42 protein-coding genes, 4 tRNA genes, 1 rRNA gene and 1 pseudogene (1 of these 48 cut by a window edge) are annotated in these 48,366 nt (G+C 50.3%); 22 read left to right on the forward strand and 26 right to left on the reverse strand.

Translation table 11 applies throughout. The annotated features are described in order from the left end of the window. Both KSO86_RS04180 and KSO86_RS04185 read left to right on the forward strand, forming a co-directional pair. Positions 1-389: the 3' portion of a metal ABC transporter ATP-binding protein gene (locus tag KSO86_RS04180; protein WP_091282300.1), read on the forward strand. 334 nt of this gene lie to the left of the window's left edge; only the last 389 of its 723 coding nucleotides appear in the window; its start codon lies off the left edge, out of view; it ends in the stop codon at positions 387-389. Further along, positions 386-1,246 (forward strand): anchored repeat-type ABC transporter permease subunit, encoded by an 861-nt coding sequence (locus tag KSO86_RS04185; RefSeq protein ID WP_216430206.1) that lies wholly within the window; start codon positions 386-388, stop codon positions 1,244-1,246. Before KSO86_RS04180 ends, KSO86_RS04185 begins: the two co-directional genes overlap by 4 nt. On the opposite strand, the gene KSO86_RS04190 is transcribed toward KSO86_RS04185, so the two are convergent. The 3 genes from KSO86_RS04190 to rpmF form a co-directional block, all read right to left on the reverse strand. Further along, positions 1,226-2,224, reverse strand: coding sequence for a sialidase family protein (locus KSO86_RS04190; protein ID WP_216430204.1), 999 nt, complete (start codon positions 2,222-2,224; stop codon positions 1,226-1,228). The two genes, KSO86_RS04185 and KSO86_RS04190, sit on opposite strands and share 21 nt — an antisense overlap. A gap of 11 nt (positions 2,225-2,235) precedes the next feature. Beyond that, positions 2,236-3,075, reverse strand: a complete 840-nt coding sequence (locus KSO86_RS04195) for a hypothetical protein (RefSeq protein WP_216431851.1) — start codon at positions 3,073-3,075, stop codon at positions 2,236-2,238. Between the two features lie 103 nt (positions 3,076-3,178). Then, on the reverse strand, positions 3,179-3,343 hold the full coding sequence (gene rpmF / locus KSO86_RS04200; RefSeq protein WP_091282310.1) for a 50S ribosomal protein L32: 165 nt from the start codon (positions 3,341-3,343) through the stop codon (positions 3,179-3,181). A gap of 152 nt (positions 3,344-3,495) precedes the next feature. On the opposite strand from rpmF, the gene KSO86_RS04205 reads away from it, so the two are divergent. The 3 genes from KSO86_RS04205 to epsC all read left to right on the forward strand — a co-directional run bounded on the left by KSO86_RS04205 (position 3,496) and on the right by epsC (position 5,917). Continuing rightward, positions 3,496-4,149 carry an IMPACT family protein gene (locus KSO86_RS04205; protein ID WP_216431853.1) on the forward strand — a complete coding sequence of 218 codons (654 nt, stop codon included), beginning with the start codon at positions 3,496-3,498 and terminating at the stop codon, positions 4,147-4,149. Positions 4,150-4,394: 245 nt separating this feature from the next. Continuing rightward, positions 4,395-5,321, forward strand: coding sequence for a cysteine synthase A (gene cysK / locus KSO86_RS04210; RefSeq protein ID WP_216430198.1), 927 nt, complete (start codon positions 4,395-4,397; stop codon positions 5,319-5,321). Between the two features lie 14 nt (positions 5,322-5,335). Further along, on the forward strand, positions 5,336-5,917 hold the full coding sequence (gene epsC / locus KSO86_RS04215; RefSeq protein ID WP_216379733.1) for a serine O-acetyltransferase EpsC: 582 nt from the start codon (positions 5,336-5,338) through the stop codon (positions 5,915-5,917). A gap of 39 nt (positions 5,918-5,956) precedes the next feature. On the opposite strand, the gene KSO86_RS04220 is transcribed toward epsC, so the two are convergent. After that, the gene (locus tag KSO86_RS04220; RefSeq protein WP_216402833.1) at positions 5,957-6,400 is read right to left on the reverse strand and encodes a ribose-5-phosphate isomerase; all 444 of its coding nucleotides are present in this window, start codon (positions 6,398-6,400) and stop codon (positions 5,957-5,959) included. 36 nt (positions 6,401-6,436) lie between these two features. Between KSO86_RS04220 and KSO86_RS04225 the strand changes: the two genes are divergently transcribed. The 4 genes from KSO86_RS04225 (at position 6,437) to KSO86_RS04240 (ending at position 12,682) form a co-directional block, all read left to right on the forward strand. Then, complete coding sequence (locus tag KSO86_RS04225) at positions 6,437-8,437, forward strand: M13 family metallopeptidase (RefSeq protein ID WP_216430196.1); 2,001 nt, start codon at positions 6,437-6,439, stop codon at positions 8,435-8,437. A 2-nt stretch (positions 8,438-8,439) separates the two neighbouring features. Further along, a complete protein-coding gene (locus KSO86_RS04230) occupies positions 8,440-9,129 on the forward strand; it encodes a GNAT family N-acetyltransferase (RefSeq protein WP_216431855.1) in 690 nt (229 codons plus the stop codon). 159 nt (positions 9,130-9,288) lie between these two features. Then, on the forward strand, positions 9,289-11,835 hold the full coding sequence (gene pepN / locus KSO86_RS04235) for an aminopeptidase N (protein WP_216431857.1): 2,547 nt from the start codon (positions 9,289-9,291) through the stop codon (positions 11,833-11,835). 70 nt (positions 11,836-11,905) lie between these two features. Continuing rightward, the gene (locus tag KSO86_RS04240) at positions 11,906-12,682 is read left to right on the forward strand and encodes a formate/nitrite transporter family protein (protein WP_216379720.1); all 777 of its coding nucleotides are present in this window, start codon (positions 11,906-11,908) and stop codon (positions 12,680-12,682) included. A 61-nt stretch (positions 12,683-12,743) separates the two neighbouring features. On the opposite strand, the gene KSO86_RS04245 is transcribed toward KSO86_RS04240, so the two are convergent. Next, positions 12,744-13,781: an LLM class flavin-dependent oxidoreductase gene (locus tag KSO86_RS04245; protein WP_216379719.1), complete on the reverse strand. Its 1,038-nt coding sequence runs from the start codon at positions 13,779-13,781 to the stop codon at positions 12,744-12,746. A 132-nt stretch (positions 13,782-13,913) separates the two neighbouring features. On the opposite strand from KSO86_RS04245, the gene KSO86_RS04250 reads away from it, so the two are divergent. Continuing rightward, entirely contained in the window at positions 13,914-15,104 is a 1,191-nt protein-coding gene (locus tag KSO86_RS04250) for a dicarboxylate/amino acid:cation symporter (protein ID WP_216379718.1), read from the forward strand. Here KSO86_RS04250 and KSO86_RS04255 read toward each other — a convergent pair. After that, the gene (locus tag KSO86_RS04255) at positions 15,055-15,321 is read right to left on the reverse strand and encodes a PTS sugar transporter subunit IIB (protein WP_216379716.1); all 267 of its coding nucleotides are present in this window, start codon (positions 15,319-15,321) and stop codon (positions 15,055-15,057) included. The two genes, KSO86_RS04250 and KSO86_RS04255, sit on opposite strands and share 50 nt — an antisense overlap. 66 nt (positions 15,322-15,387) lie before the next feature. Next, on the reverse strand, positions 15,388-17,529 hold the full coding sequence (malQ, locus tag KSO86_RS04260) for a 4-alpha-glucanotransferase (protein WP_216379714.1): 2,142 nt from the start codon (positions 17,527-17,529) through the stop codon (positions 15,388-15,390). Between the two features lie 174 nt (positions 17,530-17,703). Between malQ and KSO86_RS04265 the strand changes: the two genes are divergently transcribed. Next, a complete protein-coding gene (locus KSO86_RS04265; RefSeq protein WP_216379712.1) occupies positions 17,704-18,603 on the forward strand; it encodes an acyl-CoA thioesterase in 900 nt (299 codons plus the stop codon). A 108-nt stretch (positions 18,604-18,711) separates the two neighbouring features. Here KSO86_RS04265 and ettA read toward each other — a convergent pair whose 3' ends face one another. The 4 genes from ettA to KSO86_RS04285 form a co-directional block, all read right to left on the reverse strand. Continuing rightward, on the reverse strand, positions 18,712-20,394 hold the full coding sequence (gene ettA / locus KSO86_RS04270; protein ID WP_216379710.1) for an energy-dependent translational throttle protein EttA: 1,683 nt from the start codon (positions 20,392-20,394) through the stop codon (positions 18,712-18,714). Between the two features lie 93 nt (positions 20,395-20,487). After that, entirely contained in the window at positions 20,488-21,015 is a 528-nt protein-coding gene (locus tag KSO86_RS04275) for a single-stranded DNA-binding protein (protein WP_216379709.1), read from the reverse strand. 130 nt (positions 21,016-21,145) lie between these two features. Next, the gene (locus KSO86_RS04280; protein ID WP_216379708.1) at positions 21,146-22,609 is read right to left on the reverse strand and encodes a GTP-binding protein; all 1,464 of its coding nucleotides are present in this window, start codon (positions 22,607-22,609) and stop codon (positions 21,146-21,148) included. Between the two features lie 25 nt (positions 22,610-22,634). After that, on the reverse strand, positions 22,635-24,188 hold the full coding sequence (locus KSO86_RS04285; RefSeq protein ID WP_216379707.1) for a GTPase: 1,554 nt from the start codon (positions 24,186-24,188) through the stop codon (positions 22,635-22,637). A 148-nt stretch (positions 24,189-24,336) separates the two neighbouring features. Between KSO86_RS04285 and KSO86_RS04290 the strand changes: the two genes are divergently transcribed. Next, a tRNA-Arg gene (locus KSO86_RS04290) sits at positions 24,337-24,409 on the forward strand. A gap of 93 nt (positions 24,410-24,502) precedes the next feature. Next, on the forward strand, positions 24,503-25,108 hold the full coding sequence (gene orn, locus KSO86_RS04295) for an oligoribonuclease (protein WP_216379757.1): 606 nt from the start codon (positions 24,503-24,505) through the stop codon (positions 25,106-25,108). A gap of 90 nt (positions 25,109-25,198) precedes the next feature. On the opposite strand, the gene KSO86_RS04300 is transcribed toward orn, so the two are convergent. After that, positions 25,199-25,273: transfer RNA gene (locus KSO86_RS04300), tRNA-His, on the reverse strand. A gap of 76 nt (positions 25,274-25,349) precedes the next feature. After that, a complete protein-coding gene (locus KSO86_RS04305) occupies positions 25,350-26,279 on the reverse strand; it encodes an ATP-grasp domain-containing protein (protein WP_216379706.1) in 930 nt (309 codons plus the stop codon). A 225-nt stretch (positions 26,280-26,504) separates the two neighbouring features. On the opposite strand from KSO86_RS04305, the gene KSO86_RS04310 reads away from it, so the two are divergent. The 3 genes from KSO86_RS04310 to KSO86_RS04320 all read left to right on the forward strand — a co-directional run bounded on the left by KSO86_RS04310 (position 26,505) and on the right by KSO86_RS04320 (position 27,429). Next, positions 26,505-27,122 carry a hypothetical protein gene (locus KSO86_RS04310; RefSeq protein WP_216430187.1) on the forward strand — a complete coding sequence of 206 codons (618 nt, stop codon included), beginning with the start codon at positions 26,505-26,507 and terminating at the stop codon, positions 27,120-27,122. A 99-nt stretch (positions 27,123-27,221) separates the two neighbouring features. Then, positions 27,222-27,294: transfer RNA gene (locus KSO86_RS04315), tRNA-Lys, on the forward strand. 62 nt (positions 27,295-27,356) lie between these two features. Beyond that, a tRNA-Lys gene (locus KSO86_RS04320) sits at positions 27,357-27,429 on the forward strand. Between the two features lie 56 nt (positions 27,430-27,485). Here the strand turns inward: KSO86_RS04320 and KSO86_RS04325 are convergent. The 3 genes from KSO86_RS04325 to KSO86_RS04335 are packed head-to-tail and all read right to left on the reverse strand — an operon-like array spanning position 27,486 to position 30,567. Further along, a complete protein-coding gene (locus tag KSO86_RS04325; RefSeq protein WP_253280695.1) occupies positions 27,486-28,802 on the reverse strand; it encodes an ABC transporter permease in 1,317 nt (438 codons plus the stop codon). Next, positions 28,802-29,536 carry an ABC transporter ATP-binding protein gene (locus KSO86_RS04330; RefSeq protein WP_216379700.1) on the reverse strand — a complete coding sequence of 245 codons (735 nt, stop codon included), beginning with the start codon at positions 29,534-29,536 and terminating at the stop codon, positions 28,802-28,804. Before KSO86_RS04330 ends, KSO86_RS04325 begins: the two co-directional genes overlap by 1 nt. 8 nt (positions 29,537-29,544) lie before the next feature. After that, positions 29,545-30,567 carry an efflux RND transporter periplasmic adaptor subunit gene (locus tag KSO86_RS04335; protein WP_216379699.1) on the reverse strand — a complete coding sequence of 341 codons (1,023 nt, stop codon included), beginning with the start codon at positions 30,565-30,567 and terminating at the stop codon, positions 29,545-29,547. Between the two features lie 176 nt (positions 30,568-30,743). Here KSO86_RS04335 and KSO86_RS04340 point away from each other — a divergent pair, with 176 nt between their 5' ends. The 4 genes and pseudogenes from KSO86_RS04340 to KSO86_RS08665 form a co-directional block, all read left to right on the forward strand. Beyond that, positions 30,744-33,413: a DEAD/DEAH box helicase gene (locus KSO86_RS04340; protein WP_216379698.1), complete on the forward strand. Its 2,670-nt coding sequence runs from the start codon at positions 30,744-30,746 to the stop codon at positions 33,411-33,413. After that, positions 33,414-34,130, forward strand: coding sequence for a YggS family pyridoxal phosphate-dependent enzyme (locus KSO86_RS04345; RefSeq protein WP_216379696.1), 717 nt, complete (start codon positions 33,414-33,416; stop codon positions 34,128-34,130). 45 nt (positions 34,131-34,175) lie between these two features. Further along, a complete protein-coding gene (locus tag KSO86_RS08660; RefSeq protein WP_366493704.1) occupies positions 34,176-34,589 on the forward strand; it encodes a MerR family transcriptional regulator in 414 nt (137 codons plus the stop codon). 12 nt (positions 34,590-34,601) lie between these two features. Then, positions 34,602-34,973: pseudogene (locus KSO86_RS08665) on the forward strand (TipAS antibiotic-recognition domain-containing protein); the annotation flags it as partial. Positions 34,974-35,603: 630 nt separating this feature from the next. Here KSO86_RS08665 and pflA read toward each other — a convergent pair. The 6 genes from pflA to aspA all read right to left on the reverse strand — a co-directional run bounded on the left by pflA (position 35,604) and on the right by aspA (position 41,863). After that, positions 35,604-36,530, reverse strand: coding sequence for a pyruvate formate-lyase-activating protein (gene pflA / locus KSO86_RS04355; RefSeq protein ID WP_216379692.1), 927 nt, complete (start codon positions 36,528-36,530; stop codon positions 35,604-35,606). 25 nt (positions 36,531-36,555) lie between these two features. Further along, on the reverse strand, positions 36,556-36,804 hold the full coding sequence (gene grcA2, locus KSO86_RS04360) for an autonomous glycyl radical cofactor GrcA2 (protein WP_216379691.1): 249 nt from the start codon (positions 36,802-36,804) through the stop codon (positions 36,556-36,558). 49 nt (positions 36,805-36,853) lie between these two features. Continuing rightward, entirely contained in the window at positions 36,854-38,941 is a 2,088-nt protein-coding gene (gene pflB, locus KSO86_RS04365) for a formate C-acetyltransferase (protein ID WP_216379686.1), read from the reverse strand. After that, the gene (locus KSO86_RS04370; RefSeq protein WP_216379685.1) at positions 38,938-39,093 is read right to left on the reverse strand and encodes a hypothetical protein; all 156 of its coding nucleotides are present in this window, start codon (positions 39,091-39,093) and stop codon (positions 38,938-38,940) included. Before KSO86_RS04370 ends, pflB begins: the two co-directional genes overlap by 4 nt. 119 nt (positions 39,094-39,212) lie before the next feature. Continuing rightward, positions 39,213-40,352, reverse strand: coding sequence for a branched-chain amino acid aminotransferase (locus tag KSO86_RS04375; RefSeq protein WP_216379684.1), 1,140 nt, complete (start codon positions 40,350-40,352; stop codon positions 39,213-39,215). Positions 40,353-40,417: 65 nt separating this feature from the next. Further along, positions 40,418-41,863 (reverse strand): aspartate ammonia-lyase, encoded by a 1,446-nt coding sequence (aspA, locus tag KSO86_RS04380; protein WP_216379682.1) that lies wholly within the window; start codon positions 41,861-41,863, stop codon positions 40,418-40,420. A gap of 226 nt (positions 41,864-42,089) precedes the next feature. Between aspA and KSO86_RS04385 the strand changes: the two genes are divergently transcribed. Then, entirely contained in the window at positions 42,090-43,691 is a 1,602-nt protein-coding gene (locus tag KSO86_RS04385; RefSeq protein ID WP_216379680.1) for an aspartate:alanine exchanger family transporter, read from the forward strand. A gap of 68 nt (positions 43,692-43,759) precedes the next feature. Here KSO86_RS04385 and KSO86_RS04390 read toward each other — a convergent pair whose 3' ends face one another. Both KSO86_RS04390 and KSO86_RS04395 read right to left on the reverse strand, forming a co-directional pair. Then, positions 43,760-45,088 (reverse strand): threonine/serine exporter family protein, encoded by a 1,329-nt coding sequence (locus KSO86_RS04390; RefSeq protein ID WP_216379678.1) that lies wholly within the window; start codon positions 45,086-45,088, stop codon positions 43,760-43,762. 117 nt (positions 45,089-45,205) lie between these two features. Then, positions 45,206-45,961 (reverse strand): class I SAM-dependent methyltransferase, encoded by a 756-nt coding sequence (locus KSO86_RS04395; protein ID WP_216379676.1) that lies wholly within the window; start codon positions 45,959-45,961, stop codon positions 45,206-45,208. Positions 45,962-46,116: 155 nt separating this feature from the next. On the opposite strand from KSO86_RS04395, the gene nhaA reads away from it, so the two are divergent. Next, positions 46,117-47,490: a Na+/H+ antiporter NhaA gene (gene nhaA, locus KSO86_RS04400; RefSeq protein ID WP_216379674.1), complete on the forward strand. Its 1,374-nt coding sequence runs from the start codon at positions 46,117-46,119 to the stop codon at positions 47,488-47,490. Positions 47,491-47,553: 63 nt separating this feature from the next. On the opposite strand, the gene KSO86_RS04405 is transcribed toward nhaA, so the two are convergent. Together KSO86_RS04405 and rrf are read right to left on the reverse strand one after the other, a co-directional pair. Then, positions 47,554-47,994: a DUF2871 domain-containing protein gene (locus KSO86_RS04405; RefSeq protein ID WP_216379672.1), complete on the reverse strand. Its 441-nt coding sequence runs from the start codon at positions 47,992-47,994 to the stop codon at positions 47,554-47,556. A 295-nt stretch (positions 47,995-48,289) separates the two neighbouring features. Beyond that, positions 48,290-48,366, reverse strand: a 5S ribosomal RNA gene (gene rrf, locus KSO86_RS08750); the annotation flags it as partial.

A 48,366-nucleotide genomic window follows, 5' to 3' on the forward strand; every position in this document is an offset into this window, starting at 1 on the left:
AGGCGCTAGAAACCGTTGGCTTAGCAGAATACTCCGAGCGTGCGCTCGCCGAACTTTCTGGTGGCCAAAAACAGCGGCTTCTGGTCGCGCGTGCCCTCGTTACTCAGCCATCGTTACTCCTGCTCGACGAGCCATTCACTGGTCTTGATCATCCCAACCAGGATTCCTTGACTGACCTATTCACCTCATTGGCAGAGCAGGGCGTCGGTATCATCATGTCCACCCACGATTTGCCAGGTGCTGTTGATATGTGCAGTCATCTGCTCATGCTCAATCGCTCGATTCGAGCGTACGGAACTCCAGCAGAACTACGCGATCCACAACTGTGGATGGATACCTACAGCGTGCGCGCTGATTCTTCATTGCTTAAAAGTTTAGGACTGGCATGAACCTCATAGATTTCCTTAACGACCTCACCAATCCAGCTTTGAGCTTTCTACCGCGCGCTTTGGTGGTAGCGATTTTAGCTTCGATCGTGTGCGGAGTGGCCGGAACACACGTCATTCTACGCGGTATGTCTTTCGTGGGAGATGCCCTCTCCCACGCAGTTTTCCCTGGCATAGCAGCTGCCTTCGCGCTCCAAGGCTCGATTCTGTTAGGCGGTGCGCTAGCCGGAATTATCGTCACGCTACTCATTACCCTGTTTTCACAACATCGCCGATTGAAGGAAGATTCGATTATTGGCGTCTTCTTTGCCGCCGCCTTTGCCCTCGGCCTTGTTATCATGTCGCGTATCCCCGGCTATACCGGATCATTAGAGTCATTCCTTTTCGGTTCGCTCAATGGATCGACCGATTCCGACATGTTAGCAGTAGCTGGCCTAGGATTCTTAATCATCGCGATTTTGGCTTTCTACCATCGCAAACTGGTAGCAGTAAGCGTTGATCGCGACTACGCGACAAGCCTTGGTATTTCCACGTTGGTCGCTGATCTCGTGGTCTATCTTTCGGTAGCAGCCGCAGTTGTTATCTCAGTTCAGACCATCGGCAATATTCTTGTCCTTGCGCTCCTCATTACACCGGCAGCAGCAGCCCGAATGCTTACCGATCGAGTCGCCGCCATGATGATTATTTCGCCAGCAATCGGTTCTCTAGGAGCATTTCTGGGAATCTGGGCATCATGGGCATGGGACGTACCCACTGGAGCCACGATCGTCCTGATCCTTACGGCGATATTCGTCGTCGTCTGGTTATTTGCTCCACAACGAGGCGTTGTTACTAGCTGGCTACGCGCAACTCGTAAGTGACAACGTCCAACTCCACAACTCATTATTGCGTTCAGCTACAACGGTAAGTCGATCATCGTGCCATACTGCATCGCAATAGCCAAATTCTTCTGGACCGAAGTCATACAACACCTCGCTGGAAGTCATATCTATGATGGCACCGTGGTCCCGTCCGGTAAATGAGTGCGGATGGATCAGCATATCGCCAAGTGCTTTGGCGTTACATCCGGGATCTGGCAACGTCTGGTAAGTGAGATCAGAAAAGCCTAGACCAGCTTCGCTATAAGCCACCAAACGCCCGCCTGCTCCCCGGCCTTCAAAACCTTGGATACGAGCATTGAGGATAACGCCCTTGTCTGTTTCCCAAGCAAGCGACGTTTCATCAATCTGATAATGCGGATGGGACACCGGCTCTGACAATGCAATAATGTCGCCATTGCGTACATGCGCAACCCGAACAAATGTCTTACTACCGCGTCGCATAACGTAAGGAATCAACACCGAATCGTCAATCATAATCGTGGATCCCGACGTTGCAAACATTGCGTCTGCTTTGGTTTCTTCATACAGCTCATCACATCGCTGATAGGTTAGCTGTTCCAAATCATCACCATAGGCAATCCACGGCTCTAACCGTGGACCAGCAAAACGTGATGACATATAGCTCACTGGATCAACAACCGAGCTATACGCTACCGTAATTGTTTGTCCATCAGACGCCACGCACGCATCTGAAGATATTGAGTGCTCCGGCAGAAGATAACGCTGAGGACCAGCAAAACCGGCAGTGATATCGGCGTATGCAATTCGATTCGGATTGGGCAAATCTGATGCCATAACCTCGCCGGTAAACCTGCGTCCGCTACCATGTGCTGGCGCTGGACGCTGATCAAAGAAACACAGAATTCTATTGTGAAATGACGTTAGGGCTGGAATACGTACTTCACCAGCATCAATCGGTTGTGCGATGCGAATTGGACCAGATAAGCAGGTAAACATAGCTGAGCTCCCTAGTGCTCCTGGTTTTCGTTTTCCCCGCCTTGTTCGTTACCGGCTGATTGTTCCGAAGGAGCTGGCTGTGCAGGTACTGCCGTACTATCCGAAGTATCGCCTGCTGGCGAATCTGGAATGTTCCGAACTTGATCCGACTGTGCCACTTGGGGTTGTTGCGAGTATTGAAGCGGCTGAGTACTCGTAGGATTGTCACTTACTGCAGCACCATTTGTATTGCGCTGTTCTGAAGGATTAATCACTGTTGCTAAAGCGAGTTCACGTAGTCCGTCGATACCTGCCTGGTCGTCAGCCTTAACCGTGTACTCATAAGAAATGCCATCAAGATCAAAGCCAAAGATTTCAGTTAGCTGGCTAGCCCCATTGATGCGGAAATGATGAGCATTGGTTTGTCCAAAAAGCACATCGTCTAGATACTCGACGTTCATGCCTTCTAAGCTAGGTGACGAGTTGAGATACTCGGCGTATTGTTGAGGATCTGGAGCAACCCCCGAGGTCCCTACCACGCTCAATATGCCTGCTTGCGACTTGCCTTCATTAGCCCAATACCCGATACGGCCGGGGATCTTTGACTTCTGTACAGCGAAATCAGCCGGTAATTCAAGATGAATTGTTGCAGCATCGATTTTAAGCCGTCCGTCAACTACCTCAGAGACAAAGTCCTCCGCCTTTAACGCTCGCTTCAATGTTGTCTCTGACAACGTGGACTCTGGTTCTTTTTCGGCTTGCTTCGTTGCCTGCGTGGGTGCTGGCTTTGGCTGTGGCTCCGGGGTGCTTTGCCCGCAACCGCTCAAAATCAGAGCAACAACAGCAAGAACACCTAGATACTTTCGAGACACATTCTCTCCTTTGGGCGTGGGCAGACTACTGAAGATAGTTTACGACATCAGACATATAAAAATGGCTCTGACATAGCGTCAGAGCCATTTTTATTAGCTTATATCAGTCAAGCAAACCCTTTTGTGCGGCCTTTGCCAAACGGCGCGGGATACGCACCTCGCGGCCACCGGCGAACTTGACGGTCTGAAGCTCAGTGAGCTCAGCCTTCCACTGGGAGCGGCGAGAGCGGGTGTTGCTACGGGACATCTTGCGCTTAGGTACTGCCATGAGTCCAACCGCTCCTTTCATCTACGATTATGATGCTTGGTTATCCAAGCAGACAAGCAATAACTTTAGCACGCTCAGCCGATAAACAGCAGTCCACACCGGCTATTTGTGCGCAGAACCACTGGCTCTATTGCTTGATACACTTGGATGCGATGACTACCTTACACCGTTTACCCGTCGGTACCGAATTACGCTCCGAAATTGAGATCAAACGTTCCCGCTTTATCACGCTGATTCGTCGAGTCGAAACAGTGGAGCAGGCCCGTGGCTTGCTTGTCGATGCGCGCGTTGAGTTTCCAGACGCACGGCACCATTGCAGTGCTTATATTGTCTCAGTTCCGGACGCCCAACCGATACACCATTCGTCCGACGACGGCGAGCCTTCCGGAACTGCCGGTCGCCCGATGCTCGACGTATTAATAGGATCCCAATTAACTGATATTGCAGCGGTGGTTGTACGGTATTTCGGCGGAACGCTTCTTGGCACTGGCGGACTAGTACGAGCCTATTCTGATTCGGTGAAATCTGGCCTTGCGGGAGCTCCCCTGGTTTCCCCTGTCTCGCGGGCTCTCTACACCGTAACGTTGCCACATACTAGCGCCGGAAAGTTCGAAGCAGACGTACGTGCCCGCGGCTACGCCGTCGTTAATACTGAATATGGCGCCGCTGGAGTTACTTTCCAGGTGGCAGTTGACGACGGCGAGACGTTCGCGGTGCTTATTTCAGAGTTCACGCGAGGTCAAGTTCAACCGGAGTTTTCTGGCCGCATAGTTACCGACGAACCAGCGGGACATATGTCACTTTAGCCATGCTCACGGCGAACAGCAGATCAGCTAATTGGCATCAACCCCAGCTTCGCCGTACACTGGAGATGTTTATTTTTCAATAATGATGCTGAGGCGGAAGGAGAACACAAATGACCATGTTCGTTTCACTCTTCACCGCATGTCATTGCACCTGTCTAAAGGGCGTCAAGCTTTAGTTGTGTACCTGCGTGCATGCTTGGCGCTCGAAAGTATGAAACGTAAATTTTAACTAGATAGGAAGCCTCATGCTCTATAACAATGCAACTGAACTTATTGGAAACACCCCGCTGGTACGCATCAATCACCTTACTGGAACCAACGCAACCGTCGCTGCCAAGCTTGAATATTTTAATCCAGCAAACTCAGTCAAAGATCGTATTGCTGTTGCTATCATTGACGCCGCAGAAGCATCTGGTCAACTCAAGCCCGGTGGCACAATCATCGAAGCGACTTCTGGTAACACCGGAATCGGTCTAGCGTGGGTAGGTGCTTCCCGTGGCTACCACGTCATCTTAACTATGCCTGAATCGATGTCCAAAGAACGCCGGGTGTTACTACGTGGTTTCGGAGCTGAGCTTATTTTGACTCCTAAAGGTGACGGCATGCGTGGCGCCGTCGAAGCTGCAGACAAGCTCGTTGCTGAAACCCCCGGAGCTATCAAAGCATCCCAGTTTGCAAATGCTGCTAATCCGCAAAAGCATTACGCAACCACCGGTCCAGAAATCTGGAATGACCTCGATGGAAACGTCGATATTTTTATTGCTGGCATTGGCACCGGCGGAACCATTACCGGCACCGGAAAGTATCTCAAAGAACGCAACCCTAATCTCAAGATCATTGCAGTCGAGCCAAGCGAATCACCACTACTGTCCGAAGGCACTACCGGACCGCACGGTATCCAAGGAATCGGAGCTAACTTTGTGCCGGATGTACTCGATACTCGGCTCTACGACGAAGTACTCCCAGTCTCTACCGAGGACGCATTAGATTTCGCTCGGCGGGCGGCTCATGAAGAAGGGCTCTTGGTAGGTATTTCTTCCGGCGCTGCCCTAGCAGCTGCCGCAACCGTTGCTGCCCGTCCGGAAAATGCCGGTAAGACCATCGCGGTTATCATCCCTGATTTCGGCGAACGGTATATTTCAACACCATTATTCGCCGGTCTAGCAGACTGATTGGACTCCTACTGATGCATGATCATCCGCCATTATTTAAGCAAATGAAAGAAGATATGCAAGCTGTAATCAAACACGATCCGGCAGCGCGTAATCTTCTCGAAGTGTTCCTAGCCTATCCGGGTGTTCATGCCGTGTGGGGTTACCGCATTGCCCACCGCATGTGGGGCCATAATTGGCTCAAAACGCCAGCACGAATCTTCGCTCAAGGGGTCCGCACATTTACCGGGATCGAAATACATCCGGGAGCTGAACTTGGCCGCAGACTATTTATTGATCACGGCATGGGCGTGGTTATTGGCGAAACTGCTGAGGTGGGCGACGACGTCGTTATCTTCCATGGAACCACGCTCGGCGGGGTCTCGATGTCCGAAGGCAAACGCCACCCCACCGTCGGTGACCGCGTAGTGATCGGGTCTGGCGCAAAAGTCCTCGGACCAATCACAATTGGAGACGATGTTGCTATCGGCGCAAATGCTGTGGTTGTTAAGGATGTTCCAGCCGGAAACACCGCCGTTGGAATCCCCGCAAAAAATCGGCCTGCCAAAGACAAAACAGAAACCGGTGAGCAGCTCGATCCGGCGATGTGGATCTAGGTACGTTAATGCCCCCGATTATCGGGGGCATTAATCATTTTACTTTTCGTAATCAGCCATCATGTCAATTCGTGACTGATGCCGAGACTCTGGATCAAACCCAGTGCTTAAGAAAATATCAACGAAACGCGTCGCTTCTTCTAAAGAATGCTGCCGAGCGCCAATCGAAATCACGTTTGCGTTATTGTGCTCGCGCGCTAACGATGCAATCTCGTCATTCCATACCAGCGCGGCTCGCACGCCAGCAACCTTATTAGCTGCCATCTGTTCCCCGTTGCCAGAACCGCCAATAACGATTCCCAGCGACCCCGGATCCGCAACAACCGCTTCGCCAGCAGCAAAACACACTGGCGGGTAGGCATCCATTTTGTCGTAGGTTTCGTAGCCGTGGTCAGTGACGTCATGGCCCTGTCCACGCAGATGCTCGATAAGATGGGCTTTCAATTCAAAACCGGCATGATCTGCCGCAATATGTACTCGCATGTACACTAGTCTACCCACATCCGGTAGGCTTATTCCATGAGTATTGATACCACAACACAACAAGTGACCGATGCGCTCAACGCTTCGGTTCGCCCACAAGATGATCTTTTCCGCTTTGTCAACGGCACTTGGATCGAATCGACACAGATTCCTGCTGATCAAGCTTCTGCCGGTTCTTTCATTGATCTACGCAACCAAGCAGAAGAAGATGTTCGTACGATCATCACCGATCTTGCTCAGTCAGGCTCGGACGATCCGGATGCGGCAAAGATTGGCGCGCTCTACAACTCATTTATGAACGAAAGCGTCATCAACGGACTTGGCGCTACCCCACTAGATCCCGATCTACAATTGCTTGATTCCGCACTTACTAAAGCGGATCTGGAGATGGCCATTGCTCAGTTTTATTCCACTGGCGTTGGCGCACCATTTGGGATTGAGATAGACGCTGATCGTAACGATCCGGATCGCTATATTCCATGGGCGTATCAGTCCGGTCTTGGCCTGCCGGATGAGGCCTTCTATCATGCTGATGAGTATGCCTCTATTCTGGACGCCTACCGAACTTTCATTCCTACTTTATACTCACTTGCAACTGGCACCAACGATGTCGAAGCTAAAGAAGCAGCCACCCAGATTCTTGCTGTTGAAACTGCCATCGCGTCTCACCACTTCACCGTTGTTGAATCGCGCGACGCCGAGCTAACCAACAATGTCATGGAGTACGACGATTTCACCGCGCTCACCGGCAACTTCGGACTAAAAGCCATTTTGACCGCGCTCGGTATCACTGCTGAAAACGCCCCACAGATTCTCTGTATGACGCCACGTGCTTTCACTGGATTGGGCGAGGTCTGGGAATCGTTCGACGTCGATACACTCCGCACCTATCTGCGTTGGCACCTGATTCTGGCACGTGCTCCATACCTAGCAGATGACATCTCGGCCGCGAATTTTGCATTCTACGGCACCGTGCTCTCCGGTCAGGAAGTTCAGCGCGACCGCTGGAAGCGCGGTGTAGTTTTGGTCAACGGCGGTCTAGGTGAAGCCGTTGGAAAGATCTATGTTGCAAAACACTTCCCGCCAGAGAACAAGGCCAAGATGGAACAGCTTGTTGCTGATCTACTTGCCGCTTACCGCGAGTCAATTTCTACCTTGGACTGGATGACCGACGAAACCCGCGAGCGCGCACTAGCCAAGCTTGCCACCTTCACGCCAAAGATCGGGTACCCGGTAAAGTGGAAAGATTATTCTGCACTGGAGATCTCTGAAGACGATCTACTCGGCAATATTCGGGCGGTTTCAAAGTTCGAGTTTGACGAGAATATCGCGCGGTTGGGTAAGCCTGTTGACCGCGACGAATGGCATATGACACCGCAAACGGTTAACGCCTACTACAACCCAGTCATGAACGAGATCGTGTTCCCAGCCGCGATTTTACAACCGCCGTTCTTCGACGCCGAAGCTGATCCGGCCTGGAATTATGGCGGAATCGGTGCCGTTATTGGACACGAAATTGGGCATGGCTTCGACGACCAGGGTTCAAAGTACGACGGTAGTGGCCGATTGAACAACTGGTGGACCGAAGATGATCTTACCGAATTCACCAAGCGAACCAAGGCGCTCGTCGATCAGTATTCTGCTTATGTTCCGGCACAGTTCCCGGCTGATTCCCCACACCATGTGAATGGCGAGTTGACCTTGGGCGAAAATATTGGCGATTTAGGCGGTCTGACGATCGGTCTGAAAGCATACAACATTGCGTGCCAACGTGCCGGTTTAGCGTCGTCGGAACAAGCTCCGGTCTTAGCTGGGCTCAGCGGCATTCAGCGCGTTCTTCTCTCCTATGCTCGCATTTGGCAGGAAGTGCGCCGTGATGAACTTATGCTTCAGCGAGTAGCAACTGATCCACATTCGCCGTCGGAATTCCGATGCAACGGCGTTGTCAAGAATGTAGATGCTTTTGCGGAGGCATTCAATGTTCAACCTGGTGACGCGCTCTATCTCGCTCCGGAGGAACGAGTTCGGATCTGGTAATAATGACGGTTCGAATTCCTTCCCGGGAGGAGTTTGCCCAGATCATTGATGACATCCTGATCCCGAGCTTTCCGGCTACCGAACGGCCAGATAGCTCGGGATTCATGGAGATGTTCGATGACGGAATAATCTTCCCGTTAGCTTCGTTTGTAAATAACCAGCCGGTTGCCATTTCGCTGAGCATCTGGGATTTTTCCGGTCAGACGACGGCGCCCGCCGAGGTAGCCTTGATTGCGTGGCTTGCCGTGGGCCAAGCTGGTCGCGGTAAAGGTGTTGGCTCATCACTGTTGCATGAAACTGTGAATGTGTTATCACAGCGCCATGACCCACTCCTTATTCTGCTTGAGGTTGAAGATCCACAGATCCACACCCTGGTAAGTGAGTACGGAAATCCGGCAGCACGTATCCGTTTTTATGAGCGTGCTGGAGCACATAAGATTGACATTCCGTTTGCCATGCCACGCGAGGATCTCAGCCAAGATGTTCTGCCTGGGATGCTTTTATATGGCATTGGCGGGCGTGCATTGGCACAGGCTGAACCACAGTCGGTTGATATCGGCAAACCACTCGCTGATTTTCTACGAGCATATGCTTTGGCCGCCGCCGAACCACAATCTGACGACGGCAGTTTTACCCATCCAGAGATAGAGCGGATGATGCAATACGCGCCCCGCGCCAGGTTTATCGGTTAAGAACACCTGCACAGCTACTTCCGCCGGACCGTCGTCGTTTTCGCAAACTGTACGCGAACCTAGATAAGCGCGTAAACTAGAAATGTTTCGTGACTTTTTGTCAAACGATTGGGAGATGCGCTGGCCACCAGCGCTGCCCTGCTACTGAAAGGACGATCCGTGCCAGGACAAAACCTTACGCGCATCGAAGCCGCACAACGTGCCGAGCTCATCACCACCCACAGCTATCGCGTGGAACTAGATCTGCGTGGTGAAACGACGTTCCGTTCCCAAACAATAGCCAAGTTCAGTGCTACCCCGGGAGCCTCAACTTTTATCGATCTTATTGCTCAATCAGTAGAGAAAATCGTGCTGAACGGCACCGAGATTCCAACCGTAGCTTATTCTGATTCGCGTATTTTGCTCGAAAACCTGCAAGAGGAAAACGAGCTCTTCGTTGACGCAACATGCGAATTCTCCCATACCGGCGAAGGTCTGCATCGCGCGATCGACCCGGCAGACGGCGAGGCCTACCTCTATTCGCAGTTTGAAGTTCCAGATTCACGCCGTATGTACACTGTTTTTGAGCAGCCAGACCTCAAGGCAGAATTTACCTTTGTTGTCACTGCTCCAGAACACTGGAAGGTATTCTCGGTTTCACCTACCCCAGAGCCAAAGCCAGCCGGAGACGGATTCGCTACGTGGGAGTTCACTCCTACTGAGCGTATCTCATCGTATCTGACCTGTATTATTGCTGGTCCATACGAAGGCACAACCGATTCTCACCAGTCGATGGATGGTCGGACAATTCCGATGGGTGTCTATGCCCGTAAGTCGCTTGCTGAGTACCTAGATGGTCAGGAAATCATTGACATCACTAAGCAGGCAATGGATTTCTTTGAAAATGCTTGGGATGTTCCGTACCCATTCCGCAAGTACGATCAGATTTTTGTACCAGAATACAATGCCGGCGCGATGGAGCACCCTGGTTGTGTAACAATCCTGGATGATTACGTCTTCCGTTCCCGCCCAACTGAGGCGCTGGTTGAGCGTCGCGCCATCACCGTTGTTCACGAACTTGCTCACATGTGGTTTGGCGATTTGGTAACGATGAAGTGGTGGAATGACTTGTGGCTGAACGAATCGTTTGCTGAGTTCACCTCGCATGTGGCCACTGCCGAAGCAACTCGATGGACTGACGCCTGGGTGACGTTTAATTCCTCAGAGAAGTCGTGGGCGCAGATGCAAGATCAGTTGCCATCAACTCATCCTATCGCTGCCGATATCCGTGACTTGGAAGATGTTCAGGTTAATTTCGACGGCATCACCTACGGTAAGGGTGCTTCGGTTTTCCAGCAGCTAGTCGCTTACGTTGGCCGCGAGGCATTCTTTACTGGCGTGTCGAAGTATCTGAAGAAGAAGGCTTGGGGCAATGCGACCCTCGAGGATTTGTTGGTTGAGCTTTCGGCCGCGTCGGGGCGCGATTTGACCGAGTGGGTCAAGTTGTGGCTCCAAGAATCTGGAATCAATATTTTGCGTCCACGGATGACGATGGATGGTTCTACGATTTCCGAGTTCGTTATCGAGCAGTCGAGTGATGGTCGCGCCTCGTTGCGCCCACATCGCATTGGCGTAGGCGGATATTCATTAGGTGAGGACGGCAAGCTTGTACGCGTCGTTCACACAGAACTGGATATCGACGGCGAAGCCACTGTTGTCCCAGCGTTCTGTGGCATCGAGCGCCCACAACTTATTTTGATTAACGACGGCGATCTGGCGTACGCCAAGGTTCGTCTTGATGATGAATCGTTGGCTTTTGCTATTGAACATATCAACGCATTCACGGATCGTCTCCCCCGGACACTCGTGCTGTTCTCTGCGTGGGATATGACGCGTGACGGCGAAATGCCGGCATCAGATTACGCCCAACTTGTGCTGCGTGCGCTCGAGACCGAAGATCATGGCACGGTCCTTCGTTCACTGATTAATCAGTTGACGACGGCGGTGAACTTGTATTCTGCACCGGCTAAGCGCGAGCAGCTACAGGAACAGGTTGGCGCCCGGGTAGCTCAATTGGCGTTGGACGCAGAACCAGAAAGTGATCGCCAGTTCCAGTTGGCAATGGCGGCAGTGTCCTTGGCTCATACGGACGAACAGATCGATACCGTTGCTGGCTGGCTTGCTGGTGAAGGCGTTCCAGCTGGTTTGAGTGTTGACGCGAACTTCCGGTGGGTAATTCTGACTCGATTGGCTGCTGCTAACCGAATTGATGCCGCTGTAATCGAAGCTGAACGGGTAGAGCGCGACAATACTGCATCAGGCGCAGCTCATGCTGCCCGAGCCCGTGCTGCTATTTCTACGCCGGAAGCTAAAGCTTCTGCTTGGGAAGAGATTACTGGCGGTGTAGTACCAAATTCGATCCAGCGTGCTGCCGCTTACGGTTTCACGCAGGGAAATCCGGAGCTTCTCGTCCCATTTGTGGAGAAGTATTTCGCAAATATTGAATCACAGTGGGAAAACCGCACTGTTGAAATCGCCTCGAATTTCATTGGCGGCACCTTCCCGACTAAGCTCACTGGACGCACCGATTTAGGGATCGACATTGTCGCGTTGGGCGAAGCATGGCTGGCTGATAATACTGAGGTTGCTCCTGCAGCGCGTCGGTTGTTCTCTGAAGCGCTAGCGCATGCGCAACGCGCTGCGCATGCTCAAAAGGCTGACGCCTGAGAATCATACTGTCGTGTGTGGGACACAGACGCCGAGTCTGTGTCCCACACACATGGATAAGGACGTAAACGTGGAAACTCTGACTCAATCAATTGATAATCAAGCTCGTGTTGGTTTATCGAAATCCGATAAGGCTAACAATATTGGTGGGTATTTAGTAGGCGGCGCGTTGGCTGGAGCCTTTGTTGGCATAGGTTGCTTATTTATGTATGCCGGAGTTTCCGGAATGTACGTTCACGGCTCAGATTTAACCGGGACAATGATGGGGCTTGTGTTTGGTATCGGTTTAGTCTTGGTTGTTTTCGCTGGTGGCGAGCTAGCTACCTCAGGAATGATGATCATGCCCTTGGCCGCGATTCGTCGGAAGGTTAGTGCACTGCGTGCCGCATGGCTCATTATCTTTATGCTTCTTGGGAACCTCGTTGGCTCTATCGCAATCTCGGCGCTTATCAGCGCTGCTCAGGTATTCAAAAAGGATTCTCTGAATTATCAAATGCTGGATGCGGTTGTCTCCGGAAAACTCCATAAAGCTAATTCCGAAGTTTTCTTTCGTGCGATCATGTGTAATGTGATGGTCTGCCTGGCAATTTGGACTATTAACCGGATGAAGAATGAGGTTGCACAAATTATTGTTATCGCGTGGGCGATTACTGTGTTTGTGGCGGCCGGCTTTGAACACGTGGTGGCTAATATGACGTCGTTTTCGTTAGCGTTAATGAATGATGCCGGTGGCGCTACCGTCGGCGCATCTGCACTTAGCTTGCTGGTTGCCGGAGCAGGAAATTTGGTTGGCGGTATGATCGTCGTCGGCGGAACATACCTGTTAGCCGCAAAAATGGAACGGTAACATCCGTCGAGCATACAGTGGTGGCCTCATTCTTATCCTGAATGAGGCCACCACTGTACTTTTAAGCGTTAGGCTTCCAGCCAAGAGCCGGAGCCACATGCTTGGCGAAATTATCCAAGATGCGAATGTTAACATCTGTTCCAAGCTGATTTGGGATTGTCAACATCAAGGTGTCTGCCGATTCGACAGCTGGATCAGCTTTCAGCTGCTCAATCAGCACATCTGGTTCAGCGGCGTAGGTTCGGCCGAACGTCGTTTTAGTAGCACCCTCCAAAAGACCAATCTGGTCTTTGTCGCTGGCAAGTAGTCCAAACAATTCGCGGTCTTCGCTACTGACAATCGGAAAGACTGAACGAGAAACGGACACCCGAGGGTTCCAATCATGCCCGGCGTCTTCCCACGATTGACGGTAGACTCGAATCTGTTCTGCTTGCAACTCACCTAGAGTTGAACCATCTGCTTCAGAGACCAAAGTTGAGCTCATCAGATTGACCCCATCTCTAGCTGCCTGTTCAGCCGAAGCTCGCGTACCTGATCCCCACCAAACATGCCGTTCCAGGCTTGGCGAATGTGGAAATGCGGGCAACGGAGTTCCTGGCTGGTACATCCGCGGATACTGCTGGTCGAGAGAATTAGCCTCAGCGAAAGCGTAACCACGAATCGCTGCCATAAAGAGTTCAAACTTCTGACGGGCCATATCTGCCCCATTTTCTGTATTTGCACCATATCCAAATGCCTCCCAACCACGACGAGCTGGTTCCGGTGAGCCACGAGATACCCCCAATGCTAAACGACCTTCGGATAACAAATCGAGCGCAGCTGCTTCTTCTGCTAACTGTAACGGGTTTTCGTACCGCATATCGATAACCCCAGTACCAACTTCAATGCGTTTAGTTGCTCCGACAATTGCTCCCATAAGTGGCATTGGAGACGCTCCCTGGGGTGCAAAGTGGTGTACCCGGAAATATGCGCCATTGACACCAATTTCATCAGCGGCCTGCGCAAGTTCTACGCTAGAGCGCAAAACTTGTCCAGCGTCCAATCCATCTTTGCCGTCAACAGAATGATGTCCAAAACTTAAAAATCCAAACCTTTTCATAGTTGAATTCTAAACTAACTTAACGGGTCTGTCCACAGTATGGGCAGACTTTTCGCTTTCGTCATAAATCTTCTATCATTAGTCTCCATAAGCTCCTCATATCGAGCGATTCCCCCGCAAGAAAGGACTATCATGGAGCCTCCACTGATTAAACGGTTGCTGAGCAACCTCCTCGTTTGGATTGTTATCGCAATTGTTCTGGGTGCAGTACTTGGAAAAGTGCTACCAGAAATCGCTATCGTCCCATTCGCCACCTTCAATGACATCTTTGGAAAATTCCTCGGATTCGTCGTCCCATTGATCATCGTTGGATTAGTAACGCCTGCTATCGCCGACTTGGGGAAGTCTGGGGGCCGCTGGGTCGCCCTGACAGTCGGTCTCGGTTACCTCTCAACTATTATTGCTGGCCTCGGCACCTGGGGTTTGGCTACTATCATTTATCCGTCTTTGCTAGCGGACCAACATGTCCCAGATCTGGCTGAACCCAAAAACGCGGTAGCTTCCATTATGGATGAGGCTTTTACGCTTCCGCCCGTATTCGGTGTACTTACTGCACTTATCTTGGCATTTCTCATCGGTTTCGGAACTGTAGCCGCAAATGCACACAAAATGATCGACCTATTGAGTGAGTTCCGCAGCGTTGTCAACGTTATCATCAGCCGGTCAATCGTTCCGCTCCTACCAGTACACGTGTTCGGAATATTCCTCAACATGTCTAAGTCTGGTCAATTTGAAACCGTCATTGTTGCTATGGCTAAAGTTATTCTCTTTGCTTTTGCGCTTACTCTCGTCATGCTCGTATTCCAGTATACGATTGCTGGAACCATCGCTAAGCGAAATCCATTCACGTCTCTATGGAATATGCGAGATGCCTACGCAACAGCCCTAGGAACCGCATCGTCAGCAGCTACTATCCCAGTAACCCTTCGTTCTACCATGAAGAACGGCGTCTCTGAAGACGTAGCCGGTTTTGTAGTTCCGCTGTGCGCTACCATTCACCTTGCTGGATCTACAATTAAGATCACTGCATTCGCTTTGGCACTTCAATACATGCTGGGAATAGCAGCATCTCCTAGTGCAATCATTAGCTTTGTGCTTATGCTCGGCATCATCATGATTGCCGCTCCTGGTGTTCCAGGTGGCGCTATTACTGCAGCACAATCAGTCGTTCAGGGAACCCTCGGATTCACCGACCCAATGTACGGAGTTATGGTTGCGCTATACGTAGCAGTCGATTCTTTCGGAACCGCAACAAATGTTACCGGCGACGGCGCTATCGCAATGATCGTGAATCGGTTCGCAACGACACGCATGAAGCGCTGAGTTGTTCGGCAAGTTCGTTTGCTTGGTTGCCGACAATAAGATGAACGTGGCCCTTTTGGCGCACAATGCCAATTGCTCCCGCAGCACGCAGTAAATCTTCATTTACCCACGCTAGCGACGCCACTTCCACCCGGATTCGGGTATAAGCAGGCGTGACCTCAAGGACATTATCCCGTCCCCCAAGGCCAAGAACGACTTCATCTGCAAACAGTTTCACGTAAACCTTTCGAGAATCGAGAGTGCGGGCGGAAATCCGCCCGCACTCTTGCTATATATCGACTTATCAGCTCTTGAACGCCCGAGTAAAGGTCTCCATCAGCGACAGTAACCGAGGGTTCTTAGCAAGCTCTTCTACTAATACTACCTTCTCTGTACCATCAGCCAACGGGATTTTCCAATTTGGATATTCTTGGTCAGTACCAGGCTGGTTTTGCGCGCGACGCTCCCCTACGGCGTCGACAAGCGATACGCACAGCAACGGTGCCGGCGTCTTAGTGAGATAGACGTGCAACGCTTCAACCACTTCGCGTTCCGAAGGCTCGTCACCAATCAGACCATACTCGCGCAACCGAGCATAAACTGTCTCTCGCTCATGACGTGCCTGAGCCCGGACCTCTTCTTCTGGCTCAACTAGTAAGCCAAGCCGAGCACGCAAGTCGACGTGTTCCTCAGCAAGGTAGCCAGCAGCTGGTGGCAAATCGTGGGTATCAACTGAAACAAGCGCATTTGCTCGGTAATCCTCAGCACGCAACGGGTTTCCTTCTTCGTCCTTCTCAAACCAGAAGATTGACGTTCCCAAGATGCCACGCTCACGCAGGTAATCACGCACCCATGGCTCCACATTGCCGAGATCTTCACCGACGACGACGGCACCAGCACGATAAGCCTCGAGCAAAAGCACGCCTACCATCGCGTCATGGTTGAACCGGACATACGTACCGTGGCTTGCTGCCGAACCTTCCGGAATCCACCAGAGCCGGAATAGCCCCATCACGTGGTCAACACGTAATGCACCTGCATGACGCAGAACGGTACGTGCCATATCACGCAACGGAGCATAGTCCATACGCTCTAGGGCATCCGGACGCCACGGCGGCTGAGACCAGTTCTGTCCTTGCTGATTGTACATATCTGGCGGCGCACCCACGCCAATACCGCGAGCAAAGGCATCCGGCATCGTCCACGTATCAGAACCCTCTGGATGGACTCCAACAGCTAAATCATGAGCAACGCCAAATGCCATCCCCGATGCCTTGGCAACGCGTTGCGCATCAGCAAGTTGCTGATCCATAATCCACTGCAGCCATGCCCAGAAGTCAATTCGATCGCGTAGGCTGGCACGAGCTTTAGCCACAGCTCTGCCGTGAACATCCTTGAGTTCCTCTGGGAAAGGCTCACCATGGTAGTATTCCGTCAATGCACACCACAAGGCGAAGTCTTCTAAGCCCTGTCCCTCATTACGGCGATACTGCGCAAATTCACGCTCACGCGCCTGCGAACGCCCAGCTTTGAAAATAACCTCGAGTGCTTCACGCTTAGCTTTCCACGATGCATCGCGATCAATATGAGTATTCTTAACAGAATCCTTCTTCACGTTTTCTGCAGCCCACGTGATGAGCGAGCGCTCTGGCCCGGACAGATATGCAACCTCACGGATGTTTTCTGGGCGGATGTACATCGGATTGAAGAAACGACGAGTCACAGGCAGATATGGAGATGGCGACAATGGCTCAACTGGCTCTGCAGCATGTAACGGATTGACGAGCAGGTAGTCAGCACCCATAGCACCGAAAAGCGATGCCATCTCTAACAGATCGTCCGTATCACCGACGCCCCACGATTGAGCAGATCGGGTCGAATACAGCTGCGCCATCATTCCCCATGAACGATGCTGCGCCAGCGAACTATTGTCCAATCGACCCGGGGTAACAATGAGCGTCGTTGAATCCTTAGCTATTTTGTCAGTGTCACTGTGGCTAACGATCGCATGGAGAGTATGGTAGCCAAGCGGCAGACCGGACTTAATTGCAAAACTAGCTTGACCAATTTCATGCCCTTCGATGGTACGCGGTGGAGTAAAATCATCCACCTGTCGCACAGCGAATTCCGAGCCATCTTCACATGTGATGCCTAATTCTACGTTCCAACCATGTGGAACATGAACATGGACGACATAGTCTTGATCGTTGCGCGTTACCACACATGGCGGCAGAATTTGGCGCCATGGAGCTTCATCTTTAGCAACAAGTGCAGCTTCAATTGCGGCATCGTTGTGTGCATCGACGCCCATCGCGGCTAGTACAGATGTGAGGGTTTCTTGGTCAACAAATTCATGTTCCCCATTAAAGCCCCAAAAATCGGTAGCAATATTGTAAACCTCAGCCAACCGATGCAATTTATCAAGATCAAGTCTTTGATCCGGCATTGTCTCTCCTTGATGCGTGCGCAGTAGCACCCTCGCTACTTTTCTCGTAACTAATTGTGCCAGACTGCAAGGATTTTCTGTAACTGACATGCAGTTTTCTAAGAACAAGTATCCAATCTCTGTTTGCAGCGCATTATCACGTACCATGGAGTGAGGTATTTTATGGAGGCTTTTATGCGTAAATTTCTACCCGTTCCAGATTCTTCCGAGGAACCGCTCGCATCAATTTTGCGAACGTTACGACTGGAAATCCGCGAACCAGGAAGCTACATAGGCTCAAATCTATCGCAATTTAACGGCAGAGTTTATGGTGGGCAAGTCTTTGGTCAAGCTGTAATGGCTGCTTGGGCAACTGTAGCTGACACCTACCCGCAACGTCAGATCCATTCGATCACTGCTGCTTTTATGCGTCCTGGCGATCAACACGAGCCAATTGCATTTGATGTAGAGGAGGTTAATGACTCCCGCTCATTTTCTACACGTCGGGTACACGCGTCACAATACGGAAAGACGATACTCTCGTGCCGCGCTTCATTCCAGGAGCTGCAACCGGGCGTGGAGCACTCATCCGTCGCCCCAGATGCTCCCGAGCCAGAAGCTCTTGACTCGTCACTGGAATTTTTTGCAAATTTTGATCATCCTGCTTCTAAGAATGTCCACACAACGAGTGCTATCGATATGCGTCACGTCGATGGTCCAATCTGGGTCAAACCTGCAGCTAAGCAAAACGGACATACGCTGATTTGGTTTAAGATTCGCGAGGGACTCCCTGAACAGGCAGATCAACTCTTACATCGAGCTGTTTTAGCGTACGCTACAGACCAGTTTATGTTGGAGCCGATCATGCGTATGCACGGCATGTTCTGGCTAAGTCCCGATATTTCAGTCGCAACATTGGACCACGCAATCTGGTGGCATCGAGACGTCGACATGTCAGACTGGATACTTGCCGAGCTAGATTCCCCATCTGCTCAGGGCGGACGTGGTCTATCTGTAGCAAAATTCTTCCAGCACGGAGTTCATATAGCGACTATGGCGCAAGAAGGGATGACTCGATCTCGTTTGGTAAAGTAGCCAGCTCCTAGTGAGCAGTTCTCCAACCATCTAAAAGCGTTCGGGTAGGAACGATAGTTCCTACCCGAACGCTTGATTCGTTAGGTTACGCAGGCAGCGTTATTATGTCTAGCCGCGGGTGAGCTTGCGGTATGTTGAAGCCCCCGGACGACCAGCATCTTCGCCTAAGCGTTCGATCTTGTTCTTTTCATACGCTTCGAAGTTCCCTTCGAACCAGTACCAGTTGGACGGGTTCTCTTCGGTCCCTTCGTATGCCAAAATATGCGTTGCTACCCGGTCCAGGAACCACCTATCGTGGGTGATAACAACTGAACAGCCAGCAAAGTCAAGTAAAGCATTTTCCAAAGAGCTCAACGTCTCAACGTCTAAATCGTTCGTCGGTTCGTCAAGTAGGATGAGATTTCCGCCCTGCTTTAGAGTCAGCGCAAGATTCAACCGGTTGCGTTCACCACCCGAAAGCACACCAGCTTTCTTTTGCTGGTCTGCTCCCTTGAAGCCAAACGCGGAAACATATGCACGAGATGGCATTTCAACATTGCCAACTTGGATGTAATCTAAACCGTCAGAAACCACTTCCCACAGCGTCTTCTCCGGGTCAATGCCGCCACGGTTCTGATCGACATAACTCAGCTTAACTGTTTCACCGATCTTCAAGTTGCCTTCGTCGAGTGGTTCTAAACCAACGATAGTTTTGAAAAGAGTAGTCTTTCCAACGCCGTTTGGACCAATGATTCCGACAATACCGTTTCGTGGCAGAGTAAATGACAGATTGTCGATCAAAACCCGATCTCCGAAGCCCTTCTTGAGATTTGTTGCTTCGAGGACAACATTACCCAACCGTGGCCCTGGCGGAATCTGAATCTCTTCAAAATCAAGTTTGCGAGTGCGATCTGCTTCTGCAGCCATCTCCTCATACCGCGCTAGACGCGCCTTAGACTTTGCCTGACGGCCTTTAGCGGAGCTACGAACCCATTCCAGTTCCTCAGAAAGACGCTTCTTTAACTTGGCATCCTTCTTTCCTTGGACTTCTAGACGTTCTTGCTTCTTTTCTAGATAGGTTGAGTAGTTGCCTTCATACGGATACAAGTGACCACGATCAACTTCAGCAATCCATTGTGCAACATGATCAAGGAAGTAACGATCGTGGGTAACAGCGATAACAGCACCTGGATACTTCGCCAGGTGTTGCTCAAGCCATAGCACTGATTCAGCGTCCAAATGGTTGGTAGGTTCGTCCAGTAGCAACAAATCTGGCGCTTCCAGCAGTAACTTACATAATGCAACTCGTCGCCGCTCACCACCGGAAAGTACGTTAACAGGACTATCGCCCGGTGGGCATTGCAGAGCTTCCATCGCCTGATCAAGCTGGGCATCAATATCCCACCCATTAGCAGCATCGATTTCCGTCTGCAAGGTACCCATTTCTTCCATGAGGGCATCAAAGTCAGCATCCGGCTCCGCCATCTCCATGCCGATTTCGTTGAAACGGTGCACCTTTCCGATAAGATCCCCGACACCTTCTTGAACATTCTCAAGTACGGTCTTTTCTTCATTCAATGGCGGCTCTTGGAGCAAGATCCCCACTGAATAGCCAGGACTTAAGCGTGCCTCACCATTAGAAGGCTCATCTAGACCAGCCATGATCTTTAGAATGGTAGACTTTCCAGCACCATTCGGGCCGACCATACCGATCTTGGCCCCAGGATAGAACGACATCGTAACATCGTCAAGAATCAGTTTGTCCCCTACTTTTTTGCGGGCACGCACCATGTTGTAAATAAACTCAGCCACATTTCTCCAATAGCTAGCAAATGGAATTGGTTAACCATACTTAACCATAGTCGACCCCTAGGCTTTACCTCAACCACACTGGTACCGTTTTCGTCACGACATAACAGCTTCTAGTACGCCCGCTGGATCCTGAGCTGTTTCCTGTTGGCAGGTTGTGAACTGTTTATCCGCTTCACTACTCATTGCATCAGCCGAATAGCGTGGTTCTCCTGGAACAGATTCCAACGGCATAGCAGATGTTTTTGTAAAGACAGCCGTCCCATGGGTCAAGTCGATTCCGAAACTGTCAGCTAGCAGAACGTGCTCTATCCGAGTCAACCCTGATTTATCTTCGTATTGCCGCATGACCAGCCGCCCTCGTGCGATAACAGGAGTTCCTTTATCCACACTGACCGCAACATGAGCAGCCAGGCTCCCATATGTACGGACTGAATACCACGCTGTCTGCCCGTCTCTGAACTCATTTACAGACCGCGAGTAATACCGTGGAGTCACACCTACCCGCACCACAGTTGTTTTTGCACTAAGAACTTCTCCGGTATCTTTATCAGTCGCGTTAGTAAAAACTGTTGGCGCGGCCCCAACATATCCACGAATCGCTACAATAGTTTCATTTGACATGTTCACTCCTTCATGATGTAAAACGACTTACATCATCATTGTGAAACAAACATCATCAACCGCGCATATAGCTTATTAAATCTGTGGATAAGATACTTATTCGCATGAAATGTGCATAAGTTATAAAATATTAGGCAAATGTTTCAAGAGCTAGACGCGTCGTCTTGTGCTTCTCTAGCACTTCAGCAGGACCAGCAACCATAGTTTCATCAAAAACTTCACCCACCGCAGCACGAGCACGCTGCTCATACTGCTCGGCAAGAGCTACTGCCCGCCGTCGTAACCACGCCTTTGCAATCACAAAGAACACAACCGCGATAACAAACCCAACACCAACCGTGCCTAAGCGCCCACCGACTGAGGCAAATGGAATTCCTACTGATCCCAGCACGATCCCGATGATTAAAACTACCGCGGCACACACCATCCACAACCACGCCATACTGCGACGTACCTGAGGCATTGCGACCGAATGGATAGCGTTGCCCACCGCATGCCGTAACCGTTCTGCACTGGCAACATCAGCAGCCACAGCCTCTTGCCAAATATCGGGTAGCCCATGCCGAATATATCCAAGCCAGCTATCACGAATTGCCACCGACATAGAATGCCCGAGTTTTTCAGGTTCAACATAAGCAGTAGCGAAAATCGAACGCCCTGCATTTCTAATGGATTCAGACGCAGCACCAACGCCACTGGCTCGCGCGATACGATCAACCATATCGTCGCGATAACTGCCAGAAATCTCTGCCTCCGTCTGCCCCACATTGAACCGTAACCGGCGTCCAATCGCATCAAGTTCTGCCGCTGCCGTGCTTGCCGCAACCGAAGGACGACTCATCGCAGTTCGAATATGATCTGCCAACTCGCTAACCCCTTCGCCATTGAGCGCCGAAGTAGCAACGATTGGAATGTTCTTTAATCCGTCACGAGCCAACAGCTTCTCGACGTCGTCTATCAGCACAGCACGTTGTGACTCACGCACGGTGTCAATCTGATTGAGCGCAACTACCATAACGTCAGCCCGCTCAGTCAACTTTTCCAAATAGGAAGTATGTAGCACCTGATCGGCATACTTTTGCGGATCGAGCACCCATATCAAAACATCGACCATCGGTAGCAACCGCTCAACTTCAAGCGAGTGCTCAACCGCAACTGAATCATGATCCGGCAAATCAATAAGAACTAACCGATCGAAAACTTCGTGGCCCACCGTTAGCTCAGAGTCATATTCAATACGACGGTCATGATCCACCGCCAAATAATCCAATAAGGCTGTTGCATCTGTGCCATACGTACAAGCAGCTGCCCGCTCCGTCATTGGCCGAATTTCCCCGGAATCCGCAAAACTCAAGCCAGTAATAGCGTTGAACAATGAGGATTTCCCTGATCCCGTACCGCCAACGAGGGCGGCCACCGTAATATCGGTTCCCAGGCTCATCCGCTCCTGAGTCCGATGCAAATCATCTTGAGCGCGAGCCGACACGTAAGGATCAAAGAATCGTCCACCAGCAGCAACAGCTTTTTGGAGTTGCTCTAAGCGGTGCGCAATAGCTTGCGCACCTTCAACACGAATCGTCTGTTGGTCTTCCATACTGATTCTTCCTTCTAATTCCGTATCACGAATGGGCCAGATACTCACTAGCCCGCAAACGCAGATCAGTGCTGTCAGTAATAGTCACGCTATCAACGACCTCAACATACACCTGCGTGAGCTCATCGAGCGCTTGATCCACTCGTCCCAGGAGATCTTCTCGAGCCTGCGTCACTCGTGCTTCCATATCCGTCGAACGTGCAGCCGAATTCGCACCTGATATTCCACCCGCCGCACAACCAAGTAGCGCCGCGACACCTGCCGAAGACAGCCAAGGATGCCCATGAATCTTTTGTGCTTCTCGCGTCAAATCTTGCTTCCAAGCCTTGACTGCTGATTCCACTATGGCATCAACATTGATATGTTCATGCACCTGCGTAAGCATAGCCTCGGTATTAACAACATCCTTCTTCCACGCCTCATCGGCCTGCGCATTTGCGGTGACCAAGGCTTGCGTGAGAGCAACTTTCACAGCAGTGTACAAAATATCGAATGTGGCAGTCACTGCGTTATCACGCGATTTCCGCTTACGATCAAAAAGGCTAGGCTTTGACCGCGACACGAGCCCAGCCAATACACCACCTGTTGACGCAAACGACAACCACGACGCCGTAGGCGCACCTTGTCCGAAGCGGCCATTGGCGATGTTAGTACGTAACTTCTCTAGGGGTGCTTGCGCACTTTCAATCGCTTTATCTTTCAAATCCTGCAGCGCATGCTCTTGGGCTTCCAGTGCATCAGCTAACTGCAAAAGCTCATCACGCAATGCCGGCAAAGTAGCCCGAGTAGTGCGATCTACTAGCGATTCGCCCATTTTCGTTGCCGCAATCATTTCCAGCCAAGAGCGTAATGATGCTATGTCTTCTTCAGGCAATAAACCTTCATGCGCACCTTGATCTGGAACGATGAAAAGCGGAGCATCTTGAAGACCTAATTCTTCCATTCGTCGAGCAAGATCAGCACGTACCGCGTTTAACGCCCGCTGCGATACCCGATCCAGCACAACCGCACAGGTGATGCCGCGCGAGTGCGCGTTGTGAAGCGTGTTCCATGCTAAGGCATCGCCATATCGCGAAGCCGTTGTAACAAACACCCACAAGTCTGCCGCATCCAAAAGTCGAGCAGACAGTTCGCGATTCGAGTCATCAACCGAGTCCAAGTCAGGAGCATCAACAAGGACAACTCCGGGGATAGCAGAAGCTATCAGAACCTGATCTCCCATATCTATCAACGCATGACCGTTCATCGCAGCTGCGTCATCAGGGTGCATAATGATCATCGGAGTGCGCGTCGTCGGACGCAAAACTGAAGCTTGTGAAACTCCTGCGCGTACGATCGAATTCACTAAGGTGGATTTACCCGCACCGGACGACCCGCCAAAGACAATAACTGCCGGAACATCGCGAGCTTCGACATGCGGCAATATGCGCGATTCAAGTTGGGTCAATAGTTGACGGCGCGAATCTTCTAGCGCCAGAGACCCCGGCATTTCTAATGGCAGGGTCGCCTCACGCAACGCACTAACAGTACGTCGCACTAAGTCAGCTAGATTCTTACGAGAAAACGAGTTGGCAGTCACCTTTCCATTACACCGTATTCCGCCAGTTTTTTCGCTATCAACACGTTAATTAACCTTTTGTGTGACCTCCTTAATCATAAACCTGTGATCCTTGCAAAATAATCAGGATAAACAATTTCCCTTCAGTCGTGTAAAATCCTGTTCGTACGCCTCGATAGCTCAATGGATAGAGCAACAGACTTCTAATCTGTAGGTTGCGGGTTCGAGTCCCGCTCGGGGTGCTGACTTCCCGATTGCTTCACGCAACTTGGTATCCTTATGTAGTGAGTAATTTTCCTGCACAAAATACACCGATCGTATGGATCGATTGTGAAATGACCGGCTTAGATCTAGAACGCGATGCACTTGTTGAGATTGCCGTCGTAGTGACAGACGCTGAGCTAAACCCTCTTGATAACGGCCTCGACGTCGTCATCAAGCCACCTGCCGAAGCGGTAGCAAACATGAATGACTTCGTGCGGAATATGCATACCAAAACAGGGCTTATTGAACGCTGGGAGCATGGCATGACACTAGCCCAGGCAGAATCTGAGTGCCTCGCATACATCAAGCGTTTCGTTCCCGATGTGCGAAAAGCGCCGCTAGGTGGTAACTCGGTAGGGACAGATCGCACCTTCTTAGCGCGCGATGTTCCTGCACTCGTGGAACATCTCCACTACCGCGTCGTTGACGTATCCTCAATTAAGGAACTTGCTAAGCGCTGGTTCCCGCGGACGTACTTTGCCGCACCGGAAAAAACTGGAAACCACCAGGCCCTCGGTGACATCTACGATTCTATCGACGAGCTTCGCTATTATCGCTCAGTCTTGTGGCCAGAAGGAGATGGGCCATCTTCTGACGAAGCTAAAGCCCACGCCGCATGCATAACAGCTGATCTCACTGTGGACCGGGCGCAACGCGCTCACGAAAAACTTTCTTAACGAGCGAGCAAACTGGTTTGGGGCAGCATCTCATAGGGTGCTGCCCCACTTTTGACGCAAAAAAGACCGCCGGAAAACCGACGGTCTTGATGGGGTGGCTGACGGGGCTTGAACCCGCGACCCCCTGGACCACAACCAGGTGCTCTACCACTGAGCTACAGCCACCATTGTTGCACTGCAACGAAGAAAAACTATACCGATTTTCTTTCGATAACGCTAATTATATGCGACGTGATTAGAGTCACCAATCAGCCCGCATCTGGATAGCATCTGCAAACATGTTGAGATGCGCCTCGCTTTGACTGAGATAAAGTGACCCATCAATGAGCGACACTTCAACTACATAGAACTCTTCTGGCGAATCTTCATCGCCACGAACAATGTCTACGCGATTGAACAGCAACAGCTCATCTTTGCCATTAACTCGCTTGATGTGCTGATGGAGCGCCTTGCGAATACGCTCACCCCAGCGCCAAGTTTCCTCGGTTGCATGAGAAGCTCGCGCCACTTCTTCCACCACACCATCTTCACGCTGGCTACGGAAGCGCGGATGAAGCATAGCTTCTTTTTCCACCTGATATGACGGCAAACCATTGAGATAAACAAGAGAGGTTTCGCCTTGGCTATCGATTTCTTTCAGATAACGTTGAACCATCACAGTTCGGCCGCGGGAAAGTTCATACATCGCATGTTCTACTGCTTCGCCACGCTGCTGAGCATCAACCGAAGAATACCGTCCAGTACCACGCCCACCAGAAGCTACTGCTGGCTTAACAACGAAATCACCAAAAGCTGGGAAACGTGAATGAATCTGCTGTTTTGACAAGCCTTGCTCTGGCTCTAGCCAGATCGTAGGAATCGTTGGTAACCCACAAGCCCCCAATGCGTTAAGGTAATGCTTGTCAGAATTCCACTCGATAGTTCTTGCAGAGTTCAACACTCGTGGTAGCGAAGCCGTCCACGCTAAGAATTCATTCCGATACTTTGCATAATCTCGTACGGAGCGAATGACAACAGTTCCAGCTTCGTCCCAGTTGACTGACGGGTCATTCCAGACGGCGATACGCGGCTCTAACCCGCGATCCCGTAAGGCATCTGGAAGGTTCTGCTCATCAATATCTAGATTCGGAAGTTCTTCCGAGGTTACCAGAGTCACGATTGGTGCAGACACGCTTACCACCTTTACCTTCAGAGCTAATGTTTTCCTCATACTACGCACGAGCGCACACGGATCAGGTGAAAGCCCAATCAAACATAAGTCTAACGGTTTCTTGCCCAATTCGCTTTACCGACCCAATAGTTACCAATTTAATACTCATTCAAGGTAGGCTTTACCATTAAAACCATAGTGAACATACGTTGGCGTGACTTGCGCCAACAGAAATGAGGTTGAACGATGAGTTGGTGGGAAATTTTCGGCTGGGCAGGATCCGTCCTTGTCGTTGTATCGCTGTGGATTCCGAGCGTCTGGCGTTTCCGCATACTCAACTTGTCAGGTTCACTTATTGCCACGATCTATAACATTTATTTCGGTATTTGGCCATACGCCGCCATGAACGGCGTCATCGTCGGTATCGACGCATATTGGATCGCGCGGCTATCTCGCAAAGGCACAACCGCCGAACGAGGCTACGCCATTGTCAACGCACATTCACAAGACGCGTTAGTTCAGCATTTCTTGGCACGTAACGTGACCGACATTCAAGCGAACTATCCACAGTTTTCGACGGCGGATCTGGATTCTTCGCGGATCAGTTTCATTATGCACGAGGACGAGATTGTTGGCTTGTTTGCAATGACGACGACGGACGCAACCGGTACGATCATTCTGGACTACGTGACACCACGCTTCCGCGACCTCGGACCAGGCCGATACATTTACACTCACCCCTCACTCTTTACTGACGCCGGGGTTTCACGCCTTCAGATTCCTGCCGAAAACACCTCCGATCGAGGATATTTTGCTAAGCAAGGTTTTACACAAGAGAACAATCATCTTGTTCGCAGCATCTAAAAAGATGAACCACATCATATAGGGTGCTTGCAATCACATTTGAATCCGGTAAAAAAATTTGCTCTGCAAAATAACGTGCGCTAAAGTAATACCTGTTGCGCACCGCTAGCTCAACTGGCAGAGCATCTGACTCTTAATCAGAGGGTTCTGGGTTCAAGTCCCAGGCGGTGTACGAAGAAAAATCCCTGGATTCGTCTAGGGATTTTGACTCTCAAGATATTGTATTCTTGATGAGCACCGCTAGCTCAACTGGCAGAGCATCTGACTCTTAATCAGAGGGTTCTGGGTTCAAGTCCCAGGCGGTGTACAGGTTAAAAGGACGGCTCGGAATTTCCGAGCCGTCCTTTTTGTTAGGATGTATTGTCAGAACCGAATTGCGTCAATAGGACGCATCTTCACAGCTATAGTCGCCGGGATTATTCCACACAAGGCCCCTACCGTTGCAGAAATTCCCACTCCGATCAGAGCAGCTTGCATTGGGTAGGCAATAGTACTGGCACTCGCCGAGAGCTCCTCGAATAGGAATCCGCTGAACCCTAACCGTGGGAGAACCCTAATCGTCATCACTGACAACACCACGCCAACAAAACCTGCCACCGTGGTGGCAACAACTGATTCTAAAAAGACGGCAAAGAATATTCGTCGCGCAGAAGCCCCCACAGCACGACGAATACCGATCTCACGCACCCGGGTCTTCACGGTCACAATACTCATAGTAAGCAACCCCAAGGCACCTAACAGAATCACAATGCCACCAATTCCAGCAACAACCATCTGCATTACTCGGTCTTGTTGCATACTTTGTTCAGTAAATCCTTCGTCCCAATGAGCATCAACTTGGTAGGATTCGCCAAGGAACGATCCCAACATCGCCTGGGCTACATTCTTGGCCTGCTCTTCCTCGCCTCGCGGTGCGAGGAACAAAAACGCCGGAAGCGATGACTCGACTGACTCCGGGAAAATATATGCTTGCGCTTCAGCCGGTGCATAGATAACGGCATTCTCATAAACATTAATGTTCTTTATAACCCCTACTACCGTCACAGATCTCTTGTGATCCTTGCTCAACCAGATTCGAGGAAATGTAGCTACGGCTGGTCGTCCCAGTGTTGCCCATGCGGACTCATTGATCACAACCGGGTTCATCTGCAGCTGACCGTCATAGGAGTTCAAAAAACGGCCATCAATCAGGCTGCGTGCGTGTAGCTTGAAATAGTCAGGATCCACAGCCACAGCCTCCGGATACTGACCAGGACATTGATCCAAATATTTTGGCGGACACGGATCAAAATCTGGCGCATCGATCGTCGTCAAGTGAATGTCAGCTTTTGTAGTCCAGACGGTTATACCGAGTTTATCCACGGTGTCCTTCACTGCCTGGCGAAGATGCTCAATTTTCTCGATGCTGCGCTCTTGCTTATTGTTTTCCAGCCCTGCACTATCCTCTGCTGGAATATTCGTTGTGTTTTCGAAAATCATTGCCGTAATAGTGCCCGGCTGACCATTCCAGTGGGCAATACTGCGTTGCTGACCTTCACTGAGGATAGTTCCTAACGCAATCACTGTTGCCATAGCCCACACTGCAGCGCCCACTCCAACGAGAGACAAGATGACGCGCGCCCGATTGATTTTAACTTCTTCCCACGCTTCTATGAACGCTCCAATAAAATTGTGGATCATCACTCTGCCTCTTCTCGGCCAGGCAACTTATCTCCAGCGGATAAGACTTCCATACCAGCATCAATCCGGTTTAACACACCATCGGAGATTCGATAAACCGTGTTGGCACGCTGTGCAACATTCATATCATGACTGATAACGATCAGCGCCGCATTGTTCTGCTGCGCTGCCTGTTCAAGCACATCCATAACTTGCATCCCAGTGTCCGGATCCAAAGCACCGGTTGGCTCATCAGCCAATATGAGTCGCGGATTGCGTACCAAAGCGCGAGCGATCGCAACCCGCTGTTGCTCACCGCCAGATAGTTGACTCGGATATGCGTCGAGTCTGTCTCCTAACCCTACCGATTCGAGTATCCGGGCCGCTTTCTCATGTCGTTTGTATAATTCCAGACCTGAATTATAGAAGAGCGGTACTTCGACATTATTGAGCACGGTGCGCGAGGGAAATAGATTAAACTGCTGGAACACGAATCCTACGGATTCACCGCGCAAGCGTGAGCGATGGGCATCACTGAGACTAACAACGTCGATATCATCCCACATATATGTTCCGCTACTAGGCTGATCTAACAACCCAATAATATTGAGTAAAGTTGATTTTCCGGTTCCGGAATGTCCCACAATTGAGATATGTTCCCCACTGGCAATGTCACAGTTAACCCCACGCAAGATATGTAGATCTTCGCCATTAGGCAAGGTGACTGTCCGGGTAATATCACGGAGTTGAAGCATGCTATTTCCTAGAAGTCGGCCGGGCTCATTGGGTCATCGGATTCTTGTTTTTCTTCGGTCTTTCGGGGAACGAACTCAAGAACCTCAGTTTCCTCATCTAATCCTTCAGTAATGACAACCATTTTTCCGTCATTTATTCCAAGTTTCACGACGACCGGCGAGGGCTCTCCTTTACCATCTTTTGCGGGAAGATATACTTTTCCTTCCCGGAATCGACCCTCTACCGCAGTAACGGGCAGTAGCAAGGCGTCTGTTACCTCTTCACCTGCGATATTTAGAGTGGCTTTAATGCCATCAAAGACCGTTTGATCAGCTGGAATATCACAGGTGAGCAGCGGGGTTGAGCTCTGCGATCCCCCTTCACCATTCGCACTACTCGATTTCACCGACGTTGTATGCAAGTTAGTGCACATAAATGGTGCCGGGCCATTCGTAATCGCCACCTCGGCTTGCTGCGGGATAGACTGCAACGAGTAGAGCTGATCGGGAGTCACATTCACATTCGCATGAAAAGTGGCCGGCACAATAGTCCCTAGTGGATCGTTGTATGACACGTGTTGCTTGAGCATTGCATCAAAACTAACTGTTCCAGCACTGGGAGCAACGACGTTGTTATACGTGACAGTTGTGCTGGTTTGTGGTTCTGCCGGGCCCGTGGCCTCGTCCCCATTAGACACTGCGTTTGACGGCGTTACTTCCACGCTCGTTGTTGATTTTACTTGCAATAGTGGCGCACCTTGTTCAACCTGAGTACCGTCAGCTACAAAGAAATGAACGATCTCGCCTTCGGCACTGGATTTAATCGCTTTCGCGTCGTCACGCAAAATCGTAGCTTCGAACTGGGTATCGTTCTTGACGTCGCCACGTTGAGCTGTGACTGTAGGGAGAACAAATTGTCCTTGTCCTTGTAACTCTTTTTCAGCTTTATGCGACGGGAAAAACGCAAATTTTACAAGCGCAACAGCGATAACAGCGGCGATAATCAGCCGTAGAATACTAAAAATTAGTTTACGAGTGGGATGAGCTTCCATTAACGGATCCTTCGCGATCAAGGGCACTAGTTACAGACTATGCCTTGTAACACCATTGTTAGATTTTAGGATACCCTACAGTTTCCGCAATCGGTATTTTTTGCAAATCTATGGAAAATTCCGAGAGCCAAACCTGATATATTTGAGACGTTATACGTTACCTACGGAGATTGATAATGAGCAACGAACCTGGCCTCAACCTTGCCCTCGATGCGCTAGAAGATGCTCACGGCCTATCTCCTGCTCCCGAAGACATTTATGATGCGTTTTCCGCGTGGGTATCATCGACTGGCAAACGGATGTATCCCCATCAAGACGAAGCACTGTTGAACATTGTTTCTGGAGATCACGTTATTGTTTCTACCCCTACCGGTTCGGGAAAGTCCATGATCGCCATGCAAGCCTTATTCACTGGCTTAGCAACTGGACGAACCGCTTATTATACTGCACCGCTTAAAGCGCTTGTATCTGAAAAGTTCTTCGAGCTCATTGGACATTTTGGTGCACACAACGTCGGTATGGTTACTGGAGACTCATCAATCAACGCCGGCGCACCCATTATCTGTGCAACCGCAGAGATTTTAGCCAATATTGCGTTACGCGAAGGCGACCAAGCCGACGTCGGCATCGTCGTCATGGACGAATTCCATTTTTATGACGATCCGCAACGCGGGTGGGCTTGGCAAGTTCCGCTCCTCACGTTGCCGCAGGCTCAACAAGTTTTGCTGTCCGCCACTCTCGGCGACACGACGAAATTGACATCAGATCTCACCCGCCGCACCAATCGTCCGGTAAGCATCGTCGACGACGCAGTTCGTCCAGTCCCCCTGCATTTTTCTTGGTCTACTGAGCCAATTGGTGAAGTCATCAAAGAACTTGTCGCCACCCACATGGCACCGGTCTACGTAGTTCATTTTTCGCAACGTGAGGCCGTCAGCCAAGCACTCGCCTTGCAATCGATGGCCGTCGCTTCAAAAGAACAAAAAGAACGGATTTCTACTGCCCTCGCTTCGTTCACCTTCTCCCCCGGCTTTGGCAAAGTCCTGTCAAAACTTCTCCGTGCCGGAATCGGTATTCACCACGCCGGACTACTCCCTCGCTATCGTCGCCTAGTCGAACGCCTCGCACAAGCAGGACTACTCAACGTCATTTGCGGAACTGACACCCTCGGCGTCGGCATCAACGTTCCGATCCGAACCGTGCTCATGACATCGCTGACGAAATTCGACGGCACTAAACAACGGCATATTACTGCCCGCGAATTCCATCAAATTGCTGGACGAGCAGGCCGCGCCGGATACGATACGGTGGGATACGTCGTCGTCGAAGCACCCGAACACGAAATCGAAAACGCTCGTCGGCTGCGCAAAGCCGGCGATGACCCAGCAAAAATTAAACGCGTCCAGAAAGTTAAAGCGCCAGAAGGCACAATCAGCTGGTCAGAAAACACGTTCAATACGCTGGTGGCAGCCCCACCAGAAACACTCACCTCGCGGATGCGCGTCGATCATAGCCTCATACTGAATTTACTTCAGCGTCCTAACCCGATAGCCGCAGCTAAGACTGTGCTGTGTGACAACCATGAGCCACACCGCGAGCGCAATACTCTCCTGCGCAAGGCAATTACTATTTATCAGTCGTTACGGACCGCCGGCGTCATCACTCACGAAGACCGCGACTGGCGAGCAGAACACGGCGATGAAAACGCCATTCATTTCACTCGCGATGTCCCCTCCGACTTTGCTTTAAACTCGCCCCTGGCACCGTTTGCCTTGGCCGCTTTTGACTTGTTGGATATGGATAGTCCTTCTTACGCGCTCGACGTCGTATCAATTACCGAGGCAGTAAGCGAAGACCCTACCCCCGCACTCTACGCACAACAACGCCAAGCGCGCGGCGAACTCATTGGTAAGCTCAAAGCCGACGGCGTGGAATACGATGAGCGCATGGCGCTCGTTGATGAGGTTACCTGGCCGAAACCACTGGCTGATCTCCTCGAACCAGCGCTCGAAGCGTACGCTAAAACGAATCCGTGGGTGCGCGGACAAGAGCTAAAACCAAAATCTGTAGTGCGGCAACTAATCGAAGAAGGTCTGACCTTCTCTGAGTTTATTTCTCGCTACGATTTAGCACGCTCCGAAGGCGTACTTTTACGCTATATTACGGATGTATACCGGGCGATGCGGCAAACAATCCCGTTAACAGCGCGCACCGATGAGGTGGAGGATATTGTCGACTGGCTGGCACGGCTAGTTCGCTCGATTGACTCCTCGCTTCTCGACGAGTGGGAAGCCTTGGCCGATGGGCGGATCACCTTGGCTGAATTAAACTCCCTTGGTTCAGACGATTCAGTTCAAGGCGAAGAAGCTGCTTTCGGCGCCGACGACGACGGCACCGTCGCCTTCACCCGGAATAAACATGCACTACGAGTAGCAATTCGTAACGAGATGTTCTATCGCATTGAGCTTTTGGATCGCGAAGACTACGAGGAATTGGAACGGTTGGATGGCTCTGCCGGATGGGATGCCGACCGCTGGGCAGATGCGATTGGCCCTTACTTTGACGAATACGATTTCCTTGGCACTGATCAAGCTGCACGTGGCACACAGTTCTTTGCAATTTTAGAAGACCCTTCATTTGCCGATTTGCTCCAAGCAGGAATGGATGACGACGAAGCGTCTACCTTGCTTGAGACCCACAGCAGTGGACGGGTTTGGTTGGCTTTGCAGATCCTTGATTCTGGAGACGACGCAGCAGCGTGGGGCTTGTGGGCCGTTGTTGATTTAGATGCTTCGGACGAGGCCAGCAAGCTGGTTCTCAGACCGATTCGACTAGGCGAGCGATAAATGATGTCCCCAGTAAATATTGCTGACAATATTGCCCGGGTACGCGAAGACATTTCACGTTTTGCTCAAGGACGGCATGTTGATCTAATGCTGGCGGCCAAGCACCAACCGGTGGAGCGCCTCATTGACGCTTACACTGCTGGTGGAACATTGATGGGACACAATCTTATCGATCAGCTAGCTACAGCTACAGCAGGGCTACATGGCGCTAACATCCATCCGTATACGACTGTTATCGGTCATGTCCAATCGAACAAGCTGTCAGTTGCTATGAGGTGGGCAGACCGAATAGATACAGTGGATTCACTCAAAACAGCACAACGTATTAACCGCCGGCAAGAAGCACGAATAGCTTCTGAGGAGGCAACCGGTCCGTATCCGATCCTTTTGCAACTTAATTCTTCAGGCGCACCCACTCAGTCCGGTTGTAGCCCGGAGAGTTTCGTTGAATTAGCACGCGTCATATCGGATCTTCAGTTCGTGCGTATCGCTGGGGTAATGACGATTGGTGCTCGCGGTTGCGAAGCTGAAATTCGTGCCTCGTTTGTGCGAACTCGGCAATTAGCAGAGCAGATGCGCGAATTACCAGGTCTGGAACAAGCCGATGTTCTTTCTATGGGGATGAGTGGCGATTTGCGCCCAGCTATCGAAGAAGGATCAACCGTAGTTCGAGTAGGAACAGCCATTTTCGGCGCACGTCCAGTACAACCGGCATAATTCTTAGCTTGACCCTCACGCAAGGTGATACTTCACAATCAAAATATGAACGCAACGAACGATATCCGTTATACAGTCGGCCAAGTTGCTGACATATTTCAGGTGACTGTACGGACTCTCCATCATTGGGAGCAGGCCGGATTACTCCACCCTGCGGAGCGGAGCTGGTCTAATTACCGGCTATATTCCGAAGCAGATTGCCAACGTATTCAGCATATTCTGATTTACCGGGCAACAGGCATGGCATTGGCAGATATCAAAGTCCTCCTCGACGGGGATTCCAGCGGGATTGACCATTTAATCAAACAACGCGAAGCGCTAGTCAATCAGCAACACCAGTTAGCTGACATGATTGCGGCGATCGACATTCTTATGGAGAATACTGTGAAGAGACAACCTATGACGGCACACCAGATCGGTGAAATTCTAGGACAAGCTAATTTTGCCGAATACCAGTAGGAAGCTGAAGATAAATACGCCAGCTCTGATGATTGGAAGGTAAGTGAGGAGCGCACAAAACAATGGACTCCGAATGATTGGACGTCCGTTCGCGCGCAGTTCGCCGATATTGACGCAAAAATAGCTACTGCGGTACGAGAGGGTGTGACTCCAGATAGCGCAGTAGCGCAAAAACTAGTTGAGGAACATCGCCAGGTACTGAGCACGTTTTTCCCAGTGACACATGCGAAGCATTTCATTCTTTCTCGTGGGTATATTAAGGACGGACGCTTCCGTGAATACTACGAGAATCAGCAGGAAGGCTTAGCTCAATGGCTAGCTGACGCAATTGCCGTTAATTCACAGGCAAATGGCGTAGATCCGGCTACCTGCATCTGGGAGTAGTCTTACATGTGCGTGCATACAGTTTGCATAATTACAACATTTACGCCGTAGTTGGCCTGTTCATGCGAAAAATGCAAACTGTATGCGCGTTTTTCTTGTTGCGAGTAGATTGTCGATATACATGCAGTAATTAAAACCCCAATGCTGATTGTTGTTTCTCAAGTACTACTTTTAACCGCTTGTACGTCTAATATGCACACCGAAAATCAAGAGAATACATCCGATAGTGTCACTGTATCTGATGACCATGACCGAAAGATCGCTACGTTCACATCTCAAAAAGATTTAGACTTTTCTCCACGTTGCTTGGAGACAGCGTTACCTCTGATGCAGATCAATACGAATTGGCGGGTCTAGCAGCGGAGGTTCCAGAAGATGCACATGCTAATTACACTTATGTTTTCACGCATTTTCGGGATGACGGGAAAGAAGAAATAGCAAATTTTTTGGTCTATAAGAATTATCCTTATGTGACTTTAACTGGGATTCCAATCGTCACACCATTGACATGGAAACTCTCGAATGAGGAGATGGAAATCCTACAGCGCCCCTTCGCACACAAGTCTAAATGAGGGCAGGTGACCTAAAACTACGTAGTCTTATTCGGATACATGCTCATGATGAGAGCAGTTAAAACACTGTCAGTCCACGTGCGCGGAAAACATCACGGACAGCTTCAGTTGCTTCCTTTGACGGAGGTTCGACATCCTGTAATTGGTACTCGAGACCTAAGGAAACCCATTTGTCACGGGCCATCTGATGGAATGGAAGAACTTCAACACGTTCTACGCTGGTAGCCCAGCCTGCTACAATGTCAGCCACTGCTTCAACGTTTTGTGGATCATCTGTTAGCCCTGGAACAAGGACGAAACGGATCCAGATTTTGTTCCCTCGCGCTACAAGACGTTTGCCGAAGCGTAACGTAGGCTCAAGATCACGCCCAGTAGTTCGCTTATAGTAATCTGGGATACCCGACTTTACGTCGAGCAAAAAGAGATCGACATTGTCGAGCATCTCGTCGGTCATATTCGCACCCAAAAATCCAGACGAATCAACTGCAGTATGGATGCCCATGTCTTTGCAACCTTGCAATAGCTTCGCGAGAAATTTAGGTTGCATCATTGGTTCACCTCCAGAGAAGGTGACACCACCATTTGACACCGTGAATACCGCTTTATATCGCGAGATTTTTTCGAGCATATCAGCAGTTCTTACTGCTGTACCCTCTTTCATTTTTAAGGTGTCTGGGTTGTGGCAGTACAAGCACCGAAGCGGACAACCAGCAAAAAATGTCGTTAGTCGGGTGCCCGGACCATCAACTGCTGTTACGAGTTCCCAAGAGTGGACAGAGCCGATATCACCTGCTTGCACACCAGAAACATGTTCATGGTGTGACATCGGCCCTGCCAGGGAAACTCCGTCAAGACCTGCTCCACTTAAACGTGGGACTTCATCTTCAATAGGCTGTGGACGGTACTCACCAGTAGTTCCTTCAGAACCCCAATAGCGAGTAGCGTCAAATTCTTCAGCGCTGTGGTGTGCAGTAGATGTTGTCATGGAAGCAGATCAAATCCTTGGGATCTCACATACCCTGGTGGAAGGTACGGGAGAGAACGTCAAGCTGCTGCTCACGGGTGAGGCGAACAAAGTTCACTGCGTAACCAGATACGCGGACAGTCAGCTGTGGGTACTTTTCTGGGTGCTCCATTGCGTCCTCGAGGGTGTCACGGTTGAGCACATTGATGTTTGCGTGGTAAAGACCCTGTACGCCACCCTTTGCAGCGCGCTGTGCCTTCATCGATGCGAGACGCTCTTCGTATGTTGTAGCCATTATATTTTCCTTTCGTGGGAGTGGTTGTTTCGTTGAGCGAAACTGGGCGTCAGCCCTTCTTGATGAAGCCAGCATCCATGATGCCAACCAGGTTATCGACCTGCTCAGCCAAATCACGGCCGAGAGACGATGGGACAATTGTGTTAGTAAGAGAGATACCGTCGAGAGCGTCCTTGTAGTGAAGCTTTCCAACAGAGAGCATCGACGCTAACATACCGTGAGTATCCATGCCGTTTTCCGGGTTTGCACCTGGGGCGAATGGTGTACCAGCACGGTGACCCGATGGGAAGTTACCAGTTGCCTTACCATACACAACGTTAGAGGTAATAGTAAGAACGGACTGGGTAGGAATTGCGTTGCGGTACAACGGGATCTTCTTGATCTTTTCCATGATGGTGTGGACGATGGTAGCGGCAATATCATCTGCACGGTCATCATCGTTACCGTATGTTGGGAATTCACCTTCAGTCTTGTAATCAACAATCAAACCAGTTTCATCGCGAATTGGCGTGACCTTTGCATACTTAATAGCCGAAAGCGAGTCAGCAACGATTGACAATCCTGCAATTCCGCAACCCATGGTGCGAAGAATTTCAGAATCGTGCAGTGCCATTTCCATGGCTTCGTAAGCGTACTTATCGTGACAATAGTGGATGATGTTAAGAGCCTCAACATAGGTGCCAACGACCCAATCAAGCATCTCTTCGTACTTCGCCCAGACCTCGTCGAAGTCAAGTGGACCATCACCCTTAACTGGTTCGTGTCCGTCAACAATTTGCTTGCCAGACATTTCATCTCGGCCGCCGTTGAGCGCGTAGAGCAGGGCCTTAGCAGCGTTGACACGTGCACCGAAGAACTGCATCTGCTTACCAACTGCCATTGGTGAAACACAGCATGCAATTGCTGCGTCGTCGCCCCAGTAGCTACGAATCTGCTCATCAGCCTCGTACTGAATCGACGAGGTCTCGATAGACACTCTCGCGCAGAAACGCTTGTAGCCGATTGGGAGCTTGTCTGACCAGAAAATCGTAATATTCGGTTCTGGTGCTGGACCAAGGTTAACGAGGGTCTGCAATAAACGGAAAGAAGTCTTGGTTACGAGTGGGCGACCATCCTCGCCGAAACCGCCATCAGACCAAGTCGCCCAGTATGGATCGCCAGAGAAGATCTGGTCGTAAGCAGTAGTACGCAAGAATCGTACGATGCGCAGCTTAATAACCAGCTGGTCAATAATTTCCTGAGCATCCTGCTCAGTGATAAGACCAGCCTCGAGATCACGTTCGAAGTAGATGTCGAAGAACGCTGAAAGACGACCGAAGGACATAGCAGCACCGTCTTGGGACTTAACAGACCCAAGGTAGCCAAAGTAAGTCCACTGGACAGCTTCTTGGGCAGTCTTTGCCGGGCGCGAGATATCGAAACCATAACTTGCCGCCATGTTCTTCAGCTTCTTCAGCGCCTTGATCTGCTCTGCAATTTCCTCACGATTACGTGCCCAGTCTTCACTGAACGGCTGATCGGAGTATAGATCCTTATCCTTGGTCTTTTCAGCAATTAGGTGATCAACACCGTAAAGAGCAACACGGCGATAATCACCGATAATACGACCACGCCCATAGGCATCTGGAAGACCGGTAATAATGTGGGATGAACGAGCTGCACGAATACGCGGAGTGTAGATATCGAACACGCCGTCATTGTGCGTCTTGCGATACTTGGTAAAGACTTCTTTTACATCTGGATTTGGCTCTTTACCAGCTTCTTTGATAGCGGTCTCGACCATACGCCAACCACCATTAGGCATCATTGCACGCTTGAGTGGAACATCAGTTTGGAGACCAACAATAACGTCATCATCTTCCGAGATGTAGCCAGCACCAAATGCGTCTACATCTGCGGGGGTGTCAACGTCAACGTCATAGACGCGCTTCTTACGCTCAACGGATAGATACTTTTCCGCTAGCGTATCCCAAACCCTGCGAGTTTTTTCAGTTTCGCCGGCAAGGAACGAGGCATCGCCTTCGTACGGAGTGTAATTCTTCTGAATGAAGTCACGAACGTCAATAGCATCCTGCCATAGACCGTCCTTAAAGCCCTCCCACTCAGGGTGTGAAGCAGTTTCGACTGTTTGAGTCACGGTGCATTACTCCTTTTCACTGCAATCAGCGGGACTTTCGTTATACGCGAATCCACACCGACCGCATCTGTTTCCCAGCAACTAGCTGCTGGCGCTACTTCCAGATTAGTCGCCTTCCCCCATAGATTCTTAGCGAAAATAGCTCCCGGCATAAAACTTACGGTAGTCCTCCTCACAGCACCCACACATTGAGGACTAAAGTCCTCATCTTCATGGTAGTACGTCTCAACATCGTTAAGAAATATATCGCTGCAGAAGAAGAATCCTAGGCTTACGCTAGCCGATACATCCACCCAAAACGGTCCGATATCCGCCCAAATTGAATATCAGTCAGCTCCTGATAAATACGATGAGCAACAGTCGAATCTGACAATTCCACTCGTTCCTCTCCCATCGTTAATGAGCCGATAGAAACCACTGCGGCAGCGGTGCCACACGCGAACATTTCCGCAACGTCACCAGTTTTAATCCCCATCCACAGTTCGTCTAGTTCAATAGTTTCTTCGCGAGTTGTTACGCCTTCGTCGTCGAGTAACTGCAAAATAGCCGAACGAGTAGAGCCCGGAAGAATAGTGCCCGAAAGTGCTGGGGTGCGAACGGTTCCATCGGCCATCACCACAAAAACATTCATTGCACCTAGCTCATCAATTCGCGAATTCGTTGCAGCGTCAAGGAAAAGCACCTCGTCGAAACCACGTTCGAAAGCGTGCGACTTCGCGTAAAATGACGCGGCATAATTACCGCCAGTTTTCACGTCGCCCATTCCCCCTGGACCAGCGCGGTGGTGAGTACGCTCCACCCAGACGTTAATAGGTTTGAAACCGTGCGTAAAATATGGTCCCGACGGCGATGCCACCACGCCATACTCGAAACGCTTTGCGGCACGCACTCCTAAAAATGCTTCCGAAGCAAAAATGAACGGACGCATATATAACGTAGCACCGGCTGCTTGCGGCACCCAACGACGATCCGCTCGGACCAGTCCTACCAATGAACCCAAAAAATCCTCAACTGGGAACTGCGGGATCATTAGCCGTTCATTCGAAACATTCAAGCGCGCAGCGTTATACGCCGGTCTGAAAGTCCAAATAGACCCATCAGCATGACGATAGGCCTTGAGTCCCTCAAAAACTTCTTGCCCGTAATGCAGAACAGCCCCGGCTGGATCCAGTGAAAGCGGACCATATGGCTCAATCTTAAAATCATGCCATCCCGCAGATTCATTCCATGAAGCTCGTGCCATATAATCAGTAAACTCGACACCAAACCCAAGCGAGCACATGACTTCTTGGTAGCGCTTATCGCTAGCTAAGCCTGGATGCGGCAAAGTTTCAAACCGCTGAGCTACATCATTATTAGAAGGCCATTGTTTGCTAGCACATAGCTCTAGAGCTGTCTGAGAGCGCGGCATGAATACATCTCCTCACATCAACCGTCAGCAACCAGACCTATAGTACGCTTTTTGACTTAGAAGGGTTAGTCACAGATCTCCATTTGCGAATCATCTGGATAGATCTCCCCCATATAAACCGGAGACATAAGGTTATCTATCGATAGTGCACGGTCAAGCTCAGCTGCACTCATTAGCCCTCGTTCTAGTACTATTTCGCGCACTGATTTACCGGTTCGGGCAGCCTCTTTACCGACCAAATCTCCGTTATGGTGACCAATAATATCATTGAGATAAGTAACAATACCGATCGAATTCATCACATGAGCTCGGCAAACATCCTCGTTGACAGCAATGCCCGATACACACCGTTCTCGCAATGTTATTAATGCCCGTTCTAGTAGCTGAATCGACTCGAAAATTGCTTGACCAATCACGGGTTCCATCACATTTAACTGGAGCTGACCAGCTTGCGAAGCTAGCATAACGGTCGTGTCATTGCCCATCACTTTAAAAGCAATCTGATTAACAACTTCGGGAATCACGGGATTCACTTTCGCGGGCATAATAGACGAGCCAGCTTGCATCTTCGGTAAGTTAATCTCGTTCAGCCCGGCGCGTGGCCCAGAGGATAACAAGCGCAGATCGTTGCATATGGTCGAAAGTTTGACCGCTAGCCGCCGCAACGCCGAATGGATCGAAATATAGGCGCCCGTATCGGATGTTGCTTCAATAAGATTTGGTGCCGCAACAAGCGCTAATCCTGTCACTTCCGATAGTCTACGCACCACAATCTCTTGGAACCCATCCGGGGTATTAAGTTTGGTGCCGATGGCAGTTGCACCAAGGTTAATCTCGAGCAACAGCGCCGAGGTTCGTTTCAGGTTACGAATTTCCTCGTCCATCAAGACCCCAAACCCCTCGAATTCTTGACCGAGAGTCATCGGCACAGCATCCTGCAACTGCGTCCGCCCCATCTTCAGCACGTGGGCATTTTGCTCTCCGAGCGCATTAAATGCGTCGCGCATCCGTTCGATCTCAGAAATAAGCTGCTCAACCATCCAATAGACCGCAATACGAAAGCCGGTCGGGTAAGCATCATTGGTGGACTGAGATTTATTGACATGATCATTAGGGTTAACGACGTCGTACATCCCTTTTGGCTCACCGAGAATTTCCAACGCCAAATTGGCCACAACTTCGTTTGCGTTCATATTGACCGATGTTCCAGCTCCGCCTTGGAAAACATCGACCGGGAATTGATCCATGCACCGGCCTTCATTCAAAATCAGGTCACAGGCAGCAACGATAGCTTTACTAACTCGAGCCGATAACACTTTCTTATCTCGATTGGCAAGGGCCTCAGCTTTTTTCACGCTAACCATAGCCCTAATAAATTCAGGGACATCATTTATAGTGACACCTGAAATAGCAAAATTTTCGATTGCTCGTTGAGTATGCACGCCATAATAGGCGTTATCTGCGATTTCTCGTGCTCCAAGTAGGTCTTCCTCGATACGTGAATTAGACACTTGTTCCTCCTTGAACTGCCCTCAACTCTCTTACTAATAAGCATAGTCTTCCACGTGCTAGCTGTCTGAATAGCAGACACAATTTAGCAAAATATTCGTTTTCTCCAGTAGCTTATTTACCCTTAGGACTATCTGCTTAGTTTTCCTTTCAAAGCCAGCTATGATTGGTATAACTATCTACAAGATCACATAGTGTCTTGTCCATCACTCATCTATCAGGAGTCACATGTCCTTCTTATTCCAACTATTTGCGGACAACCAGGTGTTGTTACTCTTTTTCCTTGTTGGATCTGGTGCTATCCTTGCAAAAATCCGTATTCGAGGAATATCGCTAGGCGCTGCTGCAGTACTCTTTCTTTCCATTGGAATGACCGCATGGGCTCTCCACAGTGGATATGAAATTCAAGTCGAGCACGATCTCGGTGTCCTCGGCCTTGCTCTTTTTGCCTTTGCGATTGGCATTACCTCGGGTCCTACTTTCTTTAACACTCTCAAATCATCGATTCTTCCGGTGCTGCTGATGCTCGTAGCATTCGTTGCCGCTGCTGGAGCTGCTGCCGGGATTGGTCGAGCATTGGGCATGGACTGGGCTCTCATCGCTGGTATCTTTGCAGGCGCGACAACAAATACGCCAGCTTTGTCTGCAGCTGGAACCGCATCGGGAGATCCAGCTTTAGCAACTGTTGGATACGCCATTACATACCTGTTTGGCGTTATCGGAATGCTCGGCTTTTCCGCTTTAGCTCTTTCGCGCCGCAGTTCTGACAAAGATAAGCCCTCACCTATTCGTAACCGGACGATCCGCGTAGAACGCTCCGATAGACCGACCATTGCTTCCCTTCTCGGAACCATCGGCGGCGGCTTACAGTTTTCCCGCATACGTCGCGGCGAGTCCGGACCTATTTGGCTACCAACTAACTCTGACGTACTAGAAAAAGATGATCTTGTGACTGTGATTGGCACCGTTGAAGAAGTCGACCGCGCCATTAAACTTGTCGGCCACGGCTCATCACACTCCCTCATCGCGGATCGTCGTTATCTCGACTTCCGTCGTATCACTATTTCCAATTCGGGAATTGCCGGCCGAAAATTAGGGCAATTAGATATCGAAGAAAAGTTTGGCGGAACAATTTCCCGTATCCGTCGTGGCGACACGGACATGGTTGCTGACCCATCAATTCGATTACAGCTGGGCGATCGGGTTCGCGTCGTAGCACCCACTCATTCCTTAGCAAAAATTTCCGAATTCTTTGGCGACTCCTCACATGGATTGACCGACATCAACCCCGTAGCTTTAGGGTTAGGAATGGCGCTCGGCATTATTATCGGCGAATGGGAAATCCTCACACCATCGGGGCTCACATTCTCTATCGGTTCTGCAGCTGGCACCCTTCTCGTCGGACTAGTTATGGGTCGGTTGGGACGCATCGGCAAAGTTGTCACTACACTTCCATACACAACATGTCAGGTTCTATCCGAGCTTGGCCTACTAGTGTTCTTGTCTTATGCGGGCACAAAAGCCGGGTCACAAATTGTTGCCGCATTTACTGGTGGCGCATGGATGCAGATTCTCTTGCTGGGTATCTTAGTGACGCTCATTGTAGGAGGCGCTTTCTATGCTTCGATGCGACTCCTGACTTCCACTGGCGGTACCCGACTAGCGGGCGCCATTGGCGGAATCCAAACTCAGCCAGCAGTACTAGGATTTGCTAATGACCGTACGTCGTTCGATCCGCGAGTAGCGCTTGGATACGCAATGGTTTATCCAGTAGCTATGGTGGCCAAAATCTTCATTGCACAGATTCTAGGTTCCTTTGCCGGATTCTAGGCTATCAGGCAGATAAAGATTGGGTGAGGACGAATTCGTCCTCACCCAATCTTTATCTCTGCTATTAGTTAAACGGCGTCTCGAATGTCAGTGTCTAGCGTATCTGGTAAATGGGAAGTATCCATGTCGTGTCGCCAACCGTCGTCCATCAAAACACGAGCAATAGCTAAACCGAAACCAATCGACATAATAACGAAGAATACCTCGGCAAACGTAGAGATAGCACCTTGGAAATTACCTTCGTTGAGCGCAACTAATCCACGGTAGAAGGGCACACCAGGAATCATGATAACTACTGCTGGGACGGACAGAGATACTCGCGAATGGGAAGTCTTCCACGCAACAATAGTGGCTACAATGCCCACAACCATAGCTGCCAGCCCAACGCCTAGTTGCCATGGTAAGTTCACGTTTTCTTGTAGAAGCAAACGACCAGTATTAGCGAATGCACCTGCTACCGCTGCCGCTGCACACACTTTCCACGGCGCATTAAACAAAACGGCGAACCCGTATGCCGCCACAAACGATGTCAAGATACGTAAGAATGTCATAGTTACAAACGGAAGCGGCGGAACTACCGATGCCTCAACATGCCAGTCAAGAGCATGGACAACGATCCACACGGATACGCCAGCGGAACCAATAACCATGATGCAATACGAGAACCGTGCTAGAGCGGACTGAACATCATTACGGACGAAGTCGAGCATCGCCGTCGTCAACGGAAATCCCGGAATGAGATACAAGATCGATGAGATCAGACCAGATTCGTACTGAATAAGGTACAGCAGACCACCAAGACTACCGATCTCGAGCAACAATATGTATACCAACGTCGATGCCACTGCACACAAAATCCAGATAATGAAATGAGCAATCCCCCGGCTAAGCAGTAGCTTACGAATAAGCTGACCAATACCCGCAGCGAAGAATACACAGGTACATTCAACAGTTCGTCCACCGTTCAGGAAACAGAATCCCGCACAAGCAATAGCTGACGCGAGAACAGTCGTCCATATTCCGTAGTGCCGATCACGAGCTGTAGTTTCCTTCAAAATCCCGCGAAGTTGTGCTGCTGTCATCCCCTCGTGCAGCTGTGCAACAGCCTGCATAATACGGTCGAGCTTTTCCGCATTGACGCCAACGCGACGTTGCTCAGCAAAGCTTGTATAAGATTCCTTGCCCGACCATGCAGTAGCCGTAATATCGGTCATAGATACTGATGATTCAAGTTTTGTTAATCCGATTGCTTTGGCAGCGCGCGACATAGCTGCCTTCACCCGGTATGCTCCCGCGCCGCAGGCAAGCAACATTGTGCCGAGCATAAGAATACAACGAATTTTTTCGGCTATCGTTTCTTGGCTCTGTTCCGGATTATTGGTGGGCTGATCGTCCATATTTCTCTCATAACTGGTCTAAAAACGGTAGGATTTGCGACAACCATTCTATGCCTTTAATTTCCGCTCGTAGCGGGTCGTAACTCCCAAATATGATCTTTCTCTGGGATCTGTTTGTCACATTTGCTTTCGTTCAGCGACCCACATATAGGTAATGTATGGAATTTCGACGACATGGTCTTCGTGATAGCCCAATTTCTCATACAGATACCATCGCAAATTTGCCTGCATTTTCGCTTGGTTTTGCGGTGTAGACGTGATCCACGACGACCGAGTGGTTCCGAGCTGACACACCTGTTCCGGTGCCAAATAGTCTTGCCAGGATGAAACGTGGAGCACCGGTTTATTGAATTGATCGCCGACGACGGGACCTTTCGTTGGCTTATGAATATCCCCCGAACGCATAATACGGCTCAACCGTTTGACCCACGGAATTGAAACATCCATCTGATTAAAGAGCAGTACGAGCTGTCCCCCAGGGCGCAGAATTCGAGCCGCTTCGTCACTTGCCGCATCCGGATCGACCCAATGCCAACTTTGCGCATAAAAAACCACATCGCATGAGGACGCAGGAAGGCGGGTGTCTTCCCCGGAAGCATCTAGTACCCGCCGTGTCGAATCTGGAAGTATTTCGATAAGTTGCGATCGCATATCAGCGCTAGGCTCGATTGCGATAACTTCAGTGTCGCTGCCAGACAGATCAACAAGTTGTGACGTGAGTTTTCCCGTACCGGCACCGATATCGACGACGCAGCTGGGCGCATCGCCGTCGAAAAAACGTGAAAGCAACGTTGTTGGATAGCCTGGACGTACATCACGATAAGTCAGCGCGGTAGCACCAGCACGGGAATATGGATTAAGCGGAATTGTCATGAAACTATTGTGTCTGAAAATAAGAAATAATGGAAAACTTGATCAACCTAACTGTCTGCGCAGGTTTCGTGTTGTACCGCTCGCGTAATATGTAAGTAGGAGAGCCGGGAAGTCTGGTCGGCACGCAACATGTCCCTTCAAAGAAAAGAACTGCTATGAGCCCTCATTCATCATCCAAACGCACAGTGCTCTCATACGGAAGTTACGATGAGCATCGGCGTATTGGCAAAATACTACGAAAAGAAACTACCGGCGGAATTGCACTGATGATAGCCGCACTCATCGCTATCATTTGGGCCAACTCTCCGTGGGCATCGTATTATCTTCAGTTGCGTGACACGGAAATTGGTATCGATGCATTGCATTTACATCTAAGTGTCGGACATTGGGCGGCAGACGGACTTCTCGCTGTATTTTTCTTTTTAGTCGGTCTGGAGCTAAAACAAGAATTCGTTATTGGTGATCTACGCTCCCCTGCTCGCGCCGTCGTGCCAATCGTAGCGGCAATTGGCGGTGTCATTGTTCCGGCAACAATTTTCGCCATTCTCAATTGGACTGATCCAACGACTTTTCAAGGATGGGCTATCCCTACAGCTACAGACATCGCATTCGCAGTTGCCGTACTCGCAATCATAGGATCCCATTTACCAAGCCCACTCAGATTATTTTTATTGACACTAGCCGTCGTTGACGACTTAATCGCGATAACAATCATCGCTGTTTTTTACACGACTGAAGTGAATGTTTCATACCTCGCTTTGTTCCTCATCCCAGCAGCAATTTTTGGCTTCCTCGTTCAACGATTCCATGTATTCTGGGTCAAGCACCGCTGGGCATCATGGCTGATCTTGTTTCCGATAGCCCTCTGCGCCTGGTATTTCTTACACGAGGCAGGAATACACGCCACAATCGCCGGTGTAATCCTCGGTTTCCTGGTGCCAGTATCATTAGAGTCCCAGCATGCCCAGCAGGCCCTAACTATTCACCGGCCAGGTGTACAAGGGCATGGTGAGCATAAGCCGGGTCTAACTTCAATGTTTGAACATGGAATCCGGCCGCTATCATCAGCAGTAGCTGTTCCCGTGTTTGCATTCTTTTCAGCGGGGGTCACAGTAGGTGGGTGGGACGGTCTGCTAGAATCCGTTTCCTCTCCAGTGGCGTTGGGCATCATCATCGGATTAGTGCTCGGTAAGCCGCTTGGAATTGTTTTATCGACATTCATTTTGACCAAGGTGACCCGAGCTACTCTCGATGACGCTATCACCTGGGTAGACACAATTGGTGTCGGATGCCTCGCGGGCATCGGCTTCACAGTATCACTACTGATCGGTGAATTGTCGTTTGGTTTGGGAGACGCTAATAATGATGCTGCCAAGGTTGGAATCCTATTGGCCTCAGTATGCGCAGCAATACTTGCGATTATCATTCTTACACCACGTAATAGACACTATAAGAAGGTAGCGCAGCTCGAAACAGTAGATAGGGATAATGACGGGGTACCTGACGTATTTGATCCAGATACGTTCTGAGTGATCATAGTTGTGGGGAGCACGGTCTTAAGACCGTGCTCCCCACAACTATACTGAACAAAATTAGCGATAATGAAGTGTACCTGAATAGCCAGCATCACCACGAATGCTTACATAGATAATGCGGAACAGCCAAACCCACGCAACGGCTAGCAGAACATGGCCAAGACCGGAGATTCCGGAAAATGCCGGTCCCCAAGCATCTAGACTCGAAGTAACCTCAACAATGCCACGAATAAGCATGGCGACCACAGTCCAAACTAAACCTAGATTGTATAACCAAAACCAGACAGTAAACTGCTTGTGCTCGGAAAGCTCGAAGTGCTTGTCCAAAGCAATCAGGATAAGAAAAAACAGTGTTCCTAGAACAAGAGTATGAGTGTGGATCGTGCTCAACCCAGTCGGCCCATCAAACGAGTACGCACGCGTAAACTCACGGTAAAATACACCCGACGATAAACCAACCACAAGGTAGGTAAGTGAAGCTATGAAAAGTTTGCGCATGAAATGAGTATAGCTCAACAACAAATAGTTTGCGACACCGATTGAACTAACTGTCTCACTCTAAGAGTATGCTCCATAATCATTCCGATAGAGGAACAACTAGACAAAAATTCAAACACAAGTGTTATAACAACCCGGTATGAGTGTTGGTGGGTACCAATACGCGAGACCACCCACACATATACACCTACGCATACGCATGCAGGGGTGTGAATGTGGGGGGGGATGAAAAGAAAAGAGGCGGGTTGCCAGCCGTGTTTAGGCTGGCAACCCGCCCCTTTTTGGAACGTTTAGATGACGGCGGTGTCCTACTCTCCCACACTCCCTCGAGTGCAGTACCATCGGCGTTAGCAGGCTTAGCTACCGGGTTCG

The sequence above is a fragment of the Arcanobacterium phocae genome (assembly GCF_018913465.1).
GTDB lineage: Bacteria > Actinomycetota > Actinomycetes > Actinomycetales > Actinomycetaceae > Arcanobacterium > Arcanobacterium phocae_A.

Coding starts and splice junctions, on each gene's coding strand:
- KSO86_RS04185 (WP_216430206.1), top strand. CDS start 386: ATGAACCTCATAGATTTCCTTAACGACCTCACCAATCCAGCTTTGAGC.
- KSO86_RS04190 (WP_216430204.1), bottom strand. CDS start 2,224: ATGTTTACCTGCTTATCTGGTCCAATTCGCATCGCACAACCGATTGAT.
- rpmF (WP_091282310.1), bottom strand. CDS start 3,343: ATGGCAGTACCTAAGCGCAAGATGTCCCGTAGCAACACCCGCTCTCGC.
- KSO86_RS04205 (WP_216431853.1), top strand. CDS start 3,496: ATGACTACCTTACACCGTTTACCCGTCGGTACCGAATTACGCTCCGAA.
- cysK (WP_216430198.1), top strand. CDS start 4,395: ATGCTCTATAACAATGCAACTGAACTTATTGGAAACACCCCGCTGGTA.
- epsC (WP_216379733.1), top strand. CDS start 5,336: ATGCATGATCATCCGCCATTATTTAAGCAAATGAAAGAAGATATGCAA.
- KSO86_RS04220 (WP_216402833.1), bottom strand. CDS start 6,400: ATGCGAGTACATATTGCGGCAGATCATGCCGGTTTTGAATTGAAAGCC.
- KSO86_RS04225 (WP_216430196.1), top strand. CDS start 6,437: ATGAGTATTGATACCACAACACAACAAGTGACCGATGCGCTCAACGCT.
- KSO86_RS04230 (WP_216431855.1), top strand. CDS start 8,440: ATGACGGTTCGAATTCCTTCCCGGGAGGAGTTTGCCCAGATCATTGAT.
- KSO86_RS04245 (WP_216379719.1), bottom strand. CDS start 13,781: ATGAAAAGGTTTGGATTTTTAAGTTTTGGACATCATTCTGTTGACGGC.
- KSO86_RS04250 (WP_216379718.1), top strand. CDS start 13,914: ATGGAGCCTCCACTGATTAAACGGTTGCTGAGCAACCTCCTCGTTTGG.
- malQ (WP_216379714.1), bottom strand. CDS start 17,529: ATGCCGGATCAAAGACTTGATCTTGATAAATTGCATCGGTTGGCTGAG.
- KSO86_RS04265 (WP_216379712.1), top strand. CDS start 17,704: ATGCGTAAATTTCTACCCGTTCCAGATTCTTCCGAGGAACCGCTCGCA.
- KSO86_RS04275 (WP_216379709.1), bottom strand. CDS start 21,015: ATGTCAAATGAAACTATTGTAGCGATTCGTGGATATGTTGGGGCCGCG.
- KSO86_RS04280 (WP_216379708.1), bottom strand. CDS start 22,609: ATGGAAGACCAACAGACGATTCGTGTTGAAGGTGCGCAAGCTATTGCG.
- orn (WP_216379757.1), top strand. CDS start 24,503: ATGACCGGCTTAGATCTAGAACGCGATGCACTTGTTGAGATTGCCGTC.
- KSO86_RS04310 (WP_216430187.1), top strand. CDS start 26,505: ATGAGTTGGTGGGAAATTTTCGGCTGGGCAGGATCCGTCCTTGTCGTT.
- KSO86_RS04325 (WP_253280695.1), bottom strand. CDS start 28,802: ATGATCCACAATTTTATTGGAGCGTTCATAGAAGCGTGGGAAGAAGTT.
- KSO86_RS04330 (WP_216379700.1), bottom strand. CDS start 29,536: ATGCTTCAACTCCGTGATATTACCCGGACAGTCACCTTGCCTAATGGC.
- KSO86_RS04335 (WP_216379699.1), bottom strand. CDS start 30,567: ATGGAAGCTCATCCCACTCGTAAACTAATTTTTAGTATTCTACGGCTG.
- KSO86_RS04340 (WP_216379698.1), top strand. CDS start 30,744: ATGAGCAACGAACCTGGCCTCAACCTTGCCCTCGATGCGCTAGAAGAT.
- KSO86_RS04345 (WP_216379696.1), top strand. CDS start 33,414: ATGATGTCCCCAGTAAATATTGCTGACAATATTGCCCGGGTACGCGAA.
- KSO86_RS08660 (WP_366493704.1), top strand. CDS start 34,176: ATGAACGCAACGAACGATATCCGTTATACAGTCGGCCAAGTTGCTGAC.
- pflA (WP_216379692.1), bottom strand. CDS start 36,530: ATGACAACATCTACTGCACACCACAGCGCTGAAGAATTTGACGCTACT.
- grcA2 (WP_216379691.1), bottom strand. CDS start 36,804: ATGGCTACAACATACGAAGAGCGTCTCGCATCGATGAAGGCACAGCGC.
- KSO86_RS04370 (WP_216379685.1), bottom strand. CDS start 39,093: ATGCCGGGAGCTATTTTCGCTAAGAATCTATGGGGGAAGGCGACTAAT.
- KSO86_RS04375 (WP_216379684.1), bottom strand. CDS start 40,352: ATGCCGCGCTCTCAGACAGCTCTAGAGCTATGTGCTAGCAAACAATGG.
- KSO86_RS04385 (WP_216379680.1), top strand. CDS start 42,090: ATGTCCTTCTTATTCCAACTATTTGCGGACAACCAGGTGTTGTTACTC.
- KSO86_RS04390 (WP_216379678.1), bottom strand. CDS start 45,088: ATGGACGATCAGCCCACCAATAATCCGGAACAGAGCCAAGAAACGATA.
- KSO86_RS04395 (WP_216379676.1), bottom strand. CDS start 45,961: ATGACAATTCCGCTTAATCCATATTCCCGTGCTGGTGCTACCGCGCTG.
- nhaA (WP_216379674.1), top strand. CDS start 46,117: ATGAGCCCTCATTCATCATCCAAACGCACAGTGCTCTCATACGGAAGT.
- KSO86_RS04405 (WP_216379672.1), bottom strand. CDS start 47,994: ATGCGCAAACTTTTCATAGCTTCACTTACCTACCTTGTGGTTGGTTTA.